The organism is Undibacterium sp. FW305-107, assembly GCF_058788535.1.
Map to the genome: position 1 here is coordinate 341,780 of NZ_JBYTAV010000006.1, position 53,159 is coordinate 394,938.

The 53,159-nt window shown below is 51.0% G+C and carries 46 protein-coding genes and 1 tRNA gene (1 of these 47 cut by a window edge); 23 read left to right on the forward strand and 24 right to left on the reverse strand.

Annotated elements, in window-relative coordinates:
• From petA to AC3WQT_RS15775, 7 genes are all read left to right on the forward strand, one after another.
• A protein-coding gene (gene petA / locus AC3WQT_RS15745) for a ubiquinol-cytochrome c reductase iron-sulfur subunit (RefSeq protein WP_492704972.1) crosses the window boundary here: on the forward strand, positions 1–250 show its final stretch. 365 nt of this gene lie to the left of the window's left edge; only the last 250 of its 615 coding nucleotides appear in the window; the start codon falls outside the window, past its left edge; it ends in the stop codon at positions 248–250.
• Positions 250–1,662 carry a cytochrome b gene (locus tag AC3WQT_RS15750; RefSeq protein ID WP_492705066.1) on the forward strand — a complete coding sequence of 471 codons (1,413 nt, stop codon included), beginning with the start codon at positions 250–252 and terminating at the stop codon, positions 1,660–1,662. Before petA ends, AC3WQT_RS15750 begins: the two co-directional genes overlap by 1 nt.
• A 22-nt stretch (positions 1,663–1,684) precedes the next feature.
• Positions 1,685–2,449 (forward strand): cytochrome c1, encoded by a 765-nt coding sequence (locus AC3WQT_RS15755; protein WP_492704974.1) that lies wholly within the window; start codon positions 1,685–1,687, stop codon positions 2,447–2,449.
• A gap of 151 nt (positions 2,450–2,600) precedes the next feature.
• On the forward strand, positions 2,601–3,212 hold the full coding sequence (locus AC3WQT_RS15760) for a glutathione S-transferase N-terminal domain-containing protein (RefSeq protein ID WP_110256517.1): 612 nt from the start codon (positions 2,601–2,603) through the stop codon (positions 3,210–3,212).
• 123 nt (positions 3,213–3,335) lie between these two features.
• Positions 3,336–3,827: a ClpXP protease specificity-enhancing factor gene (locus AC3WQT_RS15765; RefSeq protein WP_492704976.1), complete on the forward strand. Its 492-nt coding sequence runs from the start codon at positions 3,336–3,338 to the stop codon at positions 3,825–3,827.
• A 58-nt stretch (positions 3,828–3,885) separates the two neighbouring features.
• Positions 3,886–3,961, forward strand: a tRNA-Thr gene (locus AC3WQT_RS15770).
• Between the two features lie 184 nt (positions 3,962–4,145).
• Positions 4,146–6,335, forward strand: a complete 2,190-nt coding sequence (locus tag AC3WQT_RS15775; protein ID WP_492704978.1) for a S9 family peptidase — start codon at positions 4,146–4,148, stop codon at positions 6,333–6,335.
• A gap of 47 nt (positions 6,336–6,382) precedes the next feature.
• Here the strand turns inward: AC3WQT_RS15775 and AC3WQT_RS15780 are convergent, their stop codons facing one another.
• Together AC3WQT_RS15780 and AC3WQT_RS15785 are read right to left on the reverse strand one after the other, a co-directional pair.
• On the reverse strand, positions 6,383–7,045 hold the full coding sequence (locus AC3WQT_RS15780; protein WP_492704980.1) for a glutathione S-transferase family protein: 663 nt from the start codon (positions 7,043–7,045) through the stop codon (positions 6,383–6,385).
• A 14-nt stretch (positions 7,046–7,059) separates the two neighbouring features.
• Complete coding sequence (locus tag AC3WQT_RS15785) at positions 7,060–7,488, reverse strand: DoxX family protein (protein ID WP_492704982.1); 429 nt, start codon at positions 7,486–7,488, stop codon at positions 7,060–7,062.
• A gap of 78 nt (positions 7,489–7,566) precedes the next feature.
• Between AC3WQT_RS15785 and AC3WQT_RS15790 the strand changes: the two genes are divergently transcribed.
• Positions 7,567–8,463, forward strand: a complete 897-nt coding sequence (locus AC3WQT_RS15790; RefSeq protein WP_492704984.1) for a LysR family transcriptional regulator — start codon at positions 7,567–7,569, stop codon at positions 8,461–8,463.
• Between the two features lie 55 nt (positions 8,464–8,518).
• Here the strand turns inward: AC3WQT_RS15790 and AC3WQT_RS15795 are convergent, their stop codons facing one another.
• On the reverse strand, positions 8,519–10,606 hold the full coding sequence (locus tag AC3WQT_RS15795; RefSeq protein WP_492704986.1) for an esterase-like activity of phytase family protein: 2,088 nt from the start codon (positions 10,604–10,606) through the stop codon (positions 8,519–8,521).
• Positions 10,607–10,774: 168 nt separating this feature from the next.
• Between AC3WQT_RS15795 and AC3WQT_RS15800 the strand changes: the two genes are divergently transcribed.
• Positions 10,775–11,617, forward strand: a complete 843-nt coding sequence (locus AC3WQT_RS15800; RefSeq protein ID WP_492704988.1) for a hypothetical protein — start codon at positions 10,775–10,777, stop codon at positions 11,615–11,617.
• Between the two features lie 192 nt (positions 11,618–11,809).
• Here AC3WQT_RS15800 and AC3WQT_RS15805 read toward each other — a convergent pair whose 3' ends face one another.
• Both AC3WQT_RS15805 and grxD read right to left on the reverse strand, forming a co-directional pair.
• Positions 11,810–12,400, reverse strand: coding sequence for a UbiX family flavin prenyltransferase (locus AC3WQT_RS15805; RefSeq protein ID WP_492704989.1), 591 nt, complete (start codon positions 12,398–12,400; stop codon positions 11,810–11,812).
• 7 nt (positions 12,401–12,407) lie between these two features.
• The gene (gene grxD, locus AC3WQT_RS15810) at positions 12,408–12,719 is read right to left on the reverse strand and encodes a Grx4 family monothiol glutaredoxin (protein ID WP_110256538.1); all 312 of its coding nucleotides are present in this window, start codon (positions 12,717–12,719) and stop codon (positions 12,408–12,410) included.
• A gap of 283 nt (positions 12,720–13,002) precedes the next feature.
• Between grxD and AC3WQT_RS15815 the strand changes: the two genes are divergently transcribed.
• Positions 13,003–14,850 carry a sigma-54-dependent Fis family transcriptional regulator gene (locus tag AC3WQT_RS15815; RefSeq protein WP_492705068.1) on the forward strand — a complete coding sequence of 616 codons (1,848 nt, stop codon included), beginning with the start codon at positions 13,003–13,005 and terminating at the stop codon, positions 14,848–14,850.
• Here the strand turns inward: AC3WQT_RS15815 and AC3WQT_RS15820 are convergent, their stop codons facing one another.
• From AC3WQT_RS15820 to AC3WQT_RS15835, 4 genes are all read right to left on the reverse strand, one after another.
• Positions 14,851–15,240, reverse strand: coding sequence for a DUF779 domain-containing protein (locus AC3WQT_RS15820; protein WP_492704991.1), 390 nt, complete (start codon positions 15,238–15,240; stop codon positions 14,851–14,853).
• A gap of 190 nt (positions 15,241–15,430) precedes the next feature.
• Entirely contained in the window at positions 15,431–16,951 is a 1,521-nt protein-coding gene (gene adh, locus AC3WQT_RS15825; protein ID WP_492704993.1) for an aldehyde dehydrogenase, read from the reverse strand.
• 293 nt (positions 16,952–17,244) lie between these two features.
• On the reverse strand, positions 17,245–19,593 hold the full coding sequence (locus tag AC3WQT_RS15830) for a Tex family protein (RefSeq protein ID WP_492704994.1): 2,349 nt from the start codon (positions 19,591–19,593) through the stop codon (positions 17,245–17,247).
• 247 nt (positions 19,594–19,840) lie between these two features.
• Entirely contained in the window at positions 19,841–20,974 is a 1,134-nt protein-coding gene (locus tag AC3WQT_RS15835) for a hypothetical protein (protein ID WP_492704996.1), read from the reverse strand.
• Positions 20,975–21,209: 235 nt separating this feature from the next.
• On the opposite strand from AC3WQT_RS15835, the gene AC3WQT_RS15840 reads away from it, so the two are divergent.
• From AC3WQT_RS15840 to AC3WQT_RS15870, 7 genes are all read left to right on the forward strand, one after another.
• Complete coding sequence (locus AC3WQT_RS15840) at positions 21,210–22,406, forward strand: toxin-antitoxin system YwqK family antitoxin (RefSeq protein WP_492704998.1); 1,197 nt, start codon at positions 21,210–21,212, stop codon at positions 22,404–22,406.
• An 82-nt stretch (positions 22,407–22,488) separates the two neighbouring features.
• A complete protein-coding gene (locus tag AC3WQT_RS15845) occupies positions 22,489–22,875 on the forward strand; it encodes a hypothetical protein (RefSeq protein ID WP_492704999.1) in 387 nt (128 codons plus the stop codon).
• Between the two features lie 92 nt (positions 22,876–22,967).
• On the forward strand, positions 22,968–23,861 hold the full coding sequence (locus AC3WQT_RS15850) for a prolyl oligopeptidase family serine peptidase (protein WP_492705001.1): 894 nt from the start codon (positions 22,968–22,970) through the stop codon (positions 23,859–23,861).
• A 216-nt stretch (positions 23,862–24,077) separates the two neighbouring features.
• A complete protein-coding gene (locus AC3WQT_RS15855; RefSeq protein WP_492705003.1) occupies positions 24,078–25,619 on the forward strand; it encodes a COG3014 family protein in 1,542 nt (513 codons plus the stop codon).
• A gap of 23 nt (positions 25,620–25,642) precedes the next feature.
• Positions 25,643–26,044 (forward strand): YcfL family putative periplasmic lipoprotein, encoded by a 402-nt coding sequence (locus AC3WQT_RS15860; RefSeq protein WP_492705005.1) that lies wholly within the window; start codon positions 25,643–25,645, stop codon positions 26,042–26,044.
• Between the two features lie 47 nt (positions 26,045–26,091).
• Positions 26,092–26,706, forward strand: a complete 615-nt coding sequence (lpoB, locus tag AC3WQT_RS15865) for a penicillin-binding protein activator LpoB (RefSeq protein ID WP_492705007.1) — start codon at positions 26,092–26,094, stop codon at positions 26,704–26,706.
• Positions 26,707–26,752: 46 nt separating this feature from the next.
• Positions 26,753–27,592, forward strand: a complete 840-nt coding sequence (locus AC3WQT_RS15870) for a hypothetical protein (protein ID WP_492705009.1) — start codon at positions 26,753–26,755, stop codon at positions 27,590–27,592.
• A gap of 91 nt (positions 27,593–27,683) precedes the next feature.
• Here the strand turns inward: AC3WQT_RS15870 and AC3WQT_RS15875 are convergent, their stop codons facing one another.
• From AC3WQT_RS15875 to AC3WQT_RS15885, 3 genes are all read right to left on the reverse strand, one after another.
• A complete protein-coding gene (locus tag AC3WQT_RS15875) occupies positions 27,684–29,312 on the reverse strand; it encodes an alkaline phosphatase D family protein (protein ID WP_492705011.1) in 1,629 nt (542 codons plus the stop codon).
• Positions 29,313–29,397: 85 nt separating this feature from the next.
• Entirely contained in the window at positions 29,398–29,754 is a 357-nt protein-coding gene (locus AC3WQT_RS15880) for a hypothetical protein (RefSeq protein WP_492705013.1), read from the reverse strand.
• 128 nt (positions 29,755–29,882) lie between these two features.
• The gene (locus AC3WQT_RS15885; RefSeq protein WP_492705015.1) at positions 29,883–30,548 is read right to left on the reverse strand and encodes an energy transducer TonB; all 666 of its coding nucleotides are present in this window, start codon (positions 30,546–30,548) and stop codon (positions 29,883–29,885) included.
• Positions 30,549–30,979: 431 nt separating this feature from the next.
• Here AC3WQT_RS15885 and AC3WQT_RS15890 point away from each other — a divergent pair, with 431 nt between their 5' ends.
• From AC3WQT_RS15890 to AC3WQT_RS15900, 3 genes are all read left to right on the forward strand, one after another.
• Positions 30,980–31,621 (forward strand): response regulator, encoded by a 642-nt coding sequence (locus AC3WQT_RS15890; protein WP_492705017.1) that lies wholly within the window; start codon positions 30,980–30,982, stop codon positions 31,619–31,621.
• Between the two features lie 58 nt (positions 31,622–31,679).
• Positions 31,680–33,188, forward strand: a complete 1,509-nt coding sequence (locus AC3WQT_RS15895) for an ATP-binding protein (protein ID WP_492705019.1) — start codon at positions 31,680–31,682, stop codon at positions 33,186–33,188.
• 71 nt (positions 33,189–33,259) lie between these two features.
• Positions 33,260–33,532 (forward strand): hypothetical protein, encoded by a 273-nt coding sequence (locus tag AC3WQT_RS15900; protein WP_492705021.1) that lies wholly within the window; start codon positions 33,260–33,262, stop codon positions 33,530–33,532.
• Positions 33,533–33,607: 75 nt separating this feature from the next.
• On the opposite strand, the gene AC3WQT_RS15905 is transcribed toward AC3WQT_RS15900, so the two are convergent.
• Positions 33,608–35,356 (reverse strand): ATP-binding cassette domain-containing protein, encoded by a 1,749-nt coding sequence (locus AC3WQT_RS15905; protein WP_492705022.1) that lies wholly within the window; start codon positions 35,354–35,356, stop codon positions 33,608–33,610.
• Between the two features lie 298 nt (positions 35,357–35,654).
• Complete coding sequence (locus AC3WQT_RS15910) at positions 35,655–36,554, reverse strand: dioxygenase family protein (protein WP_492705024.1); 900 nt, start codon at positions 36,552–36,554, stop codon at positions 35,655–35,657.
• Positions 36,555–36,749: 195 nt separating this feature from the next.
• On the opposite strand from AC3WQT_RS15910, the gene AC3WQT_RS15915 reads away from it, so the two are divergent.
• Both AC3WQT_RS15915 and AC3WQT_RS15920 read left to right on the forward strand, forming a co-directional pair.
• Positions 36,750–37,439 (forward strand): response regulator, encoded by a 690-nt coding sequence (locus tag AC3WQT_RS15915; protein ID WP_423005881.1) that lies wholly within the window; start codon positions 36,750–36,752, stop codon positions 37,437–37,439.
• A gap of 2 nt (positions 37,440–37,441) precedes the next feature.
• The gene (locus AC3WQT_RS15920; RefSeq protein WP_492705026.1) at positions 37,442–38,707 is read left to right on the forward strand and encodes an ATP-binding protein; all 1,266 of its coding nucleotides are present in this window, start codon (positions 37,442–37,444) and stop codon (positions 38,705–38,707) included.
• Between the two features lie 102 nt (positions 38,708–38,809).
• Here AC3WQT_RS15920 and AC3WQT_RS15925 read toward each other — a convergent pair whose 3' ends face one another.
• The 9 genes from AC3WQT_RS15925 to AC3WQT_RS15965 all read right to left on the reverse strand — a co-directional run bounded on the left by AC3WQT_RS15925 (position 38,810) and on the right by AC3WQT_RS15965 (position 50,980).
• Positions 38,810–40,174, reverse strand: coding sequence for a sensor histidine kinase (locus AC3WQT_RS15925; protein WP_492705028.1), 1,365 nt, complete (start codon positions 40,172–40,174; stop codon positions 38,810–38,812).
• The gene (locus tag AC3WQT_RS15930; protein ID WP_492705030.1) at positions 40,171–41,505 is read right to left on the reverse strand and encodes a sigma-54-dependent transcriptional regulator; all 1,335 of its coding nucleotides are present in this window, start codon (positions 41,503–41,505) and stop codon (positions 40,171–40,173) included. The genes AC3WQT_RS15925 and AC3WQT_RS15930 overlap by 4 nt, the downstream gene beginning before the upstream one ends.
• A gap of 41 nt (positions 41,506–41,546) precedes the next feature.
• Complete coding sequence (locus tag AC3WQT_RS15935) at positions 41,547–42,794, reverse strand: ABC transporter permease (protein WP_492705031.1); 1,248 nt, start codon at positions 42,792–42,794, stop codon at positions 41,547–41,549.
• 7 nt (positions 42,795–42,801) lie between these two features.
• Complete coding sequence (locus AC3WQT_RS15940; protein ID WP_492705032.1) at positions 42,802–44,106, reverse strand: ABC transporter permease; 1,305 nt, start codon at positions 44,104–44,106, stop codon at positions 42,802–42,804.
• An 8-nt stretch (positions 44,107–44,114) separates the two neighbouring features.
• Positions 44,115–44,870, reverse strand: coding sequence for an ABC transporter ATP-binding protein (locus AC3WQT_RS15945; RefSeq protein WP_492705034.1), 756 nt, complete (start codon positions 44,868–44,870; stop codon positions 44,115–44,117).
• Between the two features lie 43 nt (positions 44,871–44,913).
• Complete coding sequence (locus AC3WQT_RS15950; RefSeq protein ID WP_492705035.1) at positions 44,914–46,182, reverse strand: efflux RND transporter periplasmic adaptor subunit; 1,269 nt, start codon at positions 46,180–46,182, stop codon at positions 44,914–44,916.
• A 193-nt stretch (positions 46,183–46,375) separates the two neighbouring features.
• Complete coding sequence (locus tag AC3WQT_RS15955; RefSeq protein ID WP_492705036.1) at positions 46,376–48,220, reverse strand: M48 family metallopeptidase; 1,845 nt, start codon at positions 48,218–48,220, stop codon at positions 46,376–46,378.
• Positions 48,221–48,539: 319 nt separating this feature from the next.
• Positions 48,540–50,114, reverse strand: coding sequence for a hypothetical protein (locus tag AC3WQT_RS15960; protein ID WP_492705037.1), 1,575 nt, complete (start codon positions 50,112–50,114; stop codon positions 48,540–48,542).
• Positions 50,111–50,980 carry an ABC transporter ATP-binding protein gene (locus AC3WQT_RS15965; RefSeq protein WP_492705038.1) on the reverse strand — a complete coding sequence of 290 codons (870 nt, stop codon included), beginning with the start codon at positions 50,978–50,980 and terminating at the stop codon, positions 50,111–50,113. The genes AC3WQT_RS15960 and AC3WQT_RS15965 overlap by 4 nt, the downstream gene beginning before the upstream one ends.
• A 220-nt stretch (positions 50,981–51,200) precedes the next feature.
• Between AC3WQT_RS15965 and AC3WQT_RS15970 the strand changes: the two genes are divergently transcribed.
• Complete coding sequence (locus AC3WQT_RS15970; protein WP_255431525.1) at positions 51,201–51,335, forward strand: hypothetical protein; 135 nt, start codon at positions 51,201–51,203, stop codon at positions 51,333–51,335.
• Between the two features lie 120 nt (positions 51,336–51,455).
• On the opposite strand, the gene AC3WQT_RS15975 is transcribed toward AC3WQT_RS15970, so the two are convergent.
• Positions 51,456–53,159, reverse strand: a 1,704-nt coding sequence (locus tag AC3WQT_RS15975; RefSeq protein ID WP_492705040.1) for a DUF4214 domain-containing protein, incomplete at its 5' end; no start/stop codon positions are given.

A 53,159-nucleotide genomic window follows, 5' to 3' on the forward strand; every position in this document is an offset into this window, starting at 1 on the left:
TCTGGTAACGGTCGGTATCTGTTCCCACCTGGGCTGTTCTCCAAGTTCCAAATTCCAGTCGGGTGCACAGCCATCTTTGCCTGATGACTGGAATGGCGGCTTCCTCTGCCCATGCCATGGTTCGACTTTCGACCTGGCCGGACGTGTGTATAAAAACAAACCAGCTCCACAAAACCTGGATGTGCCTCCTCACATGTTTTTGTCGGAAACCAAAATCGTCATCGGTAAAGATGAGAAAGGCGAGGCCTGATCATGGCATTTGTTGAGAAAAAACTCCCGGCAGACGCACCTGTCGTGGACAAGGCCTTGAACTGGGTTGATTCCCGTTTTCCGCTGACCAAGTTGTGGAATGATCAATGGGGCAAGTATTACGCACCAAAGAACTTTAACTTCTGGTACATCTTTGGTTCCCTGGCGATGCTGGTACTGGTTATCCAGATCGTTACCGGTATTTTCCTGGTCATGCATTACAAACCTGATGCCAACCTGGCGTTTGCTTCGGTTGAATACATCATGCGCGATGTGCCCTGGGGCTGGCTGGTGCGCTACATGCACTCGACTGGCGCTTCGGCATTCTTCATCGTCGTGTACCTGCATATGACCCGTGCTTTCCTGTACGGTTCTTACCGCAAGCCACGTGAACTGATCTGGTTGTTCGGTTTCGCGATTTTCCTGTGTCTGATGGCCGAAGCTTTCTTCGGTTACCTGCTGCCATGGGGTCAGATGTCTTACTGGGGTGCCCAGGTTATTGTTAACCTGTTTGGTGCCATTCCTTTCATTGGCCCTGATCTGTCCTTGTGGATTCGTGGTGACTATGTGGTCTCTGATGCGACATTGAATCGCTTCTTCTCCTTCCACGTCATCGCTATTCCTCTGGTCTTGCTGGGTCTGGTGGTTGCTCACTTGATCGCCTTGCATGAAGTGGGTTCCAACAACCCTGACGGTATCGAAATCAAAGAAAACCTGGGCCCTGATGGTCACCCTGTTGATGGTGTGCCTTCTCACCCTTACTACACTTTCCACGACATCTTTGGCGTGACTGTGTTCCTGACGATTTTCAGTGCAGTCGTGTTCTTTGCACCGGAAATGGGTGGCTACTTCCTTGAGTACAATAACTTTATCCCGGCTGATTCACTGAAAACGCCGTCGCATATTGCTCCGACCTGGTATTTCACGCCTTTCTACTCGATTCTGCGTGCGACCACTTCTGAGTTCCTGTACGTTGTACAGTTTGGTGCAGCGGCTTATGTCGTATTGATCTGGATGACTACCAAGTTGCATCAATTGCTGAAAATCGCGATTGCAGCTATTGCACTGGTCGCCATTGTCGGCATGATGCCTTTTGGTCTCGATGCAAAATTCTGGGGTGTGGTATTGTTCGGCGGTTCCGTCGTGATCCTGGCTTTCTTGCCATGGCTGGATGTTTCTCCAGTTAAATCAATACGTTATCGTCCTGACTGGCACAAATATGTGTATATCGTCTTCGGTATTGTTTTCATTACCCTGGGTTACCTCGGTGTGGAGCCGCCTTCACCAGTTCGTGAGCGTGTCTCCCAAGTTTGCGCGATCATTTACTTCGGCTTCTTCATGCTGATGCCATGGTGGAGTGCAATGGGCACATTTAAGCCCGTGCCAAAGCGCGTTACATTTGCAGCGCACTGAGAAAAAGCGAGGAAGAATAAGCATGAAATTACTTAAAAAACTGATCGCTGTGCTGGCATTTGCTCCTGCAATGGTACTGGCAAATAGTGACACCATCCCTCTGGATAGCGCCCCTGACCGTTCTACGGACATGGCTGCTTTGCAAAATGGTGCCAAGCTGTTCGTCAATTACTGTTTGAATTGCCACTCTGCTTCGGCCATGCGTTACAACCGTTTGAAAGATATCGGTTTGACAGATGAGCAAATCAAGCAAAACCTGTTGTTCACTGGTGAAAAAGTTGGCGACCTGATGAAAACCACCATGTCAGCCAAGGATGCCAAGGACTGGTTTGGCGCAGTGCCGCCTGATTTGTCCGTGATTGCCCGTGCAAAAGCATCCGGTGCCGGTACTGGTGCTGACTGGATTTACACTTATCTGCGTACTTACTACAAAGATGATTCCCGCCCAAGTGGTTGGAACAATCTGGTGTTTCCTAACGTTGGCATGCCTCACGTATTGTGGGAATTGCAAGGTGTACGTACCATCAAGATGGTAGAAGAAAGCGATCCGCATGATGAATCCAAAAAGATTCACAAGGTCGCTGGCTTTGACACTGTCAAGCCTGGCACGATGAGCAAGATAGAATATGACAATGCTGTCGGCGACCTGGTTGCCTACTTGCAGTGGATGGGCGAACCAGCACAAAGCACACGCAAGCGCCTCGGCGTCTGGGTCTTGCTGTTCCTGGCTACGCTGGCAACTCTGGCATGGCGCTTGAATGCATCGTACTGGAAAGAAGTAAAATAAATGTAAGGTTTCGGGCTTGCGCTGATAACGGCATGAGCCAGAAATTTTTTGAGATCGTCCGTTTTTCTCCGTCGTAGACGGACGTGTAATCCAAGGGGTGAGGTGCGCTAAACTGGCTCCTCGCCCTGATCGTTTCTAAGGAACTATAAAAATGATGGTTCTCTACTCGGGTACAACCTGCCCATTTTCTCAACGTTGCCGCCTGGTTCTGTTCGAAAAAGGCATGGATTTTGAAATCCGCGATGTTGATCTGTTTAACAAGCCTGAAGATATCTCGACCATGAACCCTTATGGTCAGGTGCCTATCCTGGTTGAACGTGAATTGATATTGTATGAATCCAATATCATCAACGAATACATCGATGAGCGCTTCCCGCATCCGCAACTGATGCCGGCAGACCCGCTGCAACGCGCCCGCGCCCGTTTGATGTTGTTCAATTTTGAAAAAGAATTGTTCATCCATGTCCATACTCTGGAAAACGACAAGAACACTGCGTCGGCCAAAGTACAGGACAAGGCTCGTGCAGAAATCCGCGACCGCCTGACTCAGCTCGCACCTTTGTTCGTCAAGAACAAATACATGCTGGGCGATGAATTCTCCATGCTCGACGTGGCCGTTGCCCCATTGTTGTGGCGCCTCGATCACTACGGTATAGAATTGTCGAAGACAGCAGCACCTTTGATGAAATATGCAGAACGTATTTTCTCCCGTCCTGCCTACATCGAGGCACTGACACCATCTGAAAAAGTCATGCGCAGATAAGCAAGACCTGTTTCAGGATAAGATAACAAGGCTGATGCAAACGTCAGCCTTGTTGTTTTTGGGCTGTCCGCCTAAAGTACCTTAAAGCACTTCTTAACATACATTTTCACCGATTGTATAAACATGCAAGAAATATCTACCAAGCCTTATTTTATGCGTGCCATCTATGAGTGGTGCACCGACAATGGCTATACGCCTTATATGGCGGTCAAGGTCAACCATGCTGCACGCGTGCCCATGGAGTTCGTCAGGAACGGTGAAATTGTACTCAACATCAGTTTCGGCGCGACCAGTGGCCTCAAGATGGATAATGATGCGGTTGCCTTCAAGGCCCGCTTTGGTGGTGTATCCCGGGAAATCTATGTACCGGTAGAAAACGTGCTGGCAGTGTATGCCAGTGAAAATGGCCAGGGCATGGCGTTTGAAGTTGATCTCAGCGAAGCAGAGGAAGACAGCTCAGACGCAGCCAATGAAGTTGAAGAAAATACCAAGCCTGTACTTGGTCTGGCGGCAGTCAGTAGCAAGCCGACACCAGTAGAAAATCCGGTTTCTGCAGACGAAATAAAAAAATCTGAAAAAAAATCAGAAAAGCCCTCGCTAAAAATAATAAAGTAGCCTATAATCTTGGTCTTCGGGAATGCAACGGCAACGAAGCAAAAACGAAAAAAGTTTCGCCGACTTAGCTCATTTGGTAGAGCAGTTGACTTGTAATCATCAGGTGGCCAGTTCGATTCCGGCAGTCGGCACCAAATTAAAAACCCATCGTTAGCAATAACGGTGGGTTTTTTCTTTATCACTCAAGAATCCGGTTTATTTCACAAAGCGAATTTTTCTTGAACTGCACAAGTCTGTCACGGTCATAATCCGTATCTGTTAAATTTCCATGCATGGGCTTTGACACACTGTTTCTTCAATTTATGGCATAGGAGTTTTATGCGGATTCGTATCGCGTCTTTTTTGTTGGCCATCAGTCCTGTTCTTGCCGGTGGTAGTGTTGCGCAGGCCCAGGATGGCATGCTCAGCCTTGAAATGATTTATCACCCGACAAAAAAAGAAAAATTTGATGTCAAACCCCTGACTCGCCTGGCTTGGGATGCGCAAAACCGGCTCATAGAAACCCAGAATACGGCTGGGGTGGTGCAGCAGTTTGTGGTTAATCCAGCGACCTGGGAAAAACAGGCTTTACTGGCAGATGGCAATATCCTGGCGATGATGACAGCTGCGGGCATACCTGAAAAAGAGGCCAAAGCCCAGATAGATAAGCTGACGCCGCAAATCAAGCCTGACTTGAAGTCTTATCTGTTCACATATAAAAATGATTTGTGGCTGCTTGACCTGCAATTGAACAAGGTCAGGGAACTGACACATACGCCAGATCAGGTAGAAGATGAAGCGATCTTGTCGCCAGACCTGCAATCAGTCGCCTATCTGAAGGGGAATGATATTTATCTGACGGATGTCGCAGATGCCACAGAAAAGCGCCTGACCACAGGTGGCAATGAAACCACTTTCAATGGCCGCCTTGATTGGGTGTACATGGAAGAGATTTATGGCCGTGGCCGCCTGCGTGCATTCTGGTGGGCACCGGATTCCAAAAAAATCGCCTACCTGAGTTTTGACGAAAGCAAGGTTCCTGTTTATACCCTCAGCGGCGACCATGCACAACCTATCAGGAGCGAACGTACGCGCTACCCCAAGGCCGGTGACCCTAATCCTGAAGTCAAGCTGGGTGTCGTGGATATGACGGGCAAAACCAGCTGGACTGAAGACCCTTATGCAGGCAAGGAAACCCTGATCGTGCAGGTAGGCTGGACGCCGGATGGCAAGTTGCTGGCATCCTGGCAAGACCGCGTGCAAACCTGGCTGGACTTGCGTATCTATGATGCTCAGTATCGCAGCAGGCAATTACTGCGCGAGAGCAGCCCGGCCTGGGTGGAGCGCCTGCCTTTGCCACAATTCTTGAAAGATGGCAGTTTTGTCTGGGAATCTGATCGTACAGGTCACCATCACCTGTATCGCTATGACCAGCAATATCAGTTCAAGGGCGCGATCACCAAGGGTGACTGGGATATCCGCAGCGTCTATGGCGTTGATGAAGTCAAAGGCAAAGTCTTTTTTGCAGCCAATGAACGCAACCCCATAGGTAATGATGTGTATGCCGTCAATCTTGATGGCAGCAAGCGGCAAAGACTGACGACAGAATCAGGCACCCACAATGCACGCTGGAATAGTGCCTATACGCATTTCATTGATAGCTGGAGCAGTCTCAAGCAAGCGCCAAAGCAGGCGGTATTCAATGCCGAAGGGGCCTCACTGAAACTGGTCGATGATGTTGGTGCGCCCGAAAAAATGCAGGGTCTGCAACTGGCTAAAGTCATGCAGCAGCAAATCAAATCGCGTGATGGCTTCCTGATGGAAAGCCTGCTTTTCCTGCCACCGGATTTTGATCCGAAAAAGAAATACCCGGTTTACCAGCATCTGTATTCTGGCCCCATGGCACCACAGGTGGTTGATCGCTGGAACAACAATCTCTGGCACCACTTCCTGGCGCAGCAAGGTTATATCGTCTGGATACTGGATAACCGCAGTGCCAGTAACAAGGGCCTGGTCAGCGCCTGGCCCATACACAAGAAACTGGGCCAGTTGGAATTGCAAGACCAGCTTGATGGCCTGGAATGGTTGCGCAAGCAGGGCTGGGCAGATATGGACAGGATAGCCCTGAATGGCTGGAGTTATGGCGGTTATATGACTTCGTATGCGATGACCCACAGCAAGGCCTGGAAGATAGGTTTCGTTGGCGCGCCAGTGACGGATTATCGTTTGTATGACAGCGTGTATACCGAGCGCTACATGGGTCTGCCACAAGACAATGCAGAGGGCTATGACAAGGGCAGCGTGTTGAAAGCCACTAAAGACCTGAGCGGCAAGATCATGCTCATGCATGGCACCATGGATGACAATGTCCATCCGCAAAATACCATCATGTTTATTGATGAACTGATCAAGAATGGCAAGGATTACAGCCTGCAATTGTATCCCGGTGCAGGTCATGGCCCGCGTGGCGACTGGACCATGTGGTCACTGCAAAAAGCCAAATGGGAATTTTTGAAAAATAATCTCTGATTATTTGAGATACAAAAAAACGGTACAGAAAAATCTGCACCGTTTTTTTATGACATCAAAGCTGACAAGGCAGAATGACGTGCATGCAAGAAAGCATGTAATAAAGCGGAATAATCTTCACTGACAGCAGTTCGTGCTGAGACCCGTGCCTGCAGGCTTTGCCGCCATGCTTTTAACTTAGGGCGCTCAGTAAAAAATCCAAAATCTGCTATCTGTTCAAACACATCAAAATAGCGGAATACTGGTGCAAATGCCGCATCCACCAGACTGAAATTTTCGCCTGAAAAATAAGGTCCATCGCCAATCTGCTTTTCCAGTTGTGCAAACTTGGTTTTTAGCTCTGCTGCTTTGGCATCCAGGATCTGTGCATCTGCGGCATTGTAAAAACCGCCTATGCTATTCAGGGTGGCAGAGGCAAATTCTATCCAGGCGCGGTGTTGCGCTCTTTCCAGTGCAGCTTCTGGATGCAGGCGGTGTGGCATGGTTTCATCCAGGTATTCGCATATGACTGCTGATTCAAAGATGGCTTGTCCATCCACCAGCAACACTGGCGTTTTGCCCAGTGGTGACACTTGCAGGAACCAGTCAGGCTTGTTCGCCAGGTCTATATCTATACGTTCAAACAGCAGACCTTTCTCTGCAAGGGTAATGGCCGCGCGCTGCACATAAGGGCAAAGCTTGTGGCTGATCAGGGTATATTGATTACTCATGATTTGTCCCTCTCTTATGTCAGTGAAAAGCGTGAGCTGCGGCGCAGGGCAAATGCCCCGTCACCCAGCAACCAGACGGCAATTGAAGTCACGATCAGAAACACTGGATATTCCCAGCCACCATTTGGGCTGGTATGCACCCAGCCATTGCCAAAATGCACAGTCGCGGCAACTGCCATGATGGGCACCAGTGCCAGTGCAACCTGGCGGCTGTAGATGCCGAGTACCAGCGCCAAGCCACCGAGTAATTCCAGCGCGAACACGGGATAAGCGAGAAAGCCCGGATACCCTATGCTGGTAAAAAACTGTGCCGTACCGGGCAGGGTAAACACCAAGAGCTTCAGCAAGGCATGGGCTATCCACATGGTACCCAGACTGATGCGTAACAGGGTGATACCGTAGGCATTGCTGCCCTGGTAGATAGAAGGGTTTGAATGAGTCATTTTGTTCTCCAAAAAAGTGGTTGATGGAGTTACTATATGATTTCGCATTTGCAATGAAAATAGGCATGAAAGCAAACTATGAATGCAAAAACGCAATATAGACTAAATTACAGATTAACTGCGGTTGACCTTGAAGTGGTGCTGGCGCTGGTGCGTACCGGCAAACTGGCTGAGGCAGGAGAACGGCTGGCACTGGATGCATCCACTGTCTTCCGCAGTATACAAAAGCTGGAAAAAGGCCTGGGGCAGCGCCTGTTTGAACGTTCACGCACTGGTTATCAGGCCAATGAGCTGGCGCAGGAACTGGCGGTACATGCAGAGCAAATGGAAGCGCAGCTTGAAGCTGCCCGTTCAGCCATGCAAATGCAGCCAGACCAGGTAGCAGGAGCCGTGCGTATTACGACCACAGACACCATATTGCATGGATTGCTGGCACCTGTCTTGAAGCCCTTGCAATTGCTGCATCCTCTCCTGAGTCTGGACCTGCATGCAGGCAATGAGCTGGCCAGCCTGACCAGGCGCGATGCCGACATTGCCATACGGGCCAGCAAGCGGCCACCTCAGCATTTGATAGGCAAACACCTGGGGCCTATACGGGTGGCTTTGTATGCAGGCAAGGCCACCAGGATAAAGCACTTTGATGTTGATGTCGCTCAGCGCCATCACTGGGTAGCACCTGACGATGCCTTGCCAGAGCATCCATCTGTGGTGTGGCGCAAGAAGCATTTTCCTAAGTTGCAGGCGACCTATAAGGTCAATAGCATACTCACCGTGGCAGAGCTGGTGGGGCAGGGCTTGGGCCTGGGTATCTTGCCGCTATTCCTCGCACAGGGACGCAAAGATGTGGTGCAACTGAGTGATGTGCTGGATGAATGCCAGACCGAACTATGGCTGCTCACGCATACCGAGGCCAGGCATTTGCGCCGGGTGTCGGCGGTGTATTCTTACTTGTCGCAAGAGATGGTCTTGAATTGAAAAAAGCCGCTGTGAGCTTGATCACTCACAGCGGCTTTCTATCGGTAAGACAATATCAGGAAGGGATATTGAAGTCAGCCAGTTTCTTGCTGAACTTGAACAGCCAGATACGGTTAGGGCGTTCAGTATCTGCACCACGGGCTACACGCATGGTATTGCCTGCGGTACAGCCCAGTGCACCTGCGGTAGTGGTCATGGCACCATTGGCATCGACCGTACACTTGGTGACGTCTGCACCAACCACGATGGCACCGGTAGGATCAAGGATCACAGTTTTCATGCCAAAGTCATCATCATTGGTCAGTGCTAGGGTGTTTTCATCGACCAGCGCCAGACCTTCAGCTTTTTCGGCCAGCCAGCCTGCATTGTTCAAATCAAACAACTGTGTTTTCTTGAGCAAGACCACATCAGCATAATTGACACCATTGACTGCTGTACCTGTCATGCTGCTTTTTTCCAGGTCTGTGCCCATGTTGGCGATATCGGTCGCATTGCCCGGTACTTGCACCAGCATCAGCTTGTTGAAGGCCTTGCCATCCGGGCCCGTACCTTGCTCAAGTACGATGAATTTGCCATTCCCCAGTGACACCATGTCACCCAGTTTGGCATTGCCTGTCTTGCCTGCGGTGTATTGCGTGCTGTCAATAGGGTAGGCATACAACCTGGTTTTTTCTGTGGTCGGGTCAAACTCTACCCAGCGGTTGAATTTGGCATAGTCCTTGATGCTTTCGCTGGTCGCTGCCGTTGCACCTGGTACGAGGTAATTGGCCTTGCCATCATCCAGTGGGCTTTGCACAAAGCCATTCAATTTGCCAGTGGCGACTTCCAGTGACAGACCTTCCATGCCACGGTTGGCGCGGCGTTTCAGCAAGACAGCGGGCAGGTCGGCTGTACCTGTGCCTGGCTGGTATTTTTTCAGGATGATGCCGGTGGCAACATCAATCTTCAAAATGAAAGGGCCGTATTCATCCGACACCCAGACCACGCCACGTGCTGCGTCATAGACGATGGATTCAGTATCGAGGCCATAGTCGCTGAAAGTAGTCTTGCTGCTGGCATCAAACTTGGCTGCATCATTCAAAGGTACTTCGGCAGAAGAGCCAACCTTGCCAGCCGCGATAGACAGACCAGATGCATTGATGGTGGAGCTGAATTTGATGGGCGTGCTGGATTTCAGTACCGCGCCATCCTTGCCTATGCTGATCAGGCCAAATGAAGGTGTGAAGCTGGGGGAAGGAAAGAACTTGGCATCGCTGGTACCAGTGGCACCTGCAGTGACGACAGAGTTAGGCACTTTGGGGCCATCGCCATTCGGGCCGCGGTCGGTGATGCCATAGAATTCCAGCGAGCCATCAGCGGCTTTGCCCTTGAAGGTCAGGCCTGAGCCATAAGATGGCAAGAAACCTTTCGGGAATTCTGCCTTGACTGCGGCATTCGTACCCTCATACGGCACAAAGAAATTATCAGCAGCCTGCACCTGATAGCGCGTGATGGCGGCGCTGACCGTGCCCAGGGCATTGGTTTGCGTCACAGTATCAACGACAGGTGTGCCCAGCTTGGATGCCATGGTGTCTTCAAAATGTTCGCGTACCAGGGTGCGGCGGTCTGCATCCACGGTGAGCTTTTGGTAATTCGCTGGCAGCTTGGCCAGAGTTGCCGTCAGTGCCGTATTGAAGTTGGCAGCAGTGGCATTGAAGTCCAGAGTCTGGCCAGCGAGTGCAGTCTTTACTGTAGCAGGTATTTTGATACCGGTAGCAACATCATTGTCTTCGTCCAGCAATTGCAGGAACAGCAGGCGGTTGACGACGCTGTCATCCTTGACGTTGCTGGAATTGGCCAGGGTCAATGGTGTAGCAGTTGCTGCGCAAGGCGCATTACCCAGGGCGATACCGCCGACTGAGAAGGCGACTGTATCGCCCACGTTGCAGTTAAAACCGCCGGTGGCCGATGTACTGAGCTTGCTGCCGCCAGCGATGGAATAATCCAGGTTTTCAACTGAGGCATCGAGGAATACGCCACTCACCGGAGTAGGTGTGGCCGGAGTGGTGACCGTACTATTGCTACTGCCGCCGCAGGCCGTGAGCAACATTGCTGCAGTCAGACTACTGATGCCCAGCATCAGGTTTTTGCTACTTTGCTTCATTTGATATGACCTTTTGAGTAGTAAATTTGCGTGAAAATGCCTGCCCGCGAATGTACTAGCGGCATGTGACGCAGCAATGACAGCATAGCCACCTCTGATTGGCTGTCGTAATGTTAAGGTCATAAATGACAACTATAGTGTGCGCACCTTTTCTATGGAGTGCCTGTCATGATGAAATTTGCTGTACGCACAATAACCGGTCTCGCTCTGAGCTTGCTGCTGCCTTTGGCTAATGCTATTGCCGCCAGCAATATGGTCCCTGACTATGAAGTCAAATTGCTCATGAACCCGAATGTGGTTCTGGATGCCGACCACAAACTCAAGAGCACAGTGCTTAACACCTTCAATATGCCAACATCCGTGACCAAGATGAATGTCCTGTTCATGGATACCAATGCCAAAGATATTTACGGTAATACCTGGATAGCGCGGATACGCAAGACAGAAGGTGAAAGTGATTTTGAGCTGACCTACAAAAAGCGCTATGCCATAGACAATGGCAATATCAGTGAAGCCTTGTATAAAGCCAACGCAGAAGGCTTTGACTCTACCGAAAAGAATTACGAAGCCCAGGTTGAATGGGGCTATCAAAAGAAAACCCTGAGTATTTCCAACAGTAAGACTGACAGCAAATCCGGTTACAGCGGCATGGACTTGCCGTCCAGCAGTGACTCCCGCAGCTTGCTCAAAAAGAATATCCCGGGCAAGCTGAATAACTGGCTGTATGGCGGCTGGGGCACGTCTATGCTCGATAATTCGCGCAAGTATGGCCCGATACTAGCCAAACGCTCAGTCGGCACCTGGAGTGGTCTGAAACTGTATATCGAAGTCTGGCCTATCCTGAACCAGGCAGGCACAGGTACTGACTACATCGTTGAAGCTTCTTTCAAGACCACGAGCGAAGCAACAGCATCAGCCAAGCATGATGAATTGCAGGCATACCTGATTTCGCGTGGATGGTTTGTGGCAGAAGATTCGCTGAAGACCCAGCTCATCATGGACAGGTACTAAGGACTTACACACAATTGTCCCAGCAAGGCTAACGCTTTAGGTAAGCTCTCTTGCAAGAGAGCTTCGTTACGTTGGCAGACAACATGCTGTCTGAAACCCCAAAACACCGTAGCGACGAAGACAGTACTTTAGTACCGGGTTTTACTAAATGCGGGAGCTGCAACGCAGCTGGGGCGGTTTTGTGTAAATCCGCTAAGAATCTTTAAGGCCTTGCCAGCGTGGCGTCAGCTCATGCGGCAAGGCAAACATGTCGAGTACGCGACCAAGGGTATGGTCGACCATCTCTTCTATGCTTTGCGGGCGGTGGTAAAAACCGGGCAGGGGCGGGAAGATGACGCCGCCCATTTCTGTGACGGCGGTCATATTGCGCAAATGCGCGAGGTTGAAGGGTGTTTCTCGCACCATCAGAACCAGGCGGCGACGTTCTTTCAAGACCACATCGGCGGCACGGGTGATGAGATTGTCGGACAAACCATGCGCCACTGCTGCCAGGGTTTTCATCGAACAGGGTGCGATGACCATGCCATCTGACAAAAAAGAGCCGCTGGCAATACTGGCACCGACATCGCGCACATTGTGGACAACATCGGCCAGAGCTTCTACATCTTTGCGCTTCAAGTCCATTTCCTGATGCAGGTTCAGTACACCTGCTTCTGAAATCAGCAAATGGCTTTCCACGCCAGAAATATTACGCAAGACTTGCAGCAGCCGCACACCATAGATGGCACCTGTTGCACCGGTAATGGCAACAATCAGGCGCTTGGGGGCTGCGGCATCAGTCATGCCTTGCTTAGTCTTTCAGCAAAGTCTGCAATTCACCGCTGTCAAACATTTCATTCATGATGTCAGAACCGCCAACGAATTCGCCTTTGACATACAGTTGCGGTACGGTAGGCCAGTTGGAAAAATCCTTGATGCCCTGGCGTACTTCCGGGTCTTCCAGCACATTCACGGTGACCATGTTTTGCACGCCACAGGCTTTCAGCAATTGAATCGCACGGCCAGAAAAACCGCATTGCGGGAATTGGGCAGTACCCTTCATGAATAACACGACAGGGTTTGCAGTAACAGTTTCTTTGATCCAGCTTTGTACGTCGCTCATGGCTATCTTCCTTAAATACTTGAATTGCGAATACCAGCATTATAGTAGAAAGCCTCTCATAGTGCCGCAGCACCGTATCTGACTGCTGGAAACTTAATGCAAATCAATTTGCAGTTTCCGGCACCATCAGCTATTAGTGTTACATTAAGTGCTTAACATCCTACCTAGAGCCAAAAAATTGGCCATGTTGCTGGAGACCCGTATGCAAATGCGTGACACTGGAATTTCCTCCGGGCAAACAAAGCCTGGCCCTGGCATAAGTTCTGCTTCATCTGCCCACATGATGATAGAACAGGCACATGAACGCTCTGCCGCCTATGGCTTGCCGCGTACGGCTGCGCCAGACTATGGCCCTTTGGGCAAGACTGATCTCAAGACCCTGCTGGAGCAAAACAGGGTCTTGCATCAGCATGCTTTGCCCGTCATGGAAACTCTGTATGAGCAAATAATCAACACGCATAATATGGTCATCCTGACCGATGTGAATGGGCTCATCATTCACACCCTCGGTGACGCTGATTTTCTGGAAAAAGCGGACAGGGTGGCTCTCAGCCCCGGCGTTGCCTGGTCTGAACGCAGCAAGGGCACGAATGCCATAGGCACGGCCATTGCCGAAAAAACACCTACCATCGTCCATGCAGACCAGCATTATCTTGAAGCTAACAATTTTCTGACTTGCTCAGCCGCACCTATTTTTGATGTCATGGGCAATGTCATCGGTGTGCTGGATGTGACGGGTGACCAGCATAATTTCCATAAGCACACCATGGCCCTGGTGCGCATGTCGGCGCAGATGATAGAAAACCAGTTATTTGCCTCTTCTTTTCAGGATGCCATCAAACTGAGTTTTCACAGCCGCCCGGAATTTTTGGGCACCCTGATGGAAGGCATCGCCTGTTTTGACAGCGATGGCCGCTTTTTATCCGCCAGCCGCAGCGGCTTGTTCCAGCTGGGTTTACCGCTTTCAGCTTTGCAGGCACATACCTTCAGCTCCTTGTTTGGCTTGCCAGTGTCGGCCCTGCATGAACACTACCGCACTGCGACACCGGGTTTGCTGACGCTGTGTCTGCATAATGGTGTGCGGGTGTATGCCAGAAGCCAGAGCCTCAAGCGTCCATCAGCCGCCGCCAGGCATGTGCTGGACAATGCGCGTGAACCGCAGGCAGCAGAAGTCAAATCCAAGCTGTCCAGCCTGCATTATCTGGATACCGGGGATGAGCAGCTTGCCCGCGCCATCGATAAACTCAAACGCGTCATAGGCCGTGATATCTCGATACTGGTGACGGGCGAGACAGGCACAGGCAAGGAATTGCTGGCCCAGGCTGTACACAATGATTCACCCCGTAAATCCGGCCCCTTTGTTGCAGTGAATTGTGCGTCCATACCAGAAACCCTGATTGAATCAGAACTGTTCGGCTATGAAGATGGCGCATTCACTGGCGCGCGCAAGAAAGGCAATGTCGGCAAGATATTGCAAGCCAATGGCGGTACGCTATTTTTGGATGAAATCGGTGATATGCCACTCAATTTGCAAGCCCGTTTGCTGCGGGTCTTGCAGGAACGCATGGTGACACCTCTGGGTAGCAGCAAATCCATCCCCGTCAACCTCGCACTGATCTGCGCCACCAACCGCAACTTGCGCGACATGATAGGTAAAGGTGAATTTCGTGACGACTTGTATTACCGTTTGAATGGCCTGGTAGTGCGCCTGCCACCGCTGCGCGAACGCACGGACCTCGATGTCGTTATAGCCAAAGTTCTGGCGACAGAAAGCGAAGGCAGGCAATACAGGATAGCGCCTGCGGTCATGCAATTATTTCATGCCCATGGTTGGCCAGGCAACTTCCGCCAACTGACGAATCTCTTGCGCACCGCCATCGTCATGACGGACGCCGATATGGAAATCCGCCTCGAACATTTGCCTGAGGATTTTTTGGAAGATATGGATGTGGCACTCAAGCCCGCCACCATAGCTTTGAGCCAAACACCCGCTAGTCTGGACGCCCTGGAAATGGATGCCATACAACAAGCCTTGCAACAACATCAGGGCAATGTCACTGCTGCAGCCAAGGCCCTGGGGGTGTCGCGTAACACAATCTACCGCAAGCTGGCGGCTTTGAAGAATGATTGATCAAGCTTGCGGGCCGTGCAAGACCGCGGTACCCAGCAAATCATTTTCTTCATCCGTAAACAGGCGTGAGCGTGTCAGGAAGCGTTTGCCTGTGCCATTGTCGAGTGAAAACATGCCACCCATGCCATTGACGACATCGATGATCAGTTGCGTGTGCCGCCAGTATTCAAACTGATCGCTGCCCATATAAAACGGTGTGCCATCCAGATCACCCAGATACACATCGGCATCACCGATGCCGTATTCATTCCTGGCATAACAAAGCGGCGAACTGCCATCACAGCAACCGCCAGACTGGAAAAATAATAGCGGGCCGTATTTGGTTTGCAGCGCGCTGATAAATTCCAGCGCAGCAGGTGTGGCTGTGACGCGGGCGGGTGTGTTGGTCATTTTGTTTGTTTCGGTTGTTTTACGTAAAGACCAAAAAGCTCACCACAGAGACACGGAGGAGGGAATAAACTTTTGCAAAAGTTTATCGTTGCGTAAGCAAGTAGCATGCTACTTGCCAGGGGAACGAAGGCGGCATGCAGGCCGCTTTTCCTTCCTCTGTGCCTCTGTGTTGAGAGGTCTTAAATGTCAATCAAAAGAACCCCATCGCATTCGGGTTATAGCTCACCAGCAGGTTTTTAGTTTGCTGATAGTGATCCAGCATCATCTTGTGATTTTCACGTCCTATGCCGGATTGTTTATAACCACCAAATGCCGCATGCGCTGGATACAGGTGATAGCAATTGGTCCAGACGCGGCCAGCTTCGATGGCGCGGCCAACGCGGAAGGCGCGGGAACCATCGCGTGTCCACAGGCCAGCACCCAGGCCATACAGGGTATCGTTGGCGATAGCTATTGCGTCTTCTTCATCCTTGAAGGTAGTCACGGAAACCACCGGACCAAATATTTCTTCCTGGAAGATACGCATCTTGTTGTGACCCTGGAAGATGGTAGGTTTCACGTAATAACCCTTGGCCAGGTCGCCTTCGAGTACATTCCTTTCACCACCAGCCAGGAGCTGCGCGCCTTCCTGTTTGCCTATGTCCAGGTAAGACAGGATTTTTTCCAGTTGTTCCTGTGAAGCCTGTGCACCTATCATGGTGGTACTGTCCAGCGGGTTGCCCTGTTTGATCGCGGCGACGCGCTTGATGGCCCTGGCCATGAACTGGTCATAGATGGATTCCTGTATCAGCACGCGCGAAGGGCAGGTGCAGACTTCACCCTGGTTCAGTGCAAACATGGCAAAGCCTTCCAGGCATTTGTCGAAGAAGGCATCATCTTTTTCCATGACATCGGCAAAGAAGATATTTGGTGATTTGCCACCCAGTTCCAAGGTCACGGGGATGAGGTTTTGCGAGGCATATTGCATGATCAGGCGGCCAGTACCGGTTTCGCCAGTAAAGGCAATCTTGGCGATGCGTTTGCTTGATGCCAGTGGCTTGCCAGCCTCCAGGCCAAAACCATTGACGACATTGAAGACACCGGGTGGTAACAGGTCTTTGATCAGATCAACCAGTACCATGATGGAGGCGGGTGTCTGTTCTGCCGGTTTCATGACGATGCAATTGCCTGCAGCCAGGGCGGGTGCCATTTTCCACACTGCCATCAGGATAGGGAAATTCCAGGGGATGATCTGGCCGACGACGCCCAGTGGCTCATGGAAGTGATAGGCATAAGTCTGGTCATCGATCTGTGAAACCGAGCCTTCCTGCGCACGTATGCAACCAGCAAAATAACGGAAGTGGTCAATCGCCAGCGGGATGTCTGCCGCCATGGTTTCGCGTATGGGTTTGCCGTTGTCTATGGTCTCTGCGGTGGCCAGCAGGCTCAGGTTGGCTTCCATGCGGTCCGCAATCTTGTTGAGGATGTTGGCACGGTCAGCTGGTGAAGTTTTGCCCCAGGCCACTTTTGCAGCATGGGCAGCATCGAGTGCCAGTTCCACGTCTTCTGCGGTGGAACGCGCTACTTCGCAAAATGCCTGGCCGATGACAGGGCTGATGTTCTCGAAATATTCACCCTTGACCGGGGCCACAAATTTGCCACCGATAAAATTATCGTAGCGTTTGGCGAAAGGATTGCTGATACCTAGTTTGCTGATGTCTGCCATGTTCATGATGGTGGTCTCCGTTGTTGATTAGATGGTGCGCATGTGCTGCGACACGGGAATAACTACGCAAACGGCGTGCCATGCTGGGAATGTTTTCCCGGTGGAAAAACACAGCAGGTGCAGACTGGAGGTGGAGAAGGTACAGAGGGGAATTTACTGCTGATGCTGGAGAAGGATTTGCTGAGAAGAGATAAGTGGAAAATCCAGATGTCACATTATTTCGCAACACTGATCAGACTGTCACAATTTGGGACAGTCTGATCAGTGAGTTCATTACGTACTTATTGCTTAGTTATTACTTATCCACGCAATTTCGCAAACGCCGCCGCCATGGCATTGCCAGCAGGTGCTGGTGCCTGGGCTTGTGAGCGGTGTTGATTGAGGCGTTTGGCATCATTACGGTCGCCGCGCTGTTCAGGCTTGCTGCCAGCTACAGGTGCAGCATCTGTCAGGCGCATGGTCAGGGCGATGCGCTGGCGTTTGACATCGACTTCCAGCACTTTGACCTTGACGACCTGCCCAGCTTTAACAACTGTATGCGGGTCCTTGACGAAGGTGTTGGACAAGGCAGAGATATGTACCAGACCATCCTGATGCACACCGATATCAACGAAAGCGCCAAAGGCGGCAACGTTGGTGACTACGCCTTCCAAAATCATGTCAGGGCGCAAATCCTTGATTTCTTCCACGCCGTCCTTGAAGGTAGCAGTGGTGAATTCAGGACGTGGGTCACGGCCCGGCTTTTCCAGCTCGCCTATGATGTCAGTAATGGTCGGCACACCGAATTTTTCATCGGCGTATTTGGCAGGGTTCAAAGACTTCAGCAAGCCAGAATCACCGATGACACCCTTCACATCCTTCTTGATATCCGCCAGGATTTTTTCTACCAGCGGATAAGATTCAGGGTGGACAGCAGACGCATCGAGCGGGTTGCTGCCATTCATGATGCGCAGGAAACCGGCTGCCTGCTCGAAAGTCTTGTCACCCAGGCGCGGTACTGCACGCAGGTCAGAACGCGAGTTGAACATGCCCTTGGCATCGCGGAAATTAACGATACTTTGCGCCACGCTCGATGACAGGCCAGACACGCGTGCCAGCAAAGGCGCAGAAGCTGTATTCACATCGACACCCACCGCATTCACGCAATCTTCGACTACAGCATCAAGTGAACGTGCCAGTTGTGACTGGCTGACATCGTGCTGATACTGACCAACACCGATGGACTTGGGATCAATCTTCACCAGCTCAGCCAATGGGTCTTGCAGGCGGCGTGCAATCGATACCGCACCACGGATGGAGACATCCAGGTCAGGCAATTCTTTGGAAGCGAATTCAGAGGCGGAATACACCGATGCGCCAGCTTCAGAGACCACGATCTTGGTCAGCTTGAGTTCTGGCTTGAGCTTGATCAGGTCGCCCGCCAGTTTGTCGGTTTCACGCGATGCCGTACCGTTACCGATAGAGATCAGCGAAACATTATGCTTGGCCGCCAGTTGTGCCAGTACATGCAGGGAACCATCCCAGTCATTGCGTGGCTGATGTGGGTAGATAGTCGCATGTTCGACCACCTTGCCTGTCGCATCAACGATCGCTACCTTGACACCGGTGCGCAGGCCAGGGTCGAGACCCATGGTGGCACGTGGGCCAGCAGGGGCAGCCAGCAACAGAGCTTTGAGGTTGCGCGCAAATACATTGATGGCTTCGATTTCTGCGGTTTCGCGCAACTTGCCCATCAGTTCGGTATCGAGATGCATGAAGACTTTGACGCGCCAGGCCCAGCGTACGGTATCGACCAGCCACTTATCGGCAGGGCGGTCTTTCTGGCTGACGCCAAAGCGGGCAGCAATGCGGCTTTCGCAGGGGTTCAGCGGCGCATCCCACTTCGGTTTTTCCTCTTCGCTGTCCAGACGCAGGGTCACGGTCAGCATTTCTTCGCGGCGGCCACGGAACAGGGCCAGAGCACGGTGGGAAGGGATGGTGCCCAGGGTTTCTGAATAGTCGAAATAATCGGCGAATTTTTCACCGGCTTCTTCTTTGCCGGCAACGACCTTGGATTCCACGATGCCGTGGTCATTCAGGTATTCACGCAGGGCTTGCAACAGGGTCGCATCTTCCGAGAAACGTTCCATCAGGATCTGGCGCGCGCCGTCGAGTGCGGCTTTGGCATCTGCCACTCCGGGGTTGTCGCCATTGTCGGTAGTGAAGGCAGGTTTCAGATAATTCGCCGCTTCGGTATCCGGGTTCAGCATCGGGTCGGCCAGCAGGGCATCGGCCAGTGGCAGCAAACCAGCTTCAACAGCGATCTGGGCCTTGGTGCGGCGCTTGGGTTTGTATGGCAGGTACAAATCTTCGAGACGGGTCTTGTCTTCGGCGTGGGTGATGGCGTCCAGCAGTACTGGCGTCATCTTGCTCTGTTCTTCTATCGAGGCGATGATGGCGGTGCGGCGGTCTTCCAGTTCGCGCAGGTAGCGCAGGCGCTCTTCCAGCAGGCGCAACTGTATATCATCCAGGCCACCGGTCACTTCTTTACGGTAACGGGCAATAAACGGGACGGTTGCACCTTCGTCCAGCAAGGCAACAGCAGCGGCAACCTGAACCGGCTTGGCAGCCAGCTCTACGGCGAGTCTTTGTTCAATCGAAGGCAACATAAATCCAGAATCCAGACATAAAAAAAGCAATCAAGGCGCAGATGATACGCAATTTGTGACTTTGCGCCAGTCTTGACAGCGGGTGCAGACTAGGCTTAGAGCCAGGTATTTATTATTTAAGCTTTCATTTCTGCCATGCTTGAGCTGCCGTGTTCAAACTGATTCACCAAGCAAAAATGACAAAACTGCCCTTGGAATAAAGCACCAGGGGCAGTTTATCAGGCTGGCTTTAAGGAAGCTTATTCTTTTAGTAAGCACCTGACCAGACATCCGCGCTCGCTTCTTGTGAAGCAGGGCTTGCAGTTGCGACCAGTTCTGCCGGTGCAGGGACGGCAGCAGCCAATCCTGTGACACCGTCGGCTGTCAGCACAAAGGCATGCGACTCATAAGTCTTGGTATTCATGGCTGAACCAACGATCCAGCCTTTGTCATTGATGTCGGTAGCGTTGGCAAGTGTCCAGCCAGCGTCGCGCTGGGATTTGTCCAAAAACTGATTCAAGTCTATGGCGGCACTGTCAGGCGTGTTCCAGAGCAAGGCATGGAATTGACCATCGGCAGTAATTTCAGAACCGACGATCTGGTTTTTGTTATTGATTGCACTTGTATAACAAAAGGATCCTGCAGCACTTTGCAGAAGGCTTTCTTTTTGATTATTCCATAGTGTGGGATGAGCATACATCTCATCGTCGAGAATATAGCCGACCACCAGTCCATTGTCATTGACGCTGTTTGCCGCACCGTGATGTGCAGGCGACAGGTTGATGATCTTGCCATCTTTCCACATGACAGGGTGCATGTAGTCTTCTGCGGCAGAACCTGAGGCCCAGCCTACCACAAGGCCATCATTATTGATGGCTAGTGCATTGCTGTCCGAACCTCCGAGAGTACCAAGATCGGTGATCCCTTTGTCATCCCACAAGGTAGCATGATGGGCATACCATATGTCATTAGTGAAGCTTTCTCCAACGATGACACCTTTGTCGTTAACGGCCCTGGCAATGCTCTTGTATTGTCCATTGCTCAAGGATGCCAGATAGTTTGTATGTCCATCTTGCCACACTGTGGCCATTACCTGGAAGCTGCCGTCAACTTCTTTCACTGAAGAGCCGACGATGGTAGACAAGTTGTTAATCCCGTAGGCATGGCTATCGACTTCCGCAAGCAATGAAGTTTTGGGCACGTAATATGAATTATCCCAAAGCGCTGCATAAGTAGTTTGTGTGCCGTATTGATGAGAGCCGCCGGTTTCATTTTTTGTGTCACTGCCTATCATCTGGCCATAATTATTGACAGCATGGACACAACTATGATGACCGCCAAAAGTACTCAGATCTGCATAGGTGTACTTGGGTGATTGAAAACTGACTTCGTTTGATGGCATGCTACAGACTCCGATAATTAATTGATCAAAAAAAATTCTTTGCAACGAGACACGCGAACACTGAATTGCGCACTAAGCCCACACTACGGTCAGAGCTTGATCTTCAGTTTTCGCAGGTCTTGTTGGTTTAATTGGTATGATGTGAGAAAAGCTAGTCCAATTTGCAAATAAAGATAGCTTTGACAATGTTGCCATTGTATTAGTTCTTGCTTTTAAACATTATTTTTATTTCAAGATGACTATATCTGCCAAATCCATTTTGCGGGGCATCGTCCCCATTCTTGCTGTTACCGTGCTGGGTATGTCGAATGCGATGGCTGTCGAAGATTGCGAGCTGAACAAAGAGCACGTCAATCCCGCCAACGGTAGCACCACGGCTGGCAAGACTGGCATCATGAAATGCATGGAAAGAGATACCGGCAAGCTGGTGCGCGAGCAGGAATTACGTGCCGGTGTCTATATAGGCCTGGTGCGTTATTACAAGGATGGCGTCCTGACCAAGGAATATAACGTCAATGAGCGTGGTAATACCCATGGACGTTCGCGTGAATTTGCTCCGAATGGGCAAGTGCTGCGTGAAGAAAATAATGTGAATGGCAGTGCCCGTGGCCTGGTGCGTGAATGGTATCCAAATGGCGCAGTCAAGCGGATTGCCTTTATTGGTGACAACCCAAAAGAAAAAGCTGCCATCAGATACACACAGGACAAACAATTAAGCGAAATTGAATGCGCGGATAAACCTTTGCTGGCACCCCATGCCAACGATGCAGCCTTGTGCGGCTTCAATGGCAAGCCTTCGCAGGTGCAATTGTATTCTGACAGTGGCCGTTTGCGCAGTCAGTTTACTTTGCTGGCCGGTGTTTCTCAACAAGCCACCTATTTTCATGACAATGGCAAGCCCGAGACTGTAGAAGAAGTTGGCAGCAAACAGAAAACACGCAAACAATATTCCGACAAGGGTGTCTTGCGTAAAGAAACGGTGTGGAATGTCATAGAAAAACCTGCCGCCCTGGAGCGTGAAGTTGAGTATCACGAGAGTGGCTCAAAAGTACGTGAGCAGCTTTTTGCTTTTGCCGAAAAAGATGGCCGCCGCCAAAATCGCTTGATTTCAGACAGCAGTTTTTATCTGAACGGACAGGCCAAGCGCAGCGAGAAATTCACTATCGATGGCAAGGACGAGATCAAGGAAGTACGCAATTATTTTGATAGCGGAAAAATGTCCAGCCTTGAGCGTTATGTCTATGAAGGGCGTTACCGCGAACGCCCTGTTGGCATCCATCAGGGTTTTGCGCAAAATGGCACATTGGTGCGTGAATCTCATTACGACGAGCGTGGTCGCATACAGCGCGAACGCAGTTGGGATGACAGCGGCAAGTTGCTGGCGGATGATCAGGTCTACGAAGATGGTTCACGCAAGGCATTTTCAAAATGAGGCAAACTCTGCAGTGCGGATATCAGACACAGAAGTACTCAATGAGTGTTCATTTAGTGTTGATTTGGGCGATCAATAAATAATGAATCCAATGATGGCTGCCAGTATCGCCGGTATTTTGTTGTTACTGGTCGCCCTGTTTCAGTTATGTCTGGCATGTGGTGCGCCATGGGGCAGTGTGGCCCTGGGTGGCAAGTACCCGGGCAAATTGCCATTTCGCCTGCGTATCGCTGCGCTGGTCCAATTGGGCTTGTTGGCATTCATCGCGCTGATCATTTTTATCCGCGCTGGCATGATGTTGCCGGATTATCTGGACTGGTCGCGTAAGGCGATCTGGGGAGTAGTCACTTTCATGTCCATCAGCAGTGTGTTAAATCTCATTACTCCAAGCAAATGGGAACGCAGAATCTGGGCTCCTGTTGCCTTGCTTTTACTGGCCTGCAGTGTTGTGGTCGCTCGCTCAGCATGAAGTTTAATTTCAGCTATTTTTTTATATCCACGATCCTTGGATTGTGCTGCCTGCTATCTGCCTGCAACGTGCCCGAATTGCGGCGTGACAGCATGGCCGTAGCCGTGAATCAATTCCAGTTCAGTGATGGCGGCAAGGCGATTTATTTTGAAATGGATAAAAAACCCTGGCAGCAACAGGATGAAGATGCACCGCTGGCCAATGTGATGTTTGTGATTTCCGGTTCAGATTGCATCAGCATGGGACCGTTCTTGCCGCAGTATTTTTCTGGACTGGAAGGTGAGAGTGGTCGCACGCGGATTTTTATCATGCACAAGCGTCATATCTTGCCAGGGTCAGATGGAACAAATTGTGGCGAGGCCTATACGCGTGCTGATCATCCTTCACGCTGGCAAGCTGATCAGCTGGAGTTCATGCGGGCACAAATGGCTGCCTTGCAAACGCAAGCTCAACAACCTCAGCGCCTGATCATCATGGGTATCTCCGAAGGGGCAGAGCTGGCACCACTATTGGCGCAGCAATTGCATGCCAGCCATCTGGTTTTATTGTCGCATGCAGGCATGAATGCGCTGGATGTGTACGCTGCGCTGGGCAAGCAAAATCCTTTGATGCGACCCGCCTGGCAGCAATTACAGGCTGGCTTAAGTGTCACGCCAATTGATCCAGATGCGGTACGCATCCATAGCCGCAGTTGGAGGTACTGGTCAGAAATTGCTGCCATTCCGCAAACTGCCAATCTGCTGGCGCTGGACATACCGATATTGCTGGCGGTAGGAGATGCTGATCCGGTTATCCCTGCTCATGCGATTGCCCAATTGCAGCAGCATTTTCAGGCGGCCGGAAAAATCATGGACATACGGTCTTTTCCAGATGCTGACCACAGTCTCAGCGCAAAGGACAAAAATTATCTGCCTGATTTCATGCATCAGATTGACCTCTGGTTATTGGGAAATAAGACGGAAAATAAGACGGAAAATAAGCAGTGAGATGAATTACTGTTGATGCACGGCAATTCATATCGAAACAGTATTCTATTTCCTCTATTTCATTACAACTAGTTACAAGAACTTCGATTTCGTAGCAGTTAAAGCTATGACAAAAATGTAAAGCCTTACTATACTTAGCGCCTATGCGTACGTGTGGATATTTCCATGCGTGCGTTTTGCATTTCACCCTACAATTGCTCTCTGATAATGATAACTATGCGCCTATCCACCTTTACCCTGACCCCTATTGTTGCAGCACTTGTGCTGACGGGTTGCGTGACTACGCCTACCCATGACAGCAAGGTTGCTGCTTCACTCTCAGTCGCAAAATCTGGTCAGATTGATGAAGCGATCAGACAGGTAGAAGCGCAAACACAAGGCGCTAATAAAGCTGATTTGCTGCTGAATCTCGAAAAAGGCGAATTGATGCGCGTAGGCAAGCGTTACAAGGACAGTCTTGACGCCTTTGACGTGGCCGATACCAAGGTAAAAATCTGGGAAGAAACTGCCAAGTCATCTCCTCAAAAATTGATGGGCCAGATTGGCGCCACCATCATGGGCGATGCCAGCCGTGATTATGAAGGCCAGGACTATGAAAAAGTCATGCTGACAACGCGCATGGCCATGGATCGTCTGAATTTGGGTGACCTGGATACCGCCCGCGTGGATATCAAACGCACGCATGAACGTGAAGCTGTCATCGCAGAATTCCGTTCCAAGGAAACCGCAGAAGCAGAAAAAGAAGCGAAGGACAAGGGCGTAAGTTCAACCGGTAAGGAATTGAATGGCTACCCGGTTGAAACCCTGAATGATCCTGAAGTGCTGAAGCTGAAAAACGGCTACCAGAATGCCCTCAGTCATTATCTGGCAGGTTTTGTCTATGAAGCGCTGAATGAACCAGGCCTGGCTGCGCCTGGCTACCGCAAGGCAATTGAATTGCGCCCGGATTTGCCAGTGCTGGAAGATGGCTTGAAAGGTCTGGATCAACGTACCAGCTTCCGCCGCAAAAAAGGCGTGACCGATGTGCTGTTCATTATCGAGGCGGGCAATTCACCTGCGCGTCAATCCAAGAAAATCGCCTTCCCCGTGCCAACTGGCCGTGGTTTGGTGACAATCTCTTTCGCGTTCCCGGTGATTTACCCAGATCCGAATGCACCTGTGATCAATAATATCCGTGTTGGTAATCAGGTGTTGCCAACAGCGCTGGTCACCGATTTTAATGTGATGGCCCGTAAGGCATTGAAGGATGAATTGCCTGGTATTTACACCCGTGCTGCGGTGCGCGCCGTGACTAAAGGTGTGGTGCAGGATCAAGTCAATAAAAACTTTGGTGCACTTGCTGGTCTGGCTGCCAATCTGGCTGTTGCCGCGACCGAAAGCCCTGCAGATGACCGCATGTGGCGCAGTCTGCCAGAGCGCGTGTTTGTGGCACGTGCATTTTTGCCACCAGGCGATTATGATTTGAATTTCGGCAATCGTGGTGACGCAGGCAAGATCACTGTCGATGGTCGTTACATGGTAGTGCCTGTGCGTATTTATCAGGACAAGACTTATCTGGGTGACCTGGCAAAATTTGGCAGCGTGACACCCGTAGCACAATTGCAGGCTGAGCCAGAAGTCAAGGCAGCTGAAGCACCTAAGCCGCCGGTGAAAGGCAAACAGCCAGTCAAGGCAAAACCTGTAGTGAAAACAAATGCAGCGACAGCAACGACAGGCACAACGGCCACAACAAGTGCCACTGGTACCAAATCCAACTGATATTAGAGGATAGAAGAGGATATATGAAACTGATTTCCAAACAATTTGCCGCATGCACTGTTTTGCTTGCTTCCTGCTTTACCACTCCTGTCTTTGCCCAGGATATCCCTAACGCATCTTCCCCTGGTATTGCTGCCAAATTGATGGTACGCGGCACTCTTGAAGGTGTACAGGTGACTGACCTGCGTTCGCAACGCAAAAATGACGTCATGGTGGTGCAGGCCGAGATGGTCAACCTGACTAATCGTGATGTGCGCGTGTATTACCGTTTCCGCTGGACTGATGCAGCAGGCATGCAGGTAGGTGATGGCGAAGTCTGGAAGCCATTGATGATCCTGGGTCAGCAAAGCCAGTTCATCAAGAGCACAGCCTATGGTCCGCAAGCGACGGATTTCAGGATAGAACTGAGTGCTGAGCCACGCTAATTATCAATAGAAAAAAGTAGCAACAAGATTATTTTTAAGGAGTACATATGAAACGCATTTCCTCACTGTCCAAAAGCTGCGCCCTGGTGGTACTGCTTGGCCTCACATTGACAGCCTGCCAGACCAGGTTGTCACAGCCGACTGTTAGCCTGGCACGCCAGGTCAGCTATGGTGACAACAAGGCGGTAGAAACTGTCACTAATGAATTTGGTTCTACCGACCTGCAAATGATTGCAGAAAAAATGGTCGGTTCCCTGCTGGAGGATCCGGTATTGGCAAATCGTCCGACCATGACACTGGCTGGTGTGCGCAACAAGACCAGCGAATACATTGATACCAAGTCCATCATGAACAGTATTCAGACTGCACTGGTGAAAAGCCGCAAGGTGAAGTTCACTCGCAGTGCTGATGAAATGCAGCAAGGTGTGGATGAATTGCAGCGCCAGAACCAGAGTGGTTTGTACAAGGCACAGGGCAAGGCCAAGGTCGGTAATATGAGTGCTGCCAAGTACTCTCTGGAAGGCGAGATCGTTTCCATCGTCAAGCAAAATGCCAATACCAAAGACGTGTTTTACAAAATGACTTTGAAGCTGTATGACGTTGAAGATGGTTCCATCGAATGGCAAGACGAAAAAGAAATTCGTAAAACTTCCAAGCGTTAATTTCGGGCGTCATTCTGAAACGCTCATCTCTTAAAGAGGCAATACGATGTTGAATCTGAAAAAATTGATGGCAGGCTTGTTCTGCTCTGTCGCGGCATTCAGTGCCAGTGCAGTTGAACAAAAAATTACCATCCCAAAAATTGCGGTGACTGACCTGACTTATGAAGAAAAAGTCAGTGAATATTTTCGCGTTGTGTCTGCTTCCAGCAAGAGCAGTGTCAAGGGTAGCTATAGTGAGCGTGAAACTGACCGCAGCTATTCGCAGCGTGGCAATATCAACGCCAAGAGTGAAAGCAATTACTACGAAGCCGAGGGTTTCTATACCTATATCGACCGTGGTGAATTAAAGACTTACACGGCTGACCTGAAAGGCGCATTGATCAAGGGTGGCGGTGTGTCCCTGGTGCAGGCTCGTCCATACGTGGGCAAGCCCATGGAGAAAATTTACGACATCATAGGTCGTATCAAACAGGGTATGTATCCTGGCGCTGACTATGTCTTGTTTGGCACTGTGAGTAATATCCAGTTCCGCCAGGAGAGTAACCAGCTGCAATACGGTAATTCCATGACAGCCAGTCTGTCGCTTGATCTGGTGGCTGATTTCAGCCTGATCAATACCAAGACTTATGAAGTCAAGGCAGCATTCAGCGCCAGCGGTTCTGGTGTCGATACCAAGATCATCAGTCGTGCTGGTGACCGTGTCGTCTTCAGTCGTGGCAAGGTCATGCAAGAAACTTCACGTAGTTTGGCTGACGCAGCTTATGATGAGTTGCTGGTGCAGTTCGGCGCACCTCGCGGTGCCAACCGTGGTCAGTATGGCCGCGTGCAAAATGGCCAACCTGTCGTGCCTGTGCAAAATACTGAACCAGTGACTGTTTACAAGTAGTCAACCGGTAGTAATTGCAATAAAAAAGCCTGGTGTTTTCACCAGGCTTTTTGCATTCTGGAATACCAGATTGTTCGCAGGACTGGCGCTATCAGGTTTCTGGGTGTATATCGACTTTATATAAACTCTTGCCATCTATGTCATGGATGGATACTGTCATTGCCCTGGTCTTCGCATCGATTTTTGCAATGCCAAAGAATTGCAGCAATTCTGCCGGTGAACGGTTTTGCTTCATGCCTTGTGGCACGCTGACATATTTCACATCGGGCCCAAAGGTCTGATCAACTTCATTCGGGCCAAAGGTGCCGGCATTCAGCGGGCCACCGACAAATTCCCAAAAGGGTTTAAAGTCAGTGAACTGGGCTTTTTCAGGTGTGTAATAAGTTGCTGCTGCATAATGGACATCGGCAGTGACCCAGACCACATTCTTGATATTGTGCTGCTTGATAAATTTGAGTATCTCGGCAATTTCGAGTTCACGCCCCAGCGGCTTGCCATGCTCGCCATTAGCCCAGGCTTCATAAGTACCTTTGGGTACATCAGAGTTCAGGTCAGGCACGATGATGGAGATGGGCATGTCGCTGGCGATGACTTTCCAGGTAGAACGTGAACGCAGCAGGGCCTGCTTCAGCCATTGCAATTGCGGCTTGCCCAAAAAGGCAGAATCATCATTCAATGTTGTTTGCAGATTCGGTGAATTCTTGCTACGGTAACTACGCTCATCGAGCATGAATACTTCCAGCAGGGGGCCATAACTGAACATGCGGTAGATGCGGTCTGGATCATGCTGGTCTATGCGGTAGGGATTGTATTCAAACATGGCCCGGCGCGCATTCGCCGCGAGGGTATTCAAATCACGCTGCTGGTAACGTTTTTCTGCTTCACCCATCTGCTGGCCCGGGTACCAGTTATTGCGTACTTCATGATCATCCCATTGCACCAGGAAGGGCACTTCTGCAGCAAAGCGGCGCTTGTTGGTGTCAAGGAAGTTATAGGCAAAATTGCCGCGATAATCGTTCAGGGTTTCTGCTACCTTGGATTTGGCGGGCGTGACGAGATTATTCCAGAGACTGCCATCGTCAAGTTTGACTTGCGCATGTATGGGGCCGTCAGCATAAATCTGGTCACCTGAGTGGATAAAGAAATCAGGCTGGAAGCGGCGCATGCTTTCATAAATGCGGTAGCCGCCAAAAGCTTCATTGATACCCCAGCCCTGGCCAGCTTCATCGCCAGAAAATGCAAAAGTGATGTCGCGTTCTGTACCGCCAGGCAGGAGCAAGCTGCCTTGCACTGCTTCGCTGATAGCAGACAGGTTTTGCACATCCTGGAAACGCACGCGGTAAAAAGTACGCTGGCCTGCGGTCAAACCGCTAAGGTCTATGCGGGCAGTGTAATCCGCGCTGGGCAATGCCAGTGGGCCATTGATGCTCTTGGCATTCTTGAATGCTTCATTATTGGCATACTCAAGCAGCATGCGTGCGGGCCTGTCGGTACGACTCCAGATGATGGCCTTGTCTCTGGTGATGTCCCCACTCATGACACCGCAAGGCAGTTGTGGGCGCAACTTGTCTGTCGTGATGAGTGCCGGTGCAGTAGTTTGCGCACGTGCTATTTTGGGCAGGCTGGTTGCTGCGATGATGGCAGCAGCACTGGCGCTGGCATTGCAGAGGAACTGCCGGCGTTGCAATTCATTCTTGCCTGGCTTGCGATCCTTGGACATGGCTTTTCCCTGTGAGAACTTTAGATGAGCTTTATTCTAAAGTGTCAGTGTTACCAAAGCATGTCAATGCTAATGCAGTGATAATTTAGCTGACTGCCAGAGTTGCGCTAAATAATTGATCGTTCCGCCTGCGCTTGCTAAAGTCAAAGACGGTAGCGACTGTCACTACCAGCATGCCCGTTGGCAGCAGCCAGGCGCACATCAGGATAATCCAGCCCAGGTAGGGTGAGCGTTCAATGGCACCGTGATAGAGCGTAAAGACAGGGGTACTCGCCGCAGCCGGGGCGACTCCATGATGCTGGATATTGATCATGAGCACAGGTAATTTTTCTTCGTTTTTTGCCGCGGGAGGCAAAATAGCTGTAGCGTAAGAAGTCAGCATCATGCTGATGAAAAAGCAGAGGGCACGAAGATAGCTGGAGTGACTGTATTGGCGGTGCATGGCTTGCTCATTACTGAAGTGTAAGTCCATATTTTTAAAAAAACTGCCATGCCAGTCGCGGTGCGAAAGGCAGGCAGCAAAATGGGAAATACATCGGGAAAGACATGCCTTGTTGCTTCCCTTTCTGATTAATCTATCTTCCAGACATACTGCACTTTGGTCCAGCTTTGCTGCGCTACGCCATCGATGGTGCCAGGCGTGAAGCGGCACAGTGACAGGGCCTGGCTGGCGGCCTTGTCGAGATTGCGGTAGCCGCTGCTGCCCTCTGTCCTGGTTTCAAGTACGCGTCCATCTGCACCTATCAACATGGCGAGGGTGACTGTTCCCGCTTCGGAGTTGCGGATGGAGCTTGCAGGATAGACAGGTTTTTCGCATCGACTCATATCAACTACGGCTGCGATATGCACCGGCGCTTTTGTTGGGCCTGTTGCTATAAGCAAAGGACCATCGCCGCTTCCACCAGGATCACTTATTTTTTCTCCCTTGTCTGGAACTGGATTTACTTTTGAAATCGGTGAATCGCTAACTGGATTTTTAACTGCAACCTCAACCTCAGGAATATATGGTGGAGGGTCTTTGGGCAGAGGCAAGTCAGGTTTGAATTTTGGCTCAGGCTCAAGTGGTTTTGCTTTAGGTTCATCAAATTCGACATGGAATGGCTCACTGTGAGGCGGGCTGATCTTGATTTTCATGCTGTTCAGCAAGGCGGCCAGCAAAGCTACATGCAGCAAGGCGACGACACCCAAATGTGACATACGCTTGAAGGGATGCTGTTGGTTTTTTGAAAATTCCATTTTGTTCTCCAGTTTAGGGTCAGGCCCGGCATGTGCGACAACACATGCCGGGGACTAGCTTGGAGATGCATCAGCTAATGCCTTCGCTGCTGTAAGCGCAAGTGAAATGGCAGTAATGTGCAATCCATGTGCTTTAAGATAGCAATAAAAATGTCACTTGAAAAGCATTTTTGTTGATTTAATTATGATTTTTTATTTCTTTTATAGTGAAGCTAAAGAAATTGGCTACTACTTTTATTGCTGAAAAGTAAAAAATTGACGTTCGCTGTCCATTGTTTTTGTTGATCTGCAATAGGTAAAAAGTTCTAAATGCTGGCTACTCTTGCTGCGAGGCGTATTTCAGCACTCTCAATGATGCAATTGCTAGTGAAAAGCATTACTATTGCGTTTAATGAGTAAATTATTCTGCTAAATAATAAGGTGTTGTAATTATGCAAAATGGCATACGGGTATTACTGGCCGATGATCATCCCATCGTGATGACAGGTTTTGCCATGTCGCTGGGTAGTCTGGGTATTGCCGTACTGGGGCAAGCCAGGACGCCGCAAGAGGCATTCGAGCAATATGCAAGCTTGAAACCGGATGTAGTGATACTGGACATACGTTTTGGTGCTGACCTGACTGGTCTGGACGCTGCGCGCGATATCCTGGCGCAATTTGCCGATGCGAAAATTGTCTTCCTCAGTCAGTTTGACCAGGATGCACTGATCAAGGAAGCCTATCGTCTCGGTGCCAAGGCCTTTGTCACCAAGGACTGTGATCCGGCTGATCTGGCAACGGCAGTGCAGCGTGCGCATCAGGGAGAATTGTATTTCCTGCCGCAGATTGCAGAGCGCCTTGCGAATTTATCAGTGCGTGGGGATGAATCACCACAATCGCTGTTGAATGAGCGTGACCTGGAAATCTTCAAGTTCATGGCAGAGGGGCTGACCAATGCCGAGATTGCCGAGAGACTGGACCTGTCGTTAAAAACCATCAGCAATGTCAGTCAGGCCATCAAGGAAAAACTGGGTGTACACAGACCTGCCTACATCACCAAGCTGGCGGTCAAGCATGGCCTGATTGCACCGTGATGCAGTCACAGACACAGATGCAAGCATTGGCACCTGCAATAATGCAGGCAACCACGCAATGAATTTTGCCGCGCTACGCTGGCGTAACTGGGACTTGCGCTCGCGCCTGTTTCTCATCATCTTGCTGCCGGTGATTTATATGTTTTGCGCTGTGGTCTGGTATTCCTATCAGTCTCGCTTGCAGGAGGGCAAGGCAGAATTGCTGGAGCGCGCCTACGTGGTCTCCACCACACTGGCTGAAAGTGTCGAATACAATCTGCTGACCAAAAACCTGGCGGGACTGAAAAATACCATGGCCGATGTCATGCTGTCAGACCGCAGCATTGCCAGGATAGACGTGCTTGATACGGACAAGAAAGACATCCTGCATATTATTTCTACCGAAAAAATTCAGCAAGCGGAACATTCGGTCGAAGTACCGGTCAGACGTCAGCTGGTGTGGGTGAATTTGCTGAAGGAATCCAAGTCCGCGAAATCTGGTGTTTTACCGTTAACGACCACCAGTACTGAGAGCAAAGATGCAGATATGCTGGGCTATGTCAGGGTCACCATGTCGGCTACGCGCATGCTGGCCAAGCATAGCCAGCGTTTCATGTTTGAACTGGCGATGAGTGCACTGGCCTTGTTCGTCAGCGCGGTGCTGGCTGTATACCTGGCTTTAAGCCTGACACGTCCTTTGCAAAAATCCATAGAAACCCTGCGTGAAATACGCGAAGGTGATTATTCGAATACACTGGAAGTGACAACGGGTGGTGAGATAGGTGACTTGCAGACTTCCATCAATGCCATGTCTGTCAGCCTGCAACAAGCCAAGCAGGATCTGGAAAACAAGGTGCAGGAAAGAACACGGGACTTGATGGAGTCGCGCAATGAAGCTTTGAAAGCCAATGCAGAAAAACGCAAGCTGATACAAAAGGTTCACAGCATTGTTGAAGATGAACGCAAGAGCATCGCCATAGAAATTCATGATGAATTGAATGCCTCATTGATTGCAGCGAGGCTGGAGGCACAACGCATACAGCATTTGGCTGCACAGATAGATGTGGTCGACGCGAATGGTGAAGTCGCAGGCGAAATCCAGGAGCGCGCCAAGGCTATCACCAAACTGACTCTGGACTTATATGCCAATGGCCGCAACCTGGTACGCCGCCTGCGGCCTGAAGTACTGGACATGCTGGGTCTGCAAGGTGCGGTCGAAGACATGCTCAGGCATTTCCACAGCAATGTACCAGGTTGCCAGTTTCATTTTGACAGTGACGGAGATTTTTCAGGATTGGATAGCGGTCTGGCGATTTCTGTCTACAGGATCATCCAGGAGGCTTTGTCGAATGTCATGAAGCACGCGCAGGCTACCCAGGTGGAAGTCGCATTGAGCATGCTGGAAGAACAAAAAAGTTTGCAGATAGAGGTCAGTGACAATGGCAAGGGTTTTGACATACATCACAGTTCTGCTGGCATAGGTATTACCGGCATGCGTGAACGTGTTGCGGCATTCAATGGTGAGATAGATTTGCAATCTTCAACAGAGGCGGGAACGCAATTGATCATACGTTTTCCATTGGCATAGAGTGTGGAATTTGCAAGTCTGGCGAATCATGTTTTATGTGCAATGAGTAGTTTTTTGAACGGATATACAAGATGAAACTCTTGTTCAAAATAGCAGGTGCCAGTGCGCTGCTGTTTTTACTGACAGGTATGGCGGTGTTGCAGAACTGGATATCCAGTTCTGCTGCCGCGTATCTGGTTTTCTTTGTCGCATTCGCAGCCTTTGCGACATGGATATTTTTCAGTGTGTTTTCTACTGGCTCGCCACAAAATGCAAACCTGATCGCTTGCCCGAAATGCAGTATGCGTACCGATAGTCAGCGCGAAGAATGCATGTGGTGTGACCAGGGTTTGCCTGGGAGTTAAAAACCGAAACACAACAACTATCCTGCCTGATGTTGTGCTTCGGTAAGGATGGCAATAAATTCTTGATCAGATGGACTAATCCAGACCAAGAAAATGATTCAAACGCACCATTTCACTATGCCAGCTTGCCTGCTGTTGTGGCTTTTGATGTTTGGGTTTGCGAGCCAGGTCAGCCTGCAATAACTCTTCCAGTTCACACAGTCTTTGCAAAGCCTGCTCAGTATCGCTGAGCAAGGTTTCACCAACATTGTTATTCGCTGTAATAAGTTCAACAGGCATGGCTGCAGATGTCTGCTGTTTTTGTCGCAGACACTGATAGGCGCTTTCTGCATCCAGCCATCTTTCCAGGCGACCATCCTGCACTACCCAGAATTCTTGGCAGCTTTGTTCTATCAAATCCCTGTCATGGGAAACCAGCAAAAAACCACCAGCAAATCCAGCCAGCGCCGCTGTCAATTCCTGCTTGCCCTGCATATCCAGATGATTGGTCGGTTCATCGAGAAACAGCAAGTGATAGCTGGCCAGTGAGAGTGCCAAAAACAGCAGACGGGCGCGTTCACCGCCACTCAGCGATGCCACTTTTTGCTGATGACGGTGATACGGGTAGCCTGCTGAAATCAGCGCCTGTTTACGCGCCAGTTCTGTCCTGGCAGTTTCCGAACCAGCGACAAAGGGATACAGCGCATCCGGCAGGCTGGCATCGCTATTCAGTTGCTGCAGAGACTGGTCGTAATAACCTATCTGTGCTGCCGTATGCCAGCGAATTTGTTCAGATATCTCTTCTGATAATATCGCTTGCCAGCATTGCCTGAGCAAGGAAGATTTGCCCGTGCCATTTGCACCCAGTAAAGCGATCTTGTCACCTGGCCGTACACCGAATTGCTCCAGCCTGAACAGGCCGGGCAAACCCGGGGCAGCTCTGACCGTCAAGGCGTCCAGTTGCAACAAATGATTAGCCGCCAATGCCTTGCCATGCAATTGCAAAGTCCATGGCTGGCCTTCAGTGACTGTGGTTTGTTCTTCCTTCAAGCGGTCGGCCCGTTTTTGCATGGTCTTGGCTTTACGTGCCAGCTTTTCGTTGTCATAGACGCTGCCCCAGATAGCCAGACGCTTGCTGCTGGCCGCCAGCCTGTCAATTTCGCATTGTTCTGCGTCACGCCTGGCTTGCGCGGCGTCATCCGCCAGAGCCAGAGATTGCAGGGCTTCTGAGCAGGGCTGGTCAAAGCAGGTGATTTGCCTGTCACGCAAGATCCAGCTTTGTCGTGTCACCCGATTCAACAGGCGCTGGTCATGCGATACCAATACGAATGCGCCTTTCCAGTTCAACAAAAATTCTTCCAGCCATAACAGGGATGGCAAGTCGAGATGATTGCTGGGCTCGTCCAGCAGCAAGAGATTGGGATCGCGTAATAAGGCGCGTCCCAATAGCAGGCGGGTATGCTGCCCACCGGACAGGGATTGCACGGCGACCCCGGCAGTGGCTGCATCTATGCCAAGTTCGTGCAAGAGGCTGTCGACACGCCAGTGCAGTTCTGGCACGTCGTTGATCGCATCCAGCATGGCGTTATACAGACTCAGGGTATGCAGGGCAGGTGGCAAGTGTTGCTCGACATATTGCAGGCGACACAGGCGTGCCATCTGTATGCTGCCGCTATTGGCAGTGCGTTGCCCTGCCAGCAGCGAAAGCAATGTGGATTTGCCACTACCATTGTGGCCTATCAAGCCTATGCGCTGGCCGACTTGCAGGGTGAAGTTAAGATCCTGGAATAAAACGCCATGGCTGGTTTCCAGTTGTAATGCTTGTGCAGATAATAAGGTAGTCATGCTCTTGTCTTTGATTTGGGATGCAGGCATCCACGTCAACAGGAGCGCTAACGATAATGAGCCGAGAACAGGCCCGGAGGGTAAGTGGGATAAGTGCTCTCGTCTTGTTATCGCAGCGCGATGGAACTAGGACAAGAGCTGGCAAATATACCAAAGTTGCGTATGCCGCTGATGGCATACTTTAGAACTTCCATGTTTTCCTCCTTTCATTAAAAAGAGTTGAGGAGTTGATTAGAAGCCCGATTCTATTGAAATACCGGGAGCAAGGCAAGATGCCCATACTCCCGCCATGTCAACACTACGCAGATATGCCTACCGTCAAAGTTACCACATAGCCCAGTGTCGCACTGCCAGTCACGCTGACCATTTGCAGGCTGGTGCCATCGCTAAAGACATTGTCAGTTGCATACGTAATTTGTGCGAGGTTGCGCACACTGGCTGTATAGCCAGTGGCCTGGTAAGCTTCATTCAGGGTTGCCATGGGGAAGGTGAATTGTGAAGTCTTGACCTTGTTATTGGCACTGCTGATTTTGGCGACGCTGGGGTAAACCTCAAAATGCACATGTGGAATACGACCTGAATAACAGCCAGGAAATATCGTGGTAAAACTGACACTGCCGTTGCTGTCCGTCTCCTGCACTCCGCGCAGGTAATTTTCAGCGGTGATGCCGGATGAATACATGGAGTAATTGCCATCCCTGTCACAATGCCAGAGGTAGATTGCATAACCGGCCAGTGAGGCGCAGCTGGTCTTGGTATTCACCAATTGCAATTTGATGGTCAAAGGCACACCCGCTGCCACACCGCTGGCACCAGCTATACTGGAACGTATATCACTGCGCACGATGCCAGACAAGGCCAGCGCATTGGCAATACTTGCGCCATTGCTATTACTGCCGTCACCAGGGTAGGGCCCGGCTGTTTCTTCCGGGATGATGCTGCAGCTTGCGGTACTGGTGCCTGTTGTAGTGCCTGTGCTTGTACCAGTAGTTGTGCCGGTAGTGGTCCCAGTAGCAGTCCCAGTAGTAGTGGTGCCAGTGCTGGTAGATGAGGTCGTGGTGGCATCACTGCCGCCACCACAGCCCAGTAAAGTTGCAGCGCCGCCAACTGATATCCAGCGCAGCATTTGCCTGCGTGACGCGGCTGCCTGCATCAGGGTATGAAGATCGGTTTCCAGTTGATTTGTATGCTTGTCCATGATGTCTCTCCTTACGTTGGTGTTGCTGCATTGTGTCGCGCCGACTTGTTAAGTGCAGTAAAGCAAAGGTAAAGTTAGGTAAGGATTTTGTGTCATGCCAGAAGCAGGACTGTAAAAGCAGGTAAATTTGCCCAAGTATGCGGATGGCTTTGCTATGATCAACATCAACATACAATCTTTTTTCTTTCTTACAACATGACCAAGGTATTGCTCGCAGACGATGACGTCGAACTGGTAGGCATGCTCAAGGAATATCTTGAGCGTGAGGGCTTTGTCATTACTACAGTACATGATGGTGAGCAGGCGGTGGTGGAAGCTCTGTCCGGCCAGCATGCGATTGCCGTGCTGGATGTCATGATGCCGCGCATGAATGGTATCGATGCCTTGCGACGCATACGTGAACATAGCCGTATGCCTGTGCTGATGCTGACAGCCCGTGGTGATGATGTAGACCGCATTATCGGCCTTGAGCTGGGTGCCGATGACTATGTGCCCAAGCCATGTACCCCACGCGAATTGCTGGCCAGGCTCAGGGCCATCCTGCGCCGTACTGAGAGTGGCATGAATGCAGATCAGGACAGACAATGCCTGGTTGTCGGTGCCTTGCAATTGTGGCCGGGGCAGCGCCGTGCAGAATGGAATAATAAAATGCTGGACCTGACCAGCACCGAATTTACCTTGCTGGAATTGCTGGTAAAAAATGCCGGACAAACCGTCAGCAAGAATGAATTATCCGAACAGGGACTGGGTCGGCCACTGGCCAGGTTCGACAGGAATATCGATGTCCACCTGAGCAGCATACGCCAGAAAATCAGCGCCTTTGCTGATGGCCGCACCGTCATACAGACCGTGTACCGCCAGGGTTATATGCTGACGCGCGAGTGACTATGCTGAAACTCGGACGTTTGTTTTGGAAGTTCTTTTTCTTCATCTGGCTGGCGCAATTGACGGCGATCGCTGGTATCAGCATCACCTTCTGGATTAAACACAGTAATGAAGAAATGGCTAAATCGCTTGCCGGAGAGCCGGTTGCCAGCAAGCCACCGCACGAAGACTGGCGTGGTGTTGGAGCTAGGCCTGGATCCAAACGTGGTCCGGGACCAGAGCCAGGGCCAGGACTTGGGCCCGGACCTGGACAAGGCGCAAAGCCTGATTTTCCTGATGGTGCCAGACCGGACCGCCCGCCAGGTGAGCCAGGACAAGCACCTATGGGTATGCGCAAGCCCCCACCTGATGGCGGCGATTCACGTGCCTTTATCCCTATGGTAGTTGCATTGTTCGCCAGTCTGCTGTTTGCAGCCCTGATGGCATGGTATATGTCCAAACCCATACGCAGGCTGAGTGAAGCCTTTCATGAACTGGCCGGTGGCAAGCTGCAAACGCGCATAGGGGATAGCATGGGAAAGCGCAAGGATGAGTTGACAGAGCTAGGGCACGATTTTGACCGCATGGCCGAGCAATTGACAGGCTCCCTGCAAAACCAGCGCCGCCTTTTGCACGATGTCTCGCACGAATTGCGTTCACCACTGGCACGCCTGCAGGCAGCCATAGGCCTGGCACGCCAGCAGCCGGACAAGGCCGAAGAATACATGGTACGCATGGACAGGGAGGCTGTGCGCATGGACAAGCTGGTGGGCGAAATCCTGACTTTATCGCGGCTGGAAGCTGGCGCCAACGCGGGGCAAGACCTGATACACATGGATGAATTATTTGCCGACCTGACCGACAATGCCCATTTTGAAGCGAAGACCGCAGGCAAGGCTTTCAAGACGGAATTTTCTGCCGATGAAATCAGCAAGGTCTGTGTATTGGGCCGTTATGAATTACTGCATCGTGCCATGGAAAATGTCTTGCGCAATGCCATACGGCATACCCGCCCTGACACTGCAGTGACCCTGCAGGCCGAGGTCAAGGACAGTCAATTGCATGTCTCCATATTGGACGAAGGACAGGGGGTGCCGGAAGCTGAATTGCAAAGTATCTTCCAACCCTTTTATCGTAGTGTGCTGGCCGAACAAAGCAGTGAGGGATATGGCCTGGGTCTGGCGATTACCCAGCGCGTGATACAGGCGCATGGTGGCAGCATCACCGCCAGCAATCGCCGCGCTGCGGGTTTATGTATGCTATTGATCTTGCCTATTGCATTTGCCTGAGAGGCCGTTGCAAAATTAAACTGGCCAGGCGTCACCGACGAAGGCAGTACTTTTAGTACGACTGGGAGGTGCAACAACGCCAGGTTAATTTTGCAGCAGCTTCTATGACGGTATAGGCAGGAACAGACTAACAGTCAAGCCGCCGCCTTCACGGTTTTGCAGGCTGATTCTGCCGCCATGTGCTTCTATGATTTCACGCACCAGTGCCAGGCCCAGGCCTGTACCGCTACGCTTGGTGGAATAAAAGGGGATCAGGGCGTTCGACATCACCGTATCCGTCATGCCGCTACCCCTGTCCATGACTTCGATGCGTATGACGCCTTGCAAGTTGCGTATGCCAAGGCTGACCTCATCTTCCCTTGAGCCGGATTCGTGGGCATTCTTCAATAAATTCAGCAAGGCATGTTCCATCTGCGCACGGTCCAGGTTGATGGCTTCTTCTGGCAAATTGTCGATGACGGTGAAGATAACTTGTGACTTCAGGCCTGCGATAAAACTATCCCAGCGCGTACTCTCCAGCCTGGGTGTTGGCAATTTGGCGAAGCGCGCATAACCATCGATAAAACTTTCCAGATGGCGGGTGCGTTCTTCTATTGTTTGTAGGATAGTTGGCAAGCGCTCGGTCTGGCCACGTCCTACCAGTACAGCAGCAGAATTTGCCAGTGAAGCAATCGGTGCCAGAGAATTATTCAATTCATGACTGATAACGCGTATGACTTTTTTCCAGGTCTGTACTTCCTGGCGGCGTAATTCCACCGTCAGGTGGCGTAGCAAGAATAATTCATGATGGCGACCGTTAAGGCTGAAATGACGGCGCGCCAGGTGATAGACTTCTTCCTCTTCTTCCGGGTCTTTGGCGGCCACTGTGAACAGGCCATCACCCCCGCGCAGTATGGCTTCGCGCAAGGAGGCCGAGACTTGCATCATCACTTCATTAAAGCTGAAACCTTCCAGCTTGCGTCCCTGGTTCAGTAATTGCCTGGCAGCGATATTGGCAAACACAATGGGGCCATGGTCGGCTACCAGCATCATTGCTACTGGCGTATTTTGCACCATGGTATCAAGCAGCAATTCGCGCTGTACCAGATTCAATCGCTGCTTGCGTAATACATCGCCCAGCGCATTGTGGGCCTCTACCAGTTCACCCAGCTCATCTTGTAGCGGCCAGTGCACACCGATGGAAAAATCATTGTCCTGATAACTGATGACCGTGCCTGCCAGAGTATGAAACAAACGTATCATGGCTTGCAACTGGCTGCGCAACAGACTCACGCCTATGGGCAAGATGATCAACAGACTGAGGCCAGTAGCCAGCCAGAGCTGGTCTGGCAACAAATGCAGCATGAGCATGCTGATAGCGACTGCCAGCAATAACATTGCCGCCATCAACAGGCTCAACCGCGTGAGCATGGAAAACAGCGGGCGTTTACCGACCGCGCCAGTTGATGGAGGCACCTGATCTGTCATGCGCTGCGACTGATGCCCAGCCTGTCCATACGCCGGTATAGTGCCTGGCGGCTCAGGCCCAGCTCGGCGGCGGCTTGCGCCACCACGCCATGGGCTTTTTGCAGGGCGCGTTCTATGGCATCCTTGTCTGGCTCCTGCTCACTGACCCAGCTATTCACCAATGGCAGGCCAAGATCGCTTGGCATGATCTCGGACTTGGCTGCCAACAGGCAGGCGCGTTGCATGACATTTTTAAGCTCCCTGACATTACCTGGCCAGGCATATTGCACCAGTGCTGATGCTGTACTGGGATGCAGGGTCTTGCCATTGCTGAGAAAGTATTCTGCCAGCGGCAAGATGTCGCCGGTGCGTTCTGCCAGCGTAGGTAAATGTAATTCAATGACGTTGAGGCGGTATAGCAAATCCTGGCGGAAGCTGCCAGCCCTGATCATGGCTGGCAAGTCAGCGTTGGTGGCGCTTAAGACGCGTACCTTGACCTGTCTTTCCTTGTTCGAGCCCAGCCTTTCAAAGCGCCCGGTCTCCAGCACACGCAATAATTTCATTTGGCCTGCCAGCGGCAGATTACCAATTTCATCGAGGAACAGCGTGCCGCCATCTGCTGCTTCAAACTTGCCTTCGCGCGCCTTGCTGGCACCGGTATATGCACCAGCTTCTGCGCCAAACAGTTCTGCTTCTATCAGTTCTGCAGGCAGGGCACCGCAATTCAATACAACAAAAGGGCCGTCCTTGACACTGGAATTGGCCTGTATGATTTCGGCGATTCTTTCCTTGCCTGCGCCATTCGGCCCGGTGATCAGCACGGGCACATCGGCGCGGGCTACCTGGCAAGCCATGCCCAGTACCCGCTCGGTGGCCGCATCATTCCATACCAGATTGCAGAGATTGAATTTTTGTTCAAGCTCGCGTTTTTGCTTGCGTTCACGTTGCAGTCTTTGTTGCAGGGCACGGTTGCTTTGCCCCAGTTCTATCAGATTCCTGACCGTAGTCAGCAGTTTTTGATCATTCCAGGGTTTGCCGAGATAATCGGCAGCGCCTGACCTGATCAGTTCCACCGCCGCATCCAGATGTGTCCAGGCTGTCAGCAAGATCACGGGCAGGTCAGGATAGCGCTTGCGTATTTCAGTGAACAGGGCACGGCCTTCATCACCAGAGGTGGTGTCGGCCGTGAAGTTCATATCCTGTATCACCAGATCAATAGACTGATGTTCCAGCATCGCCAGACCCTGTTCTGGCGATGTGGCGCAGACCGCATCAATATCATGCAGGGAAAACAGCACTTCCAGTGCCACTGCGACGGTGGCGTTGTCATCAATAATTAATACGGTAGGCATTGTCAGTGTTTGAGTTTTCACGGCTTCAGGTTTTCAGCACATCAGGTACTGCGGGTAGCAGTGGCAGGTGAAATCGACGCAGCACGCGCCGCCGGTCCCACCACCGCGATGATACCAAGTATCCAGAAAATTACACTGCCTCCCAGCAAATAAGGGACAGGCAATTTCGTTAATTCCAGTTTGCTGACCAATAATTGATTCAAGGCTACCGCCAGTGCCAGGCCGCAAGCAATGCCAAAACTGGTGATCATCAGGTTTTCTGTGACAAAGTAACGCAGCACATCTATCTTGCGCGCACCCAATGCACGGCGCACACCGATATGCTTACGGCGCTGCGTCACCCACAGGCTGGAAATGCCGACGATGCCGCTGGCGGTTACCAATAAGAGCAAGACGCAGACTGCAATCAGCATCCAGGCCAGGCCATTGTCAGCACGGTAGCGTCTGGTCCGGTCTTCCTGGAAGCTACGCATATTGATGACGATGGGTGTGGCAGATGCTTTCCTGAGCGCCATCTCAACATCCTTCATGACACGTTCACGCTGACCGGGTTCAGCACGTATCGAATATTTGGAGTAAGGGTCATTCGACAGACGTGTCGGCAAGACAACCGAAATTTCACCTTTTGCACCAATTTGGGCTCCATGGGTTTGCAAGCGGTCAAGCACGCCAATGATCCTTGTCCCATTCGCATCGTCACCAGTACCAAAATAAATTGTTTTCCCTACCACGCTAGCTTGGCCGGGGAAAAGTTTCTCTGCGAGGCTCTTGGTAATGATGACGACATCAGGAAATTCCTTGCTGGTGCTGGTGTCAATTTCGCGGAATTCATCCTGATTGAAGTCGCGCCCGTCAGCCAGCTTCAGACCCCAGAGTTTCATCACGGATTCTGACGCGATATACATCGACACGTTGGCGCTGGTAGCAGCCTGTTTTCTGTCCAGCGAAATACCAGTGGTACTGCCTGACCACGATAATGGTGTCTGGCTGACCCGGGTGACGCCTTGTACGCCAGGGACACCGCGTATTGTTGCTTCTTCCTGCTTTTGCGTAGCGATCTGTTCTGCATGATCAGCAACTTTGCGGTTGCTGATATTGATGGAAAACAGATCATTTTCTTCTGTCAGGCCGCTGGGGCGTGCCACCACTTCCATGCGCAGTTGAACGATGTAGACAGCGTTGGTTAAAATTGCCAGGCTGATGGCAACTTGCAGGGCTACCAGGATGGCACCGGTCTTGCTGCGCAGCAGTGCAGATAATATGGGGCGAATTTCCAGATTGAGTTTCATATTGTTCTCATTGTGATTTGAGTTGTATCGCAGGCGTTACCTGGCATGCACGCCAGGTCGGGAACAATCCCGCCAATATGGCCGCAGTGACTGACATCACAAAGGTAATGCTCAGCATTTGCCAGTCCATGTGTGCCACGACAGTAAGCTGTTTCGATTGCTTGGCTATGAGGGCAAGCGCACCAAACGCCAAAAGCAGGCCGGCAACACCGCCAGCCAGGCCAATGACACTGCTTTCGATGAGGAATTGATTGAATATCTCTTTGCGGGATGCCCCCAGCGCGCGCCGTACGCCGACTTCCGATGCCCGTGCAGAAAATTTTGCCAGTAAAAGACCCACGGTATTCACCAGACACAATAACAGGAAACCAAATGCCAGCCATGCAGACAGCTTGTTATCATTGCCTACCACTTTCGACTCATCCAGCCATTCCATGACATTGAATAGCTTATTTTTAGCCTGACGCATGTAACGCCCAAGCTTGCGCTGTTCAGATGCATAATTATCGAGGTAGCTTTGCAGTTCCTGGCGCTGGCCTTCCGACTTTAATTCAAACCAGAAGCTCAACCATGTGCATTCAGAATCCAGTCGTCCCTGCCAGCCGGGAGCAGTGTCGCCAGTGCAGCCCATGCCGCCTGCGTGGGTAATTTCATGCCGGATGGCGCTGGCAAGAGGGATGAAGAAATCTTCCTGCACACCAAAAGTGGCGTTGCGGTAAAAGCGGGGACTTGGCTCCCAGGTGTCGAGTACGCCGACTATCTGGAACTGGTGGCCTATCATGGTCAGGTACTGACCAACAGGATTGGCATTGCCATACAGTTTATCCGCCAATTTTTTCCCAAGTACGACAACGTCTGCGGCTTTTGCATCATCATTTTCAGTCCATCCCTGTCCATGCAAAAACGGTGTATCAAACATGGCGAAAAAATCCTTGGTGACGGCGGCGCCTTCCGGCTCTATTACAGGCAAGTCTTTGCGTGCCGGTTCTATTGCCATTAATATGCCGTACATAGCCGCACGTCTTTCTCCTATCCTGGCTGACAAATGATTCATGACGTCCCGGTAACTCATCTGGGTATCATTCGGCTTGTCATCCGGAGAGTAGCCTTTCAGTGGACCATTATCCATCAGGGGCGTGAACAGGCGGCTGCTCTTGTGTGGTATCGGGTCACCCGACATCACATGCAAGATCGTCAGGGTGGAAATGCTGGCAGCGACGCCAACTGCCAGGGTAAGCACCATCAGGGCAGTTAGTGCCGGGTTACGGCGCAGGCTGCGTATGCCAAGTAAAAAATAATAACGAAACATCATGCGGCTCCTCAGGCGACTGCCGAACTGTCAATTTCATTGGCAGAATCAGCATCTGTATGCCCATCTGCTTTGGCATCATAGAGTGAAGGCACTTTGCGCACCAGATCACTAACCTGGCCATCAATGATGTGCACATTGCGCTGGGCACGTACGGCCAGTTCCGGGTCATGCGTTACCATCAAAATAGTCGTGCCCTTGGCATTGATTTCTTCCAGTAATTCCATGACGCTGCGCGCCATCTGGGTATCCAGATTTCCGGTCGGTTCATCGGCCAGCAAGAGTTTGGGTGAGCCAGCCAGGGCGCGGGCAATTGCCACACGTTGTTGCTGACCACCAGACAATTCGGCAGGATAATGTTTCATACGCGAAGCCAGACCCACCTGGGCCAGTGCTGCTTCTATGCGGTCCTTGCGTTCGGTGGTATTCAGGCCGCGATAGCGCAGCGGCACATCGACATTGTCAAACAAATTCAAATCAGGAATCAGGTTGAAACCCTGAAAGATGAAACCCAGTTTTTCATTGCGCAGACGGGTGCGGGCGTTGTCGTCCATGCCTTTGACATTGATGCCGTCGAGCAGGTAATCACCATCATTAAATTCTTCCAGCAAACCGGCGATATTCAGGAAAGTGGTTTTGCCAGAACCGGAAGGCCCGGTCACGGTGACGAATTCACCTTGCTTGACATGGATGTCAAAGCCACGCAGGGCATGGGTTTCTATCAGGTGGGTGCGGTAAACTTTGCTCAGGCTTTTCATGCGTAACATGGGATATTCCTTTTTAAATTAATTGTTGATGTTTTTATCGGTATCAGTTATTGATGGAAACACTGTTCGCGCTTTCAAATGTATCGGTACCGGATATCACGACTTTGTCGCCGTCTTTCAAACCACTGAGAATTTCTACTGCAGAGATACTGGTTGCACCCATTTTGATAGGACGGCGCTGGGCGACACCGTTTTCAACTACATAGGCAAAACGTCCACCGTCTGCCTCAACAAAGGGGCCGCGCGGCAAGATCATGACGTTGGCTTTTTCTTCCATCAGCAATCTGGCTGAAACGCGCTGGCTTTGACGCAAGCCTTCAGGCTGTTTGTCACTGAAGCGTACCCTGGCGAGTATCTGGTTCTTCACCACTTCTGGCGAAATGGCTGTCAGGGTACCCATGATCTTGTTATTGTTGATCATGATTTCTGCCTTCATGCCCAAGCCCAGGTCTGTCATATAGGATTCAGGGATTTCCACTTCAACTTCAAGCTGAGACAGATCCACCAGGGTCATCAGTGCGGTATTAGCGGCCACCACACTGCGGTTGGAAATTGCCAGGCTGCCGATGATACCGTCTACTGGTGCACGCAACTTCAATTCATCGACACGGCGTTTGGCAAAATCCAGGGCGAGGCGCTGGCGTTGCAACTGGCTCATCTTGGTTTTTAATTCCAGCGTCACATCTTCGTTTTCCAGATCGGCCGCCTGTGCTGCATGTTTGGAGCGGATTTCTGTGGAATGCATGGCATCCTGGGCTTTCAGGAAGTCATTCTTGGCAACCACACCAACAACACCCGCTGCTTCTATGCGCTGGAAGGCACGCTGTGCCGCTATGCGCTCTATCTCGGCCTGGTCGGCATCGCGTCTGGCGATCAGTTTTTGTTTCTTGGCGAGGATTTGCTGACGTGCGACTTCAGCTTCGAGTTGTTCGGTATTCGATTGCTCGCGTTTGAGCTGGTCGTTGAGATCAGGCGATTCTATCTCAGCGACGATATCGCCTTTCTTGACGGTGTCGCCAGCATTGGCTTTCAGTGTCACCGTACCGCCAGCGCTGGAATACAAGGTCGGGCTGATTGCTGCGACTATACGGCCATTCACCGACGCATCCCTGACCAGAGTGCCATGGCCGACTGTAGCAATGCGCAAACGTGCCGCATTCACAGACTGGCTGCTGCCGCGCCAGGCTGACATCAGCAATACCAGACCTGTGATGCCCACCAGAGTAGCGACGCCTGCAATGATGACACGCTTGCGTTTTTGTCCTTTATTGGCGGACAGCACCGTGTCCTGGCCTGAAGTGTCTCTTATCATGATGTTTCCATTAAACAGTTTGCATACTGTTTAGCAGAAACCGTGCCAGACTTAAGTTGTTGATTTGTATGGGTATTTTTTATTGTGTTTTTGTCCGCACTGTCCGTACTCTTGTCCGTACAGTGTGTCGTACACAACATAAAAAAATCCCGCCTGCAGAGACGGGATTTTCAAGGGCGTAAATACCAGAGATTTACTGCAAGGATTGCTGATGGCGCATGACTTGATGCCGGTGCCAGTAATGACCAGAGACATTCTTGAATTCTTCCCGCACTTTCTTGATGCCGGCGAGTTTCACCTTGGTCGATTTGGCACCCAGCATGCCTTTTTCAGGATGCTTGATGGTCAGTGTGTCCGACAGCATGCCATCTTCGTATTCATAAGTATCTACCCTGTCCCATGACAATGGTTCAGCTTCATCAGGCAAGACCCAGCCTGCATAAGTCACTTGTATGGCTTTTCCTTCGCTCAGGGAAAATTCCACAGGTGGGAAATAACGTAGCACCAGTGCTGCCTCTTCTTCATTGGCAGGCTCATAACGGTAGGCCAGGCTATGCTCATGCGCCTGAGAAAAATCTTCTTCATAGCTGGCCCACAAACGCGCTTCAATTTCGTCGGCAACCTGTATATCCGTGGCCCAGGTTTGTGCGGGTACACTGGTGACGATAGCACCGTAATCAGTTTCGGCAATGACATGACCGACATTTTTCATGCGCTCAGTCATCTTGGGATGGCTGTCATACGGATGCGGTACGCTGGCATCCTTCATGGTATCTATGAACGCTGAAGAACGTGCGTAAGGGTGCAGGCCGGAAGCCACAAATTGTGCTATCCCCAGGCTGGCACCATGTCTTTCATTACGCGAAAACAACTGGTTTTCGATTTCGTTTCTATAGTTGGCGTATGCGGCAATCTTGATCAATGAATAGGTGACTGCGGTTGGGGCAATCACTTTTGCAGCGATGCGGTCAGCCAGAAATTCACGGTCACGGCTATTGTGGGCAGAGGCAATTTCAAAAATCATGCGGTACAGACACATGAGATAAAACACCGTAGGTACATGGGCGCTGCGCATCTCAAAACAATATTGATCATATTGTGCAAGCTTGGGGCCAAGCGCTGCACTATTTGCCGTATCGCCACCACGGAAGTGCGCAAGTTCATGTGCCAATACTGCATCTGCCTCAGACTGGCTCAGCAAACGCAACAAGGGGATGCTGATGAACAGACTGCGTCCACGCAAACTCCTGCCGCTGACATTCAGGGGCGATTCGGTGACAAAGAAATTGGCATCAATACCTGCGACGATATTGTCTGGGGCAGCAGTTTTTAAACGTGTCGCCAGATCGCGTATGCGTTGCCACAGGCCGGGTGCTGCCTGTTCAGAAATCAATTCACCCTGAATCTGATGATTGTTATTAACACGTTTGAAGATACTGACGATCACATAGAAAACCGCAATCGCCACAAAGATGACGGCGATGCCAATCAGCTTGACGGAATAGCGGTTCATGAAATAGGCAGTGACCCAGAACGATAGCCACATCAGCATCGCACCCTGGGCAATTGTCCCGGCAGTACAACTCAACGTCAGCACGCGCCAGCCTGTGACAAAACTCAGGTACTGGGCTTTTTCGTTGAGGAAGGCAAGGGCACCCAGCAAGAGTACACTGATCAGCAAGACCACACCACCGGCCATGGTCCAGGCCGAAACTTTTCTGGCCATGATGAATTGCCAGTTATCTGAATAGCGGGCGCATACACGTTCTCTGTAACTGGCAGCTTCGGCTATATTACTGTCGCAGATTTTCGAAGGCGGATACTGGCGGAAAAATTCTTGCTGCTGAAATTTCTCGTCTGCAGTCAATTTGCTGTCTGTATCAATTTGCTGTGATACAAAACTCAGGAATTTCTCATCCTGCTTATTTTCCACATGTTGGGAAAACCAGTAAGTAAACGCGGGTATCAGGAACAGTGACAGCAGCGAATACAGCAGTATTTTTGCTAAATCTTTTTTTAGGGAGAGTCCGGCGGACATAAGCGTAATTTTTCCTGTTCATCAACATGCGGGGGGAACGATGCTGATGAACAGCCGAGATGTAACGGCGGCAGATAGCTCAGCAGACAGGATTCCAGAGGATCTGGAAACATGGTCGTCATCAGATCAACAAAAGTATAGGGACATAAATTTGCTAAAACAATCAAACTAAAGTCTGCTTACAATTAATACAATTTGTGCTTTGCTGAAAAGAAATAAAACTTATTTCCCATCTATCCACAGCTTATGTACAGTTTCTCCACAGGCAAAGGCAGGCTTGTCTACAGCTTGTCCACCGACTTATCAACAGTACCCTGTTTTATGCTGCGGCGCGGCGATTGTAAACATACCCGATACTCAGCGCTGCCATGCCCAGCATGATTTGCCATATGACGGAATGACTGTTTGCCACGCCATTGAACCCAAATATATCAATCATCGGTGCTTTGCTTGCATTGATTGCGACATAAATGCCGAACAGGAATAGCGACAAAAAGGTGCGAGGCGTTTTCGATAAGCGCCCCAGCAGGCAGGCTACCGCACTCATGCTGAAAATGCCGGTCAGTAATGCCAGTGCACGTACAGGCTCATGCATAGCCCAACGCAAGCCGATGACACCCATCAACATTAAACCCAGCAAGGCAGTTGCCGCAAACTGGCGCAAATAACGTTGGGCAATGCCGCCAGATAAAGCACCGGTCATTTCATCAGTCGCAGTCTGATGGTCACGGCTGCTCAGGTCACTGATGAGTATGCCCCAGATGGCAACACTGATCGTTAGCAAACCAGGCAAAGCACCTGTGCGGAAAAACAGAGACAACAAGGGAATGAGCAGCAATGCCAGTCCGGCGACAGGTGTGCTTGCCACTGTCAGTGCAATATCTGCACATATTTGTCCAGGCAGGCCTGGCAAGGCTTGCGCCAGGCGAAACAGGGGCTGGGCCATGCCAGCGAAAGGACGCAACAATTGATTCAGGAAATTCAAAGGTGAACGGCGTTTGCGGGTTTGGCTGACTTTGACACGATCAGGTGAAAACCTGTGGAACAGGACGATCGCTGGCAGCAGCGGCAATAAAGCCAGCATGGCAGTGGCGCCACGCAAGGCCAATAATTTGCCCGACCACATGACGGCAGGTAAAAGTATGGGGGTGAGCTTTGCATCAAAAGTGGCCGTACCCAGAGACATGTACTTGGTACTCATATACAGCTTCAGATGCGCTATCGATGTTGCTGAGCCTATGAAATCGATATACATATAGGGATTGATTTCTCCTGCGATACTGCCATCCACTTTTTCCATCAGGGCGATTTGCGCAACCCAGATAAAAAAGAAAATCACGTCACCCAGCTTGCCCATCAATGGCGAAAAACTGTCAAACAAAATGGCGCAACTGACGGCAAAAAATACCATGGGCAAGAGCAGGGCCAGATAGGTTTGCAGATAGATGAACAAGTCTATCGGCCCTTCGCCACGCACTAAATGACAGACCAGCATCGCACCCATGAATGCACCGGTCAAAGCCAGCAAATACACCACCCCGCCCATCCAGCGACCCAGCAGGAAGTTGCCATTACCTATAGGCGTGGCAGCGATAACACCGCCACAACCACTGCGCATGTCTTCTGCGATACGACCACGTACCAGATAGAAACCGGCCAGGCCAAACAGCAGGCTGGCCAGTGCCGCACTGCCATATGCGAGGGCAGAACTGGTGTACAGCACCCGGGTATTTTTAATCACCATCAAAGCCGTACCTGTTTGCGGATCAGGGATCATGATCCAGGCTAAAGCGATGACTGCCAGGACGGCGACCACGCTGCTCAAACGACGCAGGCGCAGGCGGGCTTCATTCAATACCAGGATAGTCAGCGTATTCAGCAGGGAAGGGCTCATGCTGCCAGCTCCTGTACCGCATAGCGTTGTGCCATCAAAGCTTCTTCGAGACTGGGAGCTGCATGCCGGGCACCGGCACAAGGCTGGTGTGGGTGGGCGATACGCAAGCTCATTTGATTGCCTTGCTTTTGCGTTTGCAATACATGTACCTTGTTGCGCAAGGCATCATATTCATGGCTGGCGATTTCGGCAGTCCAGATTTGCCCATGCGCCTGCGCCAGGATTTCATCTGGCGTTGCATGAGCAATCAGTTTGCCCTGACGCATGATGGCCAATTGACTGGCAATGCTTTCTACGTCAGAGACTATATGGGTGGACATGATCACCAGTTTTTTGAAGCCCAGCTCACTCAATAAATGGCGGAAGCGCAAACGTTCTTCCGGGTCCAAGCCGGCGGTTGGCTCATCAACGATAAGTATGTCAGGATCATTCAGCAGCGCTTGCGCTATGCCCAGACGCCGCCGCATGCCGCCAGAGAAGGTCGATGCCTGACGTTTGGCCTGGTCATGCAAGTTCACCATTTCCAGCAAGTGTCTGATCCTGGCCGGATCGCGTACACCTTTTAGAGCAGCAAAATACTGCATGAATTCCAGCGCTGTCAGGTTTGGATAAATACCAAAATCCTGTGGTAAAAATCCCAGGCGCTGACGTATGGCTTGCGGCTTTTTAATAATGTCCTGCCCCTGGAAAAATATGCTGCCACTACTGGGACGCGTCAGGGTAGCCACCATTTGCATGAGCGTGGTCTTGCCCGCGCCATTGTGTCCTATCAGGCCGACTACACCTTGGCCCAGATTGAGTGACAAGTCATGTACTGCGGTCAGTTTCTTGCCAAAGTTTTTTGTGACATTCCGGATTTCCAGCATCTTGTCCCCCTGGTATCGTCATTTTTTTGAATAGGGTGACTGTAGAGAAAAGCAGCTTGCTTTGCCTCGACATTGAGACAGATTGCTTAAATCGCGGTATGAAGTGGCTTTAAAATGACTTTTAAATGCAAGGACTATATTTTTTATAAAACGGTTAATACGATAATTGAAGCTTATACTGGCTTATCACCAAGGCCTTGGTGTTCCCGGGAGCAAAATCATGAGTAAAGTTCAGCAAAGCAATAAAGAGACAAAGAAGCAGGCAGCCAGTACGCCTAAAGAAAAGAAAGCCGCCAAGCAAGCCAAGAAGGAAGCTGGAACGGCAATTCCATGGACACAGCGCACAGGCGCATAGTTTTGAACAGCACCAGGGAGAATATTTCAGCCTGGTGTGAATGTATCTGAATCAAAGATAATCTATGTCCGGAGTTCATTTTGAAATGAACTCCGGACATCAGCAACGCACATTAGTAAATCACACGGGCATAAATCTCGCCAGATACTCAGGTGAATTAATAAACTGCCCGATCAGCGTTACCACATCCGTGCCTGATTGTGCCAGCAGTGCATCAAAGGTCACCTGATCCGGCGCATGACCCAAGAGACCGATGTAATCCAGCGTCAGTGATACTTTGGATTGCGAATTCGCCTTGAACTCGGTCGACTCGGTAAAGCCCGCCAGCATATCGCCACGAGACAGACCATTACCCAGTTGCCCCAGCCAGTAAGCCTTGCCTGCTGCATCTGAACTGCGGTGCAAGACATTCTGATAGACCCGGTCTACAAAGGCCGTATTGTCCAGCGCCCCATAGGTTTTCTGGAACTCTGCACTGGACACAAAGGATGCACTGATCTTACTCAGGTTCATGCCATCCTTTTGCGCCTGCATCCAGTAAGCCAGGCCTTCACGGTCTGGCAAGCGGTCGAAGGCACCAAAGTAAAGACGCGTGATACCACCGATACCGCCCTGGAATTCAGCCGACTCCATGAAGGATGCCGCTACCTGGGCACGGCTCATCTTGCCGCTGTCTATCTGCCCCTGCCAGTACTGTACCCCTGCCGTATCGGCTTCACGGAACAGCACATCACGGTAGAGCTGCATGGCAAACAGGTCAGAGCGATGCAGCACATCATTATCTTTGACATCCAGCTTGGTACCTACCCTGGCTTCGATGGCATCCGGGATACCATCGCCATCCTTGTCGCCGGGCAGGGATGTATTCGGGTTGGTCGGGATCGTGGTTTTAAAGCCCAGACCACCGTTGAGAGTGATCTTGCCATCCACCTTGCCATCACTGTCATACAAGCCACCATCGGCTATCTTGAAGTCCACTTTCAGCTTGCCGTTCACCGTCGCAATATTAGTGGCGATATTAGTCCAGGTACCGGTTTTGTCTTGTACCCAATAGCCATTCACCGGACCCAGGGCATCGGTGTACAGCGACATCGTGGTTTCCTGACCTGCGGCAAGGCCTGTGAGCTGGCTGGTGATCATGCCATATTGCATGGTCAGTTCGGCTGGCAGCGTAGCTGGCGTCACCGTGGTGTTCACATTGGTTTGCGACAGGAAATTATTATTGGACAGCGTCACATAATGATTAATCGCTGCTGTGTTGTTATGCCATAACAGTGAACTGACATTCTTCTGCGATTGATCCGGTATGCCGTCGCCGTTACCGTCGCCATTGCCTGAACCCAGCAGATTAGGTACTTCTGCTTCTACACGCTGCAAAATGCCATCGCCGTCTGCATCCGAGCCACCCGTGCCAGGATTGTCATTGTTAGGGTTGATGCTGAAAGCCTGGGAGAACGTCGCCCCGCTATTGCCAGCCAGATCTGCCACCCTGACTTTAAGGGTATTGCTGCCAGTCAGCAATTGATTTGGCAAACTCCAGCTTGTGCTACCCGCTGTCGCCAGGGTATTAATCCAGTTGACACCATTGTCAAGCGAGACTTGTACGGTTTCACCTGCGAGCAGGCCAGCACTCAGGCTGCCCGAAATAGTTTGATCGCTGATAGTCGTAATGAAGTCAGTGTTGCTGGCACCATCATCATTGGATAGGCGCACAGAACCTATGCCAGTCGTCGGTGCCGTATGATCCACCTGATACAACTGCCCGGTAAAGCCGCCATTCAAGGCCAGGCTGGCGGTATCCACAATCCCGGTTCCCGCATTCTT

What these genes read in the sequence shown, in the direction of transcription:
- AC3WQT_RS15755 (WP_492704974.1), top strand. Translation starts at nt 1,685, where the DNA reads ATGAAATTACTTAAAAAACTGATCGCTGTGCTGGCATTTGCTCCTGCA.
- AC3WQT_RS15760 (WP_110256517.1), top strand. Translation starts at nt 2,601, where the DNA reads ATGATGGTTCTCTACTCGGGTACAACCTGCCCATTTTCTCAACGTTGC.
- AC3WQT_RS15765 (WP_492704976.1), top strand. Translation starts at nt 3,336, where the DNA reads ATGCAAGAAATATCTACCAAGCCTTATTTTATGCGTGCCATCTATGAG.
- AC3WQT_RS15775 (WP_492704978.1), top strand. Translation starts at nt 4,146, where the DNA reads ATGCGGATTCGTATCGCGTCTTTTTTGTTGGCCATCAGTCCTGTTCTT.
- AC3WQT_RS15780 (WP_492704980.1), bottom strand. Translation starts at nt 7,045, where the DNA reads ATGAGTAATCAATATACCCTGATCAGCCACAAGCTTTGCCCTTATGTG.
- AC3WQT_RS15785 (WP_492704982.1), bottom strand. Translation starts at nt 7,488, where the DNA reads ATGACTCATTCAAACCCTTCTATCTACCAGGGCAGCAATGCCTACGGT.
- AC3WQT_RS15790 (WP_492704984.1), top strand. Translation starts at nt 7,567, where the DNA reads ATGAATGCAAAAACGCAATATAGACTAAATTACAGATTAACTGCGGTT.
- AC3WQT_RS15795 (WP_492704986.1), bottom strand. Translation starts at nt 10,606, where the DNA reads ATGAAGCAAAGTAGCAAAAACCTGATGCTGGGCATCAGTAGTCTGACT.
- AC3WQT_RS15800 (WP_492704988.1), top strand. Translation starts at nt 10,775, where the DNA reads ATGATGAAATTTGCTGTACGCACAATAACCGGTCTCGCTCTGAGCTTG.
- AC3WQT_RS15805 (WP_492704989.1), bottom strand. Translation starts at nt 12,400, where the DNA reads ATGACTGATGCCGCAGCCCCCAAGCGCCTGATTGTTGCCATTACCGGT.
- grxD (WP_110256538.1), bottom strand. Translation starts at nt 12,719, where the DNA reads ATGAGCGACGTACAAAGCTGGATCAAAGAAACTGTTACTGCAAACCCT.
- AC3WQT_RS15815 (WP_492705068.1), top strand. Translation starts at nt 13,003, where the DNA reads ATGATAGAACAGGCACATGAACGCTCTGCCGCCTATGGCTTGCCGCGT.
- AC3WQT_RS15820 (WP_492704991.1), bottom strand. Translation starts at nt 15,240, where the DNA reads ATGACCAACACACCCGCCCGCGTCACAGCCACACCTGCTGCGCTGGAA.
- adh (WP_492704993.1), bottom strand. Translation starts at nt 16,951, where the DNA reads ATGAACATGGCAGACATCAGCAAACTAGGTATCAGCAATCCTTTCGCC.
- AC3WQT_RS15830 (WP_492704994.1), bottom strand. Translation starts at nt 19,593, where the DNA reads ATGTTGCCTTCGATTGAACAAAGACTCGCCGTAGAGCTGGCTGCCAAG.
- AC3WQT_RS15835 (WP_492704996.1), bottom strand. Translation starts at nt 20,974, where the DNA reads ATGCCATCAAACGAAGTCAGTTTTCAATCACCCAAGTACACCTATGCA.
- AC3WQT_RS15840 (WP_492704998.1), top strand. Translation starts at nt 21,210, where the DNA reads ATGACTATATCTGCCAAATCCATTTTGCGGGGCATCGTCCCCATTCTT.
- AC3WQT_RS15845 (WP_492704999.1), top strand. Translation starts at nt 22,489, where the DNA reads ATGAATCCAATGATGGCTGCCAGTATCGCCGGTATTTTGTTGTTACTG.
- AC3WQT_RS15850 (WP_492705001.1), top strand. Translation starts at nt 22,968, where the DNA reads ATGGCCGTAGCCGTGAATCAATTCCAGTTCAGTGATGGCGGCAAGGCG.
- AC3WQT_RS15855 (WP_492705003.1), top strand. Translation starts at nt 24,078, where the DNA reads ATGCGCCTATCCACCTTTACCCTGACCCCTATTGTTGCAGCACTTGTG.
- AC3WQT_RS15860 (WP_492705005.1), top strand. Translation starts at nt 25,643, where the DNA reads ATGAAACTGATTTCCAAACAATTTGCCGCATGCACTGTTTTGCTTGCT.
- lpoB (WP_492705007.1), top strand. Translation starts at nt 26,092, where the DNA reads ATGAAACGCATTTCCTCACTGTCCAAAAGCTGCGCCCTGGTGGTACTG.
- AC3WQT_RS15870 (WP_492705009.1), top strand. Translation starts at nt 26,753, where the DNA reads ATGTTGAATCTGAAAAAATTGATGGCAGGCTTGTTCTGCTCTGTCGCG.
- AC3WQT_RS15875 (WP_492705011.1), bottom strand. Translation starts at nt 29,312, where the DNA reads ATGTCCAAGGATCGCAAGCCAGGCAAGAATGAATTGCAACGCCGGCAG.
- AC3WQT_RS15880 (WP_492705013.1), bottom strand. Translation starts at nt 29,754, where the DNA reads ATGCACCGCCAATACAGTCACTCCAGCTATCTTCGTGCCCTCTGCTTT.
- AC3WQT_RS15885 (WP_492705015.1), bottom strand. Translation starts at nt 30,548, where the DNA reads ATGGAATTTTCAAAAAACCAACAGCATCCCTTCAAGCGTATGTCACAT.
- AC3WQT_RS15890 (WP_492705017.1), top strand. Translation starts at nt 30,980, where the DNA reads ATGCAAAATGGCATACGGGTATTACTGGCCGATGATCATCCCATCGTG.
- AC3WQT_RS15895 (WP_492705019.1), top strand. Translation starts at nt 31,680, where the DNA reads ATGAATTTTGCCGCGCTACGCTGGCGTAACTGGGACTTGCGCTCGCGC.
- AC3WQT_RS15900 (WP_492705021.1), top strand. Translation starts at nt 33,260, where the DNA reads ATGAAACTCTTGTTCAAAATAGCAGGTGCCAGTGCGCTGCTGTTTTTA.
- AC3WQT_RS15905 (WP_492705022.1), bottom strand. Translation starts at nt 35,356, where the DNA reads ATGACTACCTTATTATCTGCACAAGCATTACAACTGGAAACCAGCCAT.
- AC3WQT_RS15910 (WP_492705024.1), bottom strand. Translation starts at nt 36,554, where the DNA reads ATGGACAAGCATACAAATCAACTGGAAACCGATCTTCATACCCTGATG.
- AC3WQT_RS15915 (WP_423005881.1), top strand. Translation starts at nt 36,750, where the DNA reads ATGACCAAGGTATTGCTCGCAGACGATGACGTCGAACTGGTAGGCATG.
- AC3WQT_RS15920 (WP_492705026.1), top strand. Translation starts at nt 37,442, where the DNA reads ATGCTGAAACTCGGACGTTTGTTTTGGAAGTTCTTTTTCTTCATCTGG.
- AC3WQT_RS15925 (WP_492705028.1), bottom strand. Translation starts at nt 40,174, where the DNA reads ATGACAGATCAGGTGCCTCCATCAACTGGCGCGGTCGGTAAACGCCCG.
- AC3WQT_RS15930 (WP_492705030.1), bottom strand. Translation starts at nt 41,505, where the DNA reads ATGCCTACCGTATTAATTATTGATGACAACGCCACCGTCGCAGTGGCA.
- AC3WQT_RS15935 (WP_492705031.1), bottom strand. Translation starts at nt 42,794, where the DNA reads ATGAAACTCAATCTGGAAATTCGCCCCATATTATCTGCACTGCTGCGC.
- AC3WQT_RS15940 (WP_492705032.1), bottom strand. Translation starts at nt 44,106, where the DNA reads ATGATGTTTCGTTATTATTTTTTACTTGGCATACGCAGCCTGCGCCGT.
- AC3WQT_RS15945 (WP_492705034.1), bottom strand. Translation starts at nt 44,870, where the DNA reads ATGTTACGCATGAAAAGCCTGAGCAAAGTTTACCGCACCCACCTGATA.
- AC3WQT_RS15950 (WP_492705035.1), bottom strand. Translation starts at nt 46,182, where the DNA reads ATGATAAGAGACACTTCAGGCCAGGACACGGTGCTGTCCGCCAATAAA.
- AC3WQT_RS15955 (WP_492705036.1), bottom strand. Translation starts at nt 48,220, where the DNA reads ATGTCCGCCGGACTCTCCCTAAAAAAAGATTTAGCAAAAATACTGCTG.
- AC3WQT_RS15960 (WP_492705037.1), bottom strand. Translation starts at nt 50,114, where the DNA reads ATGAGCCCTTCCCTGCTGAATACGCTGACTATCCTGGTATTGAATGAA.
- AC3WQT_RS15965 (WP_492705038.1), bottom strand. Translation starts at nt 50,980, where the DNA reads ATGCTGGAAATCCGGAATGTCACAAAAAACTTTGGCAAGAAACTGACC.
- AC3WQT_RS15970 (WP_255431525.1), top strand. Translation starts at nt 51,201, where the DNA reads ATGAGTAAAGTTCAGCAAAGCAATAAAGAGACAAAGAAGCAGGCAGCC.